Raw genomic sequence first — 55,943 nt, 5'->3', positions numbered from 1 at the left:
TCCTGGTGGGCCCCTTCGCCGGACTGGTCATCTTCGGCGGGGTGCTCGCCGACCGCTTCACCGCCCGCCGCATGATGATCGCCGCCGACCTGTCCAACCTCACCGCCCATGTGCTCCTCTCCTTCCTCTTCTTCGTCGGCATCGACCGCCTGTGGCACCTGTACGCGCTGTTGGTGGTCGTCGGCATCGCCAACGCGATGTTCCAGCCCGGCGCCTCGTCAACCGTCCCGCTGGTCGCCCGGGACGTGCAGGGCGCCAACGGGGTGCTGCGCATATCCGAGGCGTTCACCGCGCTGGGCGGGCCCGCGCTGGCCGGTGTGCTGGTCGGCGTGTCCGCCACCGGCGCGGTGATGGTGATCTCCGCCGTCGCCTACGGCACCAGCGCCGTCTGCCTGTTCGCCCTGCGGCTGGGGACGGTGCCCGCCCCACCGGCCGACGAGAGCCTGTGGCGCAACCTGGTGGTCGGCTGGCAGGAGTTCCGCTCCCGCGACTGGCTGTGGGGCGTCATCGTGATCTGGATGTTCTTCGCCGTGCTCTCCTGGGGCCCCCAGCTCTCCATCGCCGCCGGCGTGATCGTGCCCGAACACGGCGCCACCGCCTTCGGCCTGCTCAACTGCGCCTTCGGCGCGGGCACCGTGGCCGGCGGCGTGCTGGCGATGCGCTACAAGCCCGCCCGGCCGCTGGCCGCCGGAGCCGTGGCCATGCTGGCCTACCCGCTCTACCCGCTGGGCATCGTGCTCGACTGGCCGGTGTGGCTGCTGGCCCTCGCCCAGATCGTGGTCGGCGTCGGCATCACCTTCTGGGGCGTCATGTGGGCCACCAGCGTGCAGACCCAGGTGCCGGGCGAGGTCCTGAACCGGGTGCACGCCTACGAGGTCGCGGGCTCCGTCGGCATGTTCCCCGTCGGTAGCGCGCTGGCGGGCCCGGCCGTGGGCGCGTTCAGCACCGACGGGGTGCTCATGGTGGGCGTCGTGGTCGCCCTCCTCACCGCCGCCTCCCTCCTGCTGGCCCGCCCGATCCGCACCCTGGGCCGGGTGCCGGGCCGCGCCTGAGCGGCACCCGGGCGCGAGCCCGCACGAGGGCCGGGCCGGGGCGGGTGCGCGCGCCCCGGCCCGGCCCGCCCCACACCGGGGCGGGGTCACACTGGCGTCCTCGGCCCGGGGCCGGCTGCCGTCCCCGGGACGCCCCCGGACCCGCCGTCGGCGGCCGTACGAGTCGCTGTACGGGTCGCCCTACGGGGCGTGCCGGGCCGGCTCCGGGGCGCGGCGGGCCCCGTCGACGGTGACGGCCGTGACGATCAGCCCGTCGTGGACACGCCACCGCCCGCCCATCCGGGTCAGCGGCGTACCCGCCACCACGGGGCCGGCCGCGTGCAGGGTGGCGACGAAGGTGCCGGCCCCGGGGTCGAAGTCGAGCGTCGCGTCCTGGAAGCCGAGCCAGCGCCGGGCCAGCGGGAACCACGCCTTGTAGACGGCCTCCTTGGCGCTGAACAGCAGCCGGTCCCACCGCACCTCGGGGTGCTCGGCCGTCAGCCGCGCCAACCGGGGCAGCTCGTCGGGACGGGCGACCTTGGCCACCAGCCCCTCGGGCAACGGCTGGTGCGGCTCGGCGTCGATGCCGATCGCGGCATGCCGGTGGTCCAAGCCCAGTGCGGCGGCGCGGTAGCCGGCGCAGTGCGTCATGCTGCCCACCACCCCCGTCGGCCACAGCGGCTCGCGGCGGGGGCCGGGGAGTACGGCGACGGCGGGCAGCCCCAACTCGGCCATGGCGCGCCGGGCGAGGTGGCGCACTGTGGTGTACTCGCCGCGGCGCGAGGCGACGGCGTTACCGATGCCCGCCTCCTCCGCCGGCAGGAGGCGAGCCTCCGGAAGGTCGCCGAAGGAGTCCGCCACGGCGACCCCGGCGGGCAGGATGGTGGCGATCACGGGTCCCCTTCCCCTCACGTCACGCGAGACCGAACGCGCGGGAACGCCGCCGCGCCCCCGCCCCCGCCCGGCCGCGTGGGTCCGCCACCGGGCCGGCCGGCGCCCCGTGGCGCCCGCGCGCACCGCGCGGGGGTCCGAGACGGCCGGCCAGCCGGAGATCCTACGGGCGCCGCCGGGCGGCGGGCCGGGGAGGGGCCTGGTCGGGGCGGTCGGCCCCGGTCGCGTCGCCCTGGAGGGCCGGCCGGGCGGTCCCCGACGCCCCGACTCGCCGCGCCTCAGCCGGCGGGTGCCGCGCTCATCGTCCGCCCGCGGCCGCCGCCAGCGGCAGGCGCGCGGCGGGCCCCCCTTTGCTCGGGTGGGACCACAGGCCCCGGGCGGCCAGGCGCGGCAGGACGCCCTCGCCGAACCAGTACGCCTCCTCCAGGTGCGGGTAGCCGGAGAGGACGAACTCGTCGATGCCCAGCCGGTGGTACTCGGTGATCCGCTCCGCCACCTCGTCGTGGCTGCCGACCAGCGCGGTGCCCGCGCCGCCGCGTACCAGGCCGATACCGGCCCACAGGTTCGGGTGGATCTCCAGGTGGTCCCGCTCGCCGCCGTGCAGGGCCAGCATCCGCCGCTGGCCCTCGGACTCGCTGCGGGCGAGCCCGCTCTGGACCGCGCGTACGGTGGTCGGGTCGAAGCCGTCCAGCAGTCGCGACGCCTCCGCCCACGCCTGCTCGGCGGTGTCCCGCGTGATGACGTGCAGTCGGATGCCGAACCGGACGTCACGGCCCTCCCGCTCGGCCAGCCCCCGCACCCAGGCGATCTTCTCGGCCACCTGGGCGGGGGGCTCGCCCCAGGTGAGGTACACCTCCACGTGGCGGGCCGCCACCTCGCCGGCGACCGGTGACGAGCCGCCGAAGTAGATCTCCGGCACCGGGTCGGGCACCTGGGTCAGCCGTGCGTCCGCCACCCGCAGGTGCTCGCCCGCCAGATCCACCCGCTCGCCCCGCCACAGCGCCCGCACGACCCGCAGGAACTCGTCCGTACGGGCGTAGCGCGCGTCCTTGTCCAGGAAGTCGCCGTACGCCCGCTGCTCGCGGCTCTCGCCGCCGGTGACGACGTTCAGCAGCAGTCGGCCGCCGGTCTGGCGCTGGTAGGTGGCGGCCATCTGTGCCGCGAGGGTCGGCGAGATGAAGCCGGGGCGGAAGGCGACCAGGAACTTCAGCCGCTCGGTGTGCTGGCTGACCATGGCGGTGGTCAGCCAGGCGTCCTCACACCAGGCGCCGGTCGGCGTCAGCGCGCCGACGAAGCCGAGATCCTCGGCCGCGCGGGCGATCTGCGTCAGATAGCCGACCGTGGGTGGGCGGTCGCCGCCGGCCGCGGTGACCGGGGTGCCGTGCCCGCCGCCGACGACATGGCGGCTGTCGCCGTTGGTGGGCAGAAACCAGTGGAAGGTGAGACTCATGGGGGGCACGCCTTTCGCGGGTGAGCCGGGCGGCGGGTGGTCAACGCGCCGGTGTGGAGCGGCGCTTCGGCCTCGCCCGCCGGCACGGCGGTGCTCAGCCGGTGGCCGCCAGCACGGTGCGCCGGCCCCCGAGCGCCGCCGAGAACTGGTCGACGGCCTGCTCCACGGCGCCGACCGCGCCGGGGGCGATGGTCAGCGAGCCGTCGTCGCCGACGGCGAGGTCCTTGTCGAGGGTGAACCAGCCCTGCGTGATGTGCGCGGCACCCATGGAGTTGAGCACCGGGCGCAGCGCGTAGTCGATGGCCAGCACGTGCGCGATGCTGCCACCGGTGGCCAGCGGCAGCACGGTCTTACCGGTCAACGCGTACTGCGGCAGCAGGTCGAGGAGCGACTTGAGCAGTCCGGAGTAGGCGGCCTTGTAGATGGGCGTGGCGACCACCACGCCCTGCGCGCGGGCGAACAGGCCCGTGGCCTCCACGATCGCCGGGTGCTGGAAATCGGCCCCGAGCAGGGCGCCGGGCGGGATGTTCCGCACGTCGAGGGGGATCACCTCGTGCCCCTGGTCCACGAGGCGGGTATCGAGGTGACGCAGCAGCCGGGCGGTCCGTGAGGTGGGGGACGGGCTGCCGGAGACGGACAGGACTGTGGCCATGGTCGGGACCTTTCGGGGAATCGACAGACTCGATCGCGGCGGTGGCGCGCACGCGCCGGCCGGCCTGATCGGAGTGCGTGGTCAGGGCGCTCCGGGAAGCACGGGCGGCGGACGACGGGCTGGTCAACGCCCGGCCACCGCGCACGCCGTGTGTCCCACTCCACCAGCCACAAGATCAGTGCACCCTGCGGGCAGGCGGATGACGGAGCCTGGTTGCACTGTGCGAAGTCGGATGAGGAAAGTCGTGGAATCGGTATCGGAATCGAACAACGGAATCAGCGGACGCGGAAAGGGAACGCCGTGCGGACGTACGGAATTCCCTGTGGCGCGCGATCCCGTCGTACGAAATGTGGAATGCGGGGCTCAGTGTCCAGGGCCGTCCGCTTCACGTGGCCACAGGTCAGAGGCTAGATGGCCGATACCGAACGCTTCTTCGGTGTGTCTGCTGGAAATCACCGATGACAACAGGACACCGAAAAACGCGCGAAATTGGCTCGGCGTCGTCGTTTGGAGTCCTGTTTCCTCATGTCATCAATCCAACCAGTGGGGGTTCGGACGGTCAAGAAGGTCCGAATACGATTCCATATTCCGGACGCAGGCCAGGTCACGGCCCTGTCGCGGCAGTCCGCTCCTCGTGGGCCGGGCGCTGCCACAACGTGGTGGGCGCGGCCTGCCGCACCACCGGAGCGACCTCCTCCGCGAAGCGTCGGAGTTGCTCGATCTGTTCGGGCAGAGCGAGCCCGGAACTGTCGACGGTGATGGACTGGAGATCGTGCCCGTAGACCTGGTGGAAGTCGAGGATCTTGTCGATGATCTGCTGCGGGCTGCCGATGAGGTGCGGCCCGTCGGCGATGGCGTCCTCGATGGTGCGAAAGGGCGTGTTGTAGCCGGGTTTGTCGGCCAGGTGCGGCTTGTACGTCTGCTGGACGCGCGCCTCGTAGAAGTCCTTGAACCTGGCGATGGCCTGCTGGGTGGTGTCCGCCAGGAACAGGCCGCCCGAGCCCGCGCCGACGTACGCGTGGGCCGGGTCGTGTCCGTACGCCGCGAAGCGCTCGCGGTAGTGGTCGATGAGCCGGACGTAGGCGGCGCGCGGCTGGACGGCGTTGGCGCTGAAGAGCGGGTCGCCGTGCCGGGCGGCCAGCTCGGGTGAGTTGAGGCTGGTGGCCGAGCCGTGCCAGACGCGCGGCGGGCGCTGGCCGAAGGGGCGGGGCACGGTGGTGGCCTCGGTGAGCGGCGGCCGGAACTGGCCCTGCCAGGTCACCTTCTCCTCGCTCCACAGCCTGCGCAGCAGCTCGTACTTCTCGGCCTGGTACTCCCACTGGAGGCCCTCGTCCAGGCCGAACAGGTCGAAGTGGCCCATCTCCGCACCCTTGCCGATCACCAGCTCGACGCGGCCGTGGGAGAGCTGGTCCAAGGTGGCGTAGTCCTCGGCCACCCGTACCGGGTCCAGGATGGCGACCACGGTGACGCCGGTCAGCAGCCGGATGCGGGAGGTGCGGGCGGCCAGGGCGCCCAGCAGTGCCGTGGGGCTGGAGGACAGGAACGCGCCGGCGTGGCGCTCGCCGACCGCGTAGCCGTCGAAGCCCAGCTCCTCGGCCACCACGCCCGTCTCCACCACCTCGGCGAGACGGTCGGCCGCCGAGCTGAGCGCGCCGGTCAGCGGGTGGGGAGCGTGGCTGCCTATGGTCAGAACCTGGAATCGCATGGGATGTCCTTCGGGGCGTGGGCCGGGCGTGCGGTGCGCGGAGGGGGCCCCGGCGCCGGCGGGGAAGGGGCGCCGGGGCCGTGGGTGGCTACTTGTTGGTCCGCGGCAGGCCGGGCGGGTTGATCTCCGACTTGGCCACGGCCTCGTTGCTCAGGCCCCAGCGCTCCAGGACCTTGGCGTAGGACCCGTTCTTGATGACCTCGTTGAGCGCCTCGGCCATCGGCCCGACCAGACCGTTGTCCTTCTTGGTGGTGGCGGCGATCAGGCCCTGGAGGGAGGAGCCGGCCCCCGACTTGTTGCCGATGATCTCGGTCTTGCCGGTGGCCGCCGCGTGGTAGGCGGCGTTCGGGTTGGGGCCGAGGTAGATCTCGATGCGGCGGGACTCGAGCGCGAGATAGGTGTCGGTCGCGTTCTGGTAGTACTTGATGTTCACCGGCTTGCGGCCGGCCCGCTCGTTCTCCTTGCTCCACTCCACCAGCAGCTTCTCCTGGTTGGTGCCCGAGCTCACGGCGACCGTCCTGCCCGCCACGTCGGCCGGCCCCTCGACCTTGAGCCCGCTGCCCTTGCGGGCCTCGAAGGCGAGGTCGTCCTTGCGGTAGGTGGCGAAGTCGTAGCGGTCCTTGCGCTCCTCGGTGACGGTGATGTTGCTGGCGCCCAGGTCGTACTTGCCGCTGGAGAGCCCGACGAAGATGTTCTCCCACGAGGTCGAGGTGAACTCGGGCTTGAGGCCCAGCACGTTGGCGATCAGGGCGGCGATGTCGGTCTCCACGCCGATGAGGGTCTTGTTGTCGGTGGCGTAGAAGTTCAACGGTGCCGCCGGACCGGAGGAGTTGACCACCTCCAGGGTGCCCTTCTGCCGGATCTTGGCCGGCACCTTGGCCGCGATCGCGTCCACCTTGGGCGTGGTCACGCGTCTTTGGTCCGGGGTCAGGTTGATCTTCGTTCGGGTGCCCGAGGTGGCGGCGACCTCGGTGGTTCCGCCCTCCGAGGGGTTGCTGCAGGCGGCGAGGGCGAGGGTGGCGGTGAAGGCGAGTGCCGTGGCCGTGGTGCGGGTGGTGGTCAGGGTGCGCATGGGTTGTTCTCCTTGCCTGCGGGCAGAGCGTGAGCGATGGAACGGGGGGCTGGTCAGAGCACCTTGGACAGGAACGCGCGGGTGCGCTCGTGCCGAGGGGCGTCCAGCACGGTGGCGGGCGGCCCCTGTTCCACGACGACGCCCTCGTCCAGGAACACCACGGTGTCGGCGACCTCGCGGGCGAAACCGATCTCGTGGGTCACGATGATCATCGTGGTGCCGGTACGCGCCAGGTCCTTGATCACGTCCAGCACCTCGCCGACCAGTTCGGGGTCGAGCGCCGAGGTGGGCTCGTCGAAGAGCAGCACCTTGGGTTCCAGGGCCAGCGCGCGGGCGATGGCCACCCGCTGCTGCTGCCCGCCGGAGAGCTGGCGGGGATAGGCGTCGACCTTGTCCGCGAGGCCGACCCGCTCCAGCAGTCGCTCCGCGTTCGCCACGGCCTCCTTGCGTGGCCGGCGCAGCGCGGCGACCGGGGCCTCGATGACGTTGTCCAGGACGGTCAGGTGCGGGAAGAGGTGGAAGTGCTGGAAGACGAAGCCGATATGGGTGCGCTGGCGCAGGATGTCGCGCTCGCGCAGCTCGTACAGCTTGTCCCCGGAGCGGCGGTAGCCGATCAGCTCGCCGTCGATGCTGATCCACCCCCGGTTGACCTTCTCCAGGTGGTTGATGACCCGCAGCAGGGTGGACTTGCCCGAACCGGAGGGGCCCAGCAGCGCGGTCACCTCGCCCGCGCGCACCGTGAGGTCCACGCCGCGCAGCACCTGGAGCGCGCCGAAGCTCTTGTGGACGCCGCGCACGTCCACCATGACGTCGTTCACGCCTTGCCTCCCTGGGCGGTCGCGGGCGTCCGCGGTGCCTGGGCCCGCAGGCGGGCCACGGCGTCGCGGGCGCGGCGCAGTGGTGTGGGGGGCGGGGTGCGGTTGGCGCCACGCGCGAAGTACCGCTCGACGTAGTACTGCGCGATGGACAGCACGGAGGTCAAGAACACGTACCAGGCGGTGGCGACCATGAGCAGCGGGATGACCTGACCGTTGCGGCCGTAGATCACCTGCACCTGGTAGAAGAGTTCGCCGATGGCCATGACGTAGACCACCGAGGTGCCCTTGAGCAGGCCGATGATCTCGTTGCCCGCGGTGGGCAGGATCGCGCGCATGGCCTGCGGCAGGACGATCCGCCGGACCTGCCGCAGCCGGGGGATGCCCAGCGCCGCCGCGGCCTCCAGCTGGCCGTGGTCCACCGAGATGACACCGCCGCGCACGATCTCGGCGGCGTAGGCGGCCTGGTGCAGGGACAGCCCGATCAGCGCGGCGCCGATGGTGCCGATCAGGTCGTTGCTGTCCACGGACCAGAAGACGGGGCCGAAGGGAATGCCGACCCCCAGCCGCTCGTACAGGGCGCTCAGGTTGAACCAGAACACCAGCTGCACGATCATCGGGATGGACCGGAAGATCCAGATGTAGGCCCAGGCGACGGTCTGCAGGACCGGGTTGCGCGAGAGCCGCATGAACGCCAGGACGGTGCCCAGCGCGAAGCCCAGGACCTGCGCGTACACGGTGAGTTGGAGGGTCAGGCCGACCGCCGAGACGATCGACTCGGACAGTACGTACGAGCGGAAGACCTCCCACTCCCAGACCGGGTTGGTGATCAGGCCGTGGGCGAACTGGGCGGCGACGACGAGCACGCCGGCGGCGGCCACCCACCGCCAGTAGTGGCGGGTGGGGATCACCCGAAGCGCGCTCGGGTCGTCGGGGTCGTCCTTGCGGAGCGTGGTGGTGGCGCCGCCGAGGTCGGGCGGCGCGGAGTCGGTACTGAGTCCCATCGTGGTCCTGCTCACGGTCGGTTCGGGGGGTGTTCGGCGGTGAGGTACTTCTCGAACGGGAGGGGCCCGATCGTCTCCGGGTCGGCCTCGGTGTCGAAGAGCGGCGTGTACCCGGTGGCCAGGTAGAGGCCACGGGCCTCGGGTTGGCGCGGCCCGGTGGTCAGGTAGACGCGCTGGTAGCCGCGCTCGCCGGCCACCCGCTCCAGCTCCACCACCACCTGCCGGGCCAGGCCGCGACGGCGGTGCGCGGAGTGCGTCCAGATCCGCTTGAGCTCGGCGGTCGTGGGGTCGTAGCGGCGGAAGGCGCCACCGGCGACCGGGTCGCCGCCCTCCAGGAGCAGCAGCAGCGTCCCGCCGTGCGCGGGCGTGAACTCCTCGTCGGGGTAGCGGGCCAACTCCTCGTGGGCGTCGCCGCCGTAGCGCGCGGTGTACTCGTCGCCGAGCTCCCGCAACAGCGGTTCGACCAGCGGATGGGAGACCGGGACCTGGATGACCGTGAGGTCGGCGGGGGGTTGGGTGACGGAGGTCATCCGCGCACCGCCGCGAGGGGCTGGGCGCCGCCCGCCGCGCGCTCGGCGTCGCGCTTGGCGACCTCCTCGCGCACGATCGGGATGACGTACCGTCCGAAGTCGATGGCGTCGTCCAACAGCGCGTACCCACGGGCCGAGAGGATGTCCACGCCCAGGTCGTAGTAGTCCAACAGGGCCTGGGCGACCGTCTCGGGCGTGCCGACCAGCGCGTTGGAGTTGCCCGCGCCGCCGGTGGCCGCCGCCGTCGGGGTCCACAGCGCGCGGTCGTAGCGCTCGCCCTCCTCCGCGATCGCGATCAGCCGCTGCGAACCGGTGTTCTGCGGCGCGCCGTTGCGGTGGTAGCGCGGCAACCCCTGGGCCCGCCGGTCCTTGATGGCCCCGACCGTCCGGTGCGCCTTCTCCCAGGCCAGTTCCTCGGTCGGGGCGATGATCGGACGGAAGGCCACCTGGATGCGCGGGACGTCGGTGCGCCCGGCCGCCGCCGAGGCGACCCTGACCGCCTCGATCTGCTCGGCGGTCTTGGCCAGCGGCTCGCCCCACAGGCAGTAGATGTCGGCCTCGGCGGCGCCGGCCGCGTACGCCGCGGGCGAGGAACCGCCGAACGAGACGCCGGGGCGCGGCTGTTGGACCGGGAAGACGTCGGCGACGAAGTCGTGGAACTGGTAGTGCTCGCCCTCGTGGTCGAAGGGGTCGCGGGTGGTCCAGATCTTCTTGACGAGCTGGATGTACTCGCGGGTGCGGCTGTAACGCCCGTCCTTGGTCAGCGTGTCGCCCTCACGCCGCTGCTCGTGGTCGTTGCCACCGGTGATGAAGTGCACCGTGAGCCGGCCGTCGCTGATCTGGTCCAGGGTGGCGAAGGTCTTGGCGGCGAAGGTGGGGTACGAGACGTTGGGCCGGTGGGCCAGCAGGATCTGGAGCGTGTCCAACTTGCTGGCCAGGTACGCGGCGGCCGGAGCGGGGTCCGGGGCGCCGGAGGCGTAGGCGAACAACACCCGGTCCCAGCCGTACTCCTCGTGGGCCCGGGCGAGGCGGATCGTGTAGTCCTTGTCGAAGGCCGGACCGGAGCGGGGGGTGGTCTCGGAACCGTCGTTGGTGGCGGCTATGCCAAGAAATTCCACAGGCATGGGAGAGGGCCTTTCACGAAGAGATAAGGGGGGCGGCACGCCGACGGCCGGCGCGATTCGAGGGCCGTCGGAGCGGCGGAAGAGGCGGGTAGGGAACCGAAGGGACGCGGGAGGCGCGGCGCACGGGGGGTGCGGGCGCGGCTGACGCGGACACGCGGCGGGGTGGCGGCAGTGCGCTACCGGGCGCGCGGTCGGCCCACCCTGGGGGAGGGGCTGCGCGACGGTGGAGCGGTGGGGGCGAGGCGGCCCGCGACGGGGCTACCGAAAGAGGGATGGGCCGGTCAGGTGGCCCGCTGCCGCGTTAGCGACAACACGCGGCGGACCACACCCGACCGAAGTCGATGTGGTCGCGGGTGACCAAGCGCTGTTGTCCCTTCACGAAACCAATGGACCAGTAGATTGCGCCTCCCGTCAACTATGTGCCCGCATGTCGGACGGATATTGACCACCTCTCGGTCGATATGTGCGCCCATTGACATGCCGACGAGGTGCGCACATACGATCGACCTCGAACCCGCCCCGCCGCCAGCGGAGTTGGGGCGTGCCGCGTGCGGAGGGGCGCGGCGCCGTCGTCGTGAGCCGCCCCAGGCGCATGTCGTCGTGACCGCTCCGTCCGCCAGTCATCTGTCCTGTTTCTGAGTAATGTCGCCGCATGGCGGCCTTGTGTGACGTCTTTGTGTGCTGTTCGTGTGCCGGGGTCTTCCGGGGCGCCCCGACCGGCGCGGCGCGCGGCGGCCGGCGCTCGCCAGGGCCCGGCGCCACTCCCGTACGACCGCCGCGGCACCGGCCGCGGGGCACGCCACGACCGGGGCCGCGCGGGCGGCCCGGTCCCAGCCCGAGGGAAGGCCGATGGACGACCAGAGGGGCGCGCGGCCCGCGCCCGGTGTCCCGACCGGCGCCCGCGTCGCGCCGGCGCCCCAGTCCCACCCCATGCCCGCCGGCCAGCCGTCGTTGAGCTGGGACGACGGTGTGATCGTCGCCGTCGACCAGCGGGCGCTGCCCGGTGAGAGCCGCGTGCTGCGGCTGGCCAGCGTGGATCAACTCGTGGCCGCCATCGGCTCGCTGGCCATCCGTGGGGCGCCGGCCATCGGCCTCGCCGGCGCGCTCGGAGTGGCCCTCTCGGCCCGCCACCACCACACCGACGGCGTGCTGGACACGGACGCGGTGCGGGCCGACGTCGCGCGGCTGGCCGCCGCCCGGCCCACCGCCGTCAACCTGGCCTGGGCCGTGCGCCGGGCCGCCGGGCACCTGGCCGGCGGCCCCGACGCCGTCCTCGCCGAGGCGTTGGCCATGCTGGCGGAGGACGCCGCGCTGGGCGCCGCCGCCGTGGCGCGCGCCTGTGACCTGGTCCTGTCGCGTGTGGCGGCGCGGCCGATGAGCCTGCTCACCCACTGCAACACCGGCCGGCTGGCCACGGCCGCCGTCGGCACCGCGCTCGGCGTCGTCATCGAACTCGGCCGACGCGATCTGGTGCGCGAGGTGTTGGTGGACGAGACCCGGCCGCTGCTCCAGGGTGCCCGACTCACCGCCTGGGAGCTGGGCCAGGCCGACATCGCCTACCGGGTGTGCGTGGACTCCGCCGCCCCGGCCGCGATGGCCCGTGGTCTGGTGGACTGCGTGCTGGTGGGGGCCGACCGCATCGCCGCCAACGGCGACGTGGCCAACAAGATCGGCACCTACGGGCTCGCGATCGCCGCCGCCCGACACGGCATCCCCTTCGTGGTCGTGGCGCCCGAGTCCACCTGGGACCGAGGGCTCGCCGACGGTTCGGGCATCGTCATCGAGGAGCGCGACCCCGCCGAGGTCACCACGTACGCCGGCCTGGCCACCACGCCACCCGGCGCCGCCGCGTACAACCCGGCCTTCGACGTCACCCCCGCCGAACTGATCACCGCGATCGTCTCCGAGAACCGGACCTTCCTGCCGGGCGCCGAGCCCACCGCCCGGCCGCCGGGCGCGACCCGGCCCGCGAGCCCGGGGCCCACCGACCGCGAGCGACCCGGAGTGTCCACATGAGCGTCGAGAACCCCCACCCCCACGAGGAGGCGGGCGGGTGGTTGGCCCGCCTCGCACGCCAGTTGTACGAGCGCGGGTGGATGCCCGGCACCGCCGGCAACCTCTCGGTGCGACTGCCCGACACGACCGCCCTGATCACCGCGAGCGGCCGGGCCAAGGGCGAGCTGACCTGGCGGGACACGGTCGCCGTGGACGCGCGGACCGGCGCCGAGGTGACCCGTGGACCGCTGCGCGCCTCCGCCGAGACCACCATCCACAGCGCCGTCTACCGCACGACCGACGCCCGCGCGGTCATCCACGTCCACGCGCCGTACGCCACCGCCACCGCCATCCGCGCCGGCGACCGCACACGGCCGCGCCTGCTGCGCGTCGAGCGCCTCGAACTCCTCAAGGGCCTCGGACTCGCCGACCCCGGCAGCGCCGAGGTGCCCGTCTTCCCCAACTGGCCGGACGTGCCGCGCATCGCCCAGGACGTGGCCGACCACCTCGCCACCACCCCGCACGCGCCACCCGCGCTGCTCATCACCGATCACGGCGTCACCACCTGGGGCCGCGACCTGGCACAGGCCCGCGACCGACTGGAGTGCGTGGAAGCCATCTGCCAACTGCTGCTGCTCACCGAATCCGCTTCGCTGACCCCGCACGACGACGAGAGGTGACCCCGTGACCCTGCTCCAGGTCATGCCCGACGACGCGCCCGAGCGGGTGACCCTGCGCACCCGCGACCGCGCGCGCGTCGCCCAGACGCTGCGCGCCCACGCCGTCACCCTGGACCACTGGCCGGTGCGCGGCGTCGTCAGCCCCGGGACCGGGGCGGATGAGGTGCTGGCGCGCTATCACGCAGAGGTGGCCGCGCTCCGCGCCCGCGCCGGCTTCCGCCTGGTCGACGTGGTCGGCCTGCACCCCGAGGACAGCGACGCCTGGCGGGAGCGCGCCGCCACGGCCCGCGCCACCTTCCTGGAGGAGCACCGGCACGCCGAGGACGAGGTGCGCTTCTTCGCCCACGGCGCCGGCTGCTTCTACCTGCACCTGGCCGGACAGGTGCACGCGGTGGTGTGCGAGGCCGGCGACCTGCTGTCCGTACCGGCCGGCACCCGCCACTGGTTCGACATGGGACCACGCCCCGAGTTCACCGCGATCCGCTTCTTCGAGCGCGAGGACGGCTGGGTGGGCGACTTCACCGGCGACCCCCTCTCCGCGCGCTTTCCCCGCCTGGACGCGCTGCTCGCGCCGGAGGCGGCGTGAGCGGGCCCGCCGTGCGCGCGGTGGTCTGCGACATCGAGGGCACCACCGGATCGGCCGCGCACGTGCGCGAGGTCCTCTTCCCCTACGCGCGCGAGCGCCTGACCGGCTGGCTCGCCGCCCACCGTGACACGACGGAGGGGCAGCGGGTCCTACACCAGGTGCGCGCGCACGCCGGGGACCCGGAGCTGGACGAGCGCGGCGCGGCGGCGGCGCTCGCCGCGTGGTCGGACGCCGACGTCAAGGCCCCGCCACTCAAGGACGTCCAGGGCCTGATCTGGGCCGAGGGCTACGCGCGGGGCGAGCTGCGCGGGCACGTGTACGACGACGTGCCGCCGGCCCTGGCCCGCTGGCGGCGCGCGGGCCTGGTCACCGCCATCTACTCCTCCGGCTCGGTGGCCGCGCAGCGCCACTGGTTCGCCCACAGCGACCACGGCGACCTCAGCCCGCTGCTGTGCGACTACTTCGACCTGGTCAGCGCCGGCGGCAAGCGAGCCGCCGACTCCTACGGCGCCATCACCACCCGGCTGGGTGTGCCCGCCCACGCCACGCTCTTCCTCAGCGACGTACGGGAGGAGCTGGACGCCGCCCGCGCCGCCGGCTGGCAGGTCCTCGGCGTACGCCGGGCCGGCGACCCGCGCGGCGACCGGGTGCCGGGCCACCCCACCGTGGCCGACCTGCGCCACGTGCCGCCCGATCCGCTCCCGGCCGCCGCTCCGTGACGCCCGGGCCCGCCCGCCGTCCCACGGGTCCCGGCCGCCTCGCGAGGCACCCGCGTACCGAGAAGCCGGACCGAACACCGGCAGCACTGCGGTTTCCCCTCACGCTCATGTCACACATCGCCACGCTCGGCGCACTTCCATGAACAGCGCGGTGCACTCCGCACCGTGCCATGAAGTGATGAGGAGGCCACATGGTGGTCGTGGTCGCAGCAGTCGTCGTCGCGGGGTTCCTCGCGGGATCGCGCCTGCTGTACGGCTGGGTCGACGGGCGCGTGCGCGTGCGGTTGTTCCAGCTGCGGGAGCAGGGGACCAACGAGCGGCTGCGGGCGCTGCCGGCCGGCAGCACGCTGGCCGAACGCCACCGTGGTGACGAGGTCAGCATCCGCGTCGTCCTGCCGAGGGGAACCGCCCGTGGATGACGTGCGGCACGGCACCCCCACCGTCGGCGTGGTCCTGCCGGGCCAGCGCGAGCCCTCCGTCCCGGCCGCCGACGACGAGGTGGTGCGCGAGGACTTCACGCTCTACTACCGGCAGCACATGCCCAAGCTGATCCGGTTCCTCATGCGCTACGGCGCCAACCCCTACGAGGCGGCCGACGCCGCGCAGGCGGCCTTCATCGAGGCATTCCGGTCCTGGCACCTGATCGAGAGCCGCGCCGCGTGGCTGCGCACCGTCGCCGTGCGCATGTTCCTGCGACAGTCCCCGCACCCGGAGGAGGAACTGACCGACGCCGCGCCCGAGCGCGAGGTCTTCTCCAGCCCGCTGGAGACCGTCGTCCTGCGCGAACAGGAGACCCACGTCTACGCGGCCCTGGGGCGGCTGCCGATGAAGCAACGCCAGGTCCTGGCCTGGCACATGGACGGGTTCAGCACCAGCGAGATGGCCGCCGCCCTGGGCATGACGTCCGCCGCGGTCCGCCAGAACCTGGCCCGCGCCCGCGCCCAACTCAAGGACCACCTGGGTCTCGCGTCTGGAGGTACGCAGTGAGGCACGACACCGACACGGCACGGCCGACCGACACGGCACCGCCGGCTGACACCGACACGGCACTGGACGAGGTACTGGCCACGGCCGAATCCGGCGTCCTGGAGACGGTGACCGAGCACCTGGACACCGAACGCGGCTGGTCGCTGGTCTACTGGGCCGTGGTGCCCACCCGGGAGGCGCCGCTGGACTTCCGGCCCGAGCCCTACCCCGCCCAGCGGTGCGTGCGCGTACCCGGCCGGCTGCCGGTGCCGCCGACCGTGGACGGGCGCCCCCGTACGCTGCTCGACCTGGCCGACGAGGCGCACCGGGCCACCGAGGCGCTGGCCGAGGCATTGGGCAGCGCCTCGGGCGAGGCGTACCTGCTCCAGGCCCAACTCGACGCGCGCATCGGCTGCCTCCACCACCGGCTACGCGACAGTGACCTCAACGGCAGCCAGGCCATGTGCCTCACCCTCGCCGTCGGCGCCAGCGCCCGCCGTATCCGCCACCGGCTCGTCCACGGCCGTGAGCGCACCCTCCCGCTCGCCCCCACCGTCCGCTCGATCGGCCTGGCCACCTCGGTCATCACCGCCATGGAGGCCGTACGCGCCAGACTCCAGGACCTCTTCGCGGACCTCGACGCGGTGGACGACGCGGCCGTCGCCGTGTGGTGACCCGCCCGGCACCGGTACGCACCGGGCGCCGCGGGCCCGGCACACCCGGGCCCGCGCCGCCGGTGGTGCCCACGGCGGGTCGCGCGGCGCCTGAGCGGACCCGGCCCTACGGCGCGCTGCTGAGCATCACGGACAGGGTGGCCAGGACCGTGGGGGTGACGCGGTAGTAGATCCAGGTGCCGCGCCGCTCGGAAATCAGCAGGCCCGCCTCGCGCAGCTTCTTGAGGTGGTGGCTGACGGTGGGTTGGGAGACGCCGACGTCGGCGATGTCGCACACACACGCCTCCCCGTCGGGGTGGGAGGCGACCTTCGAGAAGAGCCGCAGCCGGACCGGGTCGCCGAGCGCCTTGAACATCGCGGCCATGGTCGCCGCGTCCGCGGGGGAGAGTTCCTGCCGGGTAAGGGGAGGGCAGCTCGGCTGAACGCGCGAGGCCGCGGCCGTCTCCTGAAGCGTGGGCATATGCCTATGGTGACACCGGCACTTCCCCGGCGCCAAGCACCGATCAGGCCCCGAATGCCTGGCCAGGCAGCACGAACACCCCCGGTAGTCACCGGCCCGTGGACGAGCGTCCGCACCCGGCCGTGCCCGTGGCAGACGCCACGCCACCCCCGACCGCCGGACCGGGGACGGGCCCGCGCGCCCGCGTCCACGGCGCGGGCGACGGGGGCGGCGCGCGGACGGCGGGCCGGGCAGGGGCACCGCAGGAACCCGCGACCAACAGGGAGAACACCGACATGCAGCAACGCTGTGCCGTCCTCGACGACTTCCAGGGTGTGGCCACCACGAGCGCCGACTGGTCCACCCTGGCCGGCGAGGTGGACGTGGTCACCTTCGCGGAACACCTCGGCAGCGAGGACGAGCTCGCCACGGCCCTGGCCGACTTCGATATCGTCGTCACGCTCCGCGAGCGGGTGCCGTTCCCGGCCTCGTTGCTGGCCCGACTGCCCAGACTCCGCCTGCTGGTTGCCTCCGGCATGCGGAACTCCGTCATCGACTTCGCCGCCGCCCAGGCGCACGGGGTCACCGTGTGCGGCACCCAGAGCTCGTCGACCCCGCCCGTCGAGCTGACCTGGGCGCTGTTGCTCGGCCTGGCACGCGGCATCGTCCCGGAGAACACCGCGCTGCGCGCCGCAGGCCGCTGGCAGAGCACGCTGGGCGCCGACCTGGCGGGCCGGCGGCTCGGGCTGCTGGGCCTGGGGAAGATCGGGGCCAGGGTGGCCCGTATCGGCCTGGCCTTCGACATGGAGGTGGTGGCCTGGAGCCAGAACCTCACCCACGAACGCGCCGCCGAGGTGGGTGTGGCGCACGCCGGCTCCCGGGAGGAGCTCCTGCGTGGCAGCGACTTCGTCTCCGTCCACCTGGCGCTCGGCGCGCGCTCGCGAGGGCTGATCGGAGCGGCGGAGCTGGCCCTGATGAAGCCGACGGGCTACCTGGTCAACACCTCCCGCGCGGCCATCGTCGACCAGGACGCGCTGCTGGCCGCCCTGCGCGCGGGCACCATCGCCGGCGCGGCGGTGGACGTCTTCGACCAGGAGCCGCTGCCGGCCGACCACCCACTGCGTACCGCACCCCGGCTCCTGGCCACCCCGCACCTCGGCTACGTCACCCGGGACAACTACCGCACCTACTACGGCCAGGCCGTCGAGGACATCCGGGCCTACCTCGACGGGGCGCCCGTCCGCCGCCTGGGACCCTGACTGTCAGTGCCCCGTGCGAGGGTGGGCCCATGACGTACTGGCTGCTCACCGACATCGAGAAGGCCGTCCGCGCGAGTTGGGACGCCGACACCTGCACACCCGAGTACCGGGACCGCTGGCGCGCGGACAACCCGGCCCGCGACCAGTGCGGGGTGACCGCCATGGTCCTCAACGACCTGCTGGGCGGCGACCTCATCCGAGGCAGGGTGCACGTGGACGGCACGCAGACCGACTTCCACTGGTGGAACCGACTGGGTGAGGGCGTCGAGATCGACCTCACCCGGGAGCAGTTCGCGCCACAGGAGATCGTCAGCGGCGGGGAGGTCGTGCCGCGCCCGGCCGAGATCGTACGACTGCGCGCGGAGTACGAGCTGCTCCGCGAGCGGGTCCTGACCAGGCTCGGCGCGGCCACGGAGCGGCCGGTGGCGACCGGGTGAGCGGCGCCGTGGGGCGCCCGGCCGACCCCGGGCGGCTCGGGCGGGAGCCCCGGGCCGCCCGGGGCGTGTCTCAGTGACCGGTAACTGACCGGGTGGCCGCACTCGTCGAGGTTGGTTGTGGCCGCCGGGTGGTCCTCCGGCAGCCAGCCAGCGCCGGCGGCAGCGGCAACGCCTGACGCGGGTCGAACGCCCCGAACCGCTTGGCCACCGCCGCCCGCGCCCGAGGCCGTTCCTTCTCGACCGGCCCGGTCTCGAACAGGCCCTCCCCATCACGCATACCGACATCATTCCGCATGAATGATCACAGAACGGAGGCCGGCTGCCGGTCGCGGCCTGTTCCGGTCCCCCTTGTTTCATGCGCTGACCGGCTTCGAGGTCGGTCAGTGGCTCTGCCGGGGTGTCTGGGACCGGAAGCTGCGGCCGAGTTCGGGGCCCAGCCCGAAGTAGTGACGGAAGTTGTAGATCAGTGGGCTCCACGCGGCCGGGTCGATGTGCTGGGAGCCGGGGACGACGATGCGTGGATCGGCGTGGACCTTGAGCACCTGGGCTTCGACGATGAGGAACGCTCCGGAGGCATCGGGTTGGACCCGGGCGGCGCGGGCCTCCAGCTGGATAGGACATGCGGCGGCCCTGGGTGGCCGAACCAGCTCGGAGGGTTCAGGTCGCAGGCCGGCAGCGGCGAACTTGTCCGGCTCGAAACGGAAGGTGCCGCGCTTGTCCACGGGTATCGGGGTGCGTCCGGTCAGCGGCGCCAGCCGCTCCACCGCCGGCCACTGGGCGGGCGCGGGGAGGTTGACCACGAGATCGGGGCGGCTGCGGAGATTGTGCGCGGTCTGTCCCCCAGGCCCCAGACCGAGGACGATGACGTGGCCCAGTGCCCAGGCCGAGGACATCGGCGCCAGGTTGAAGGAGCCGTTCTCGTTCTCCGTCGAGAGCAGTACGACCGGCGTCCCGAAGTACAGGATGCTCGGCTCGATGGCCGCATGGGCGGCCGACGTGTTGGTGGGTGCGCTGCTGGGTGTCGCGGTGTCCATGGGAGTCGACCGTAGGGTGAGGACTCTTCGGCCCTCGCCGAAGGATCGCTGGTGGATGATGGACGGCGATGAGAAACCATGACGCGCACCTGGAGGGCCCGGACCTGGCCGCTCTGGCCGGACTTCTAGCGGACGGCACCCGCGCGAGCTTCTGCCTGGCCCTTCTGGACGGTCGGGCATGGACGGCGACCGAGTTGGCGCGCCATGCCGGAGTGGCCGCCTCGACGGCCACCGAGCATCTGAACCTCCTGGTCGGCGGAGGACTGCTCGCGCAGGAGCGTCAGGGCCGTCACCGCTACGTCCGCCTCGCCGATCCCGAGACGGCCCAACTGATCGAGGCCCTTGCCTCCATGGCGCCTCGACGCGGCGATCCGCCCCGCTCACTGCCCGCTGTCAACCGGAGCCGGGCGTTGGCCCGCGCCCGCACGTGCTATGACCACCTCGCGGGCGCCCTCGGGGTCGCGATCACCGAGGCGATGACCGACCGGGGGCTGCTGGACTGGGAGCAGGGGCTTACGCTCACCGGCAACGGGACCGACTGGCTGGCCGAACTCGGCATCGTGCTGTCGGCCGCCACGCGGCGTCCGCCCGTCCGCTCGTGCCTGGACTGGACCGAACGCCGCCCTCACCTGGCCGGTGCCGTCGGTGCCTCCCTGTGCCGTCACGCCTTCGACTCCGGTTGGATCACCCGGATCGGCACCAGCCGCGCCGTCGCTCTCACCGAGACCGGTCGCCGCGCGCTTCGGGTCCACCTCGGCCTCTCCGGCGAGACGCGCACCCCCCTCGGATGAACACCGATCCCACCCGGTCGGACACTGTCGTCCCCGGCCCCGCGCCGCGGTCCGTGGTTCGTTGGTGACCCACGCTCCTAGGACCCGGGCAGCGGCTGCTCCGTCCAGATGGTCTTGCCGTGTCGGGTGTAGCGGCTGCCCCAGCGGCTGGTGAGCTGGGCGACCAGGTACAGGCCGCGTCCGCCCTCGTCCGTGGCGCGGGCGCGGCGCATCCGGGGCTGGGTGCTGCTCGGGTCGGACACCTCGCAGATGAGCACGCCGGCCCGGATCAGCCGCAGCTCGACCGGGCCGCCCGCGTACCGGATGGCGTTGGTGACCAGCTCGCTGACCACCAGTTCGGTGGTGAAGGTCAGTTCGTGCAGGCCCCACTCGGCGAGTTGGCCGGAGACCAGCCCACGGGTGCCGGACACCACCGCCGGATCGGCCGCCAGCGTCCACGCGGCCGTGTCCCGCTCGGGGATCATCCGGGTGCGGGCCAGCAGCAGCGTGACGTCGTCCGGCAGCCGGGTGGGCGGCAGGTCGGTCACCACCTCGCGCGGCAGCCCCGCCAGCGGGCGGTGCAGCACGTCCGCCCGCCACAGCCGGGTGCGCAGCTCCGCCATCCCCTCGTCCACGTCGCCCGCGCCGCGCTCGACCAGCCCGTCGGTGTACAGCGCGAGGACGCTGCCGGGCGGCAGGTCGAGCTCGGTGATGTCGAAGGGCAGGCTGCTGACGCCCAGCGGCGGGCCCGGGTCCAGGTCGATGAAGCGGACCGACCCGTCCGGGGTGATCAGCGCGGGCGGCGGGTGCCCCGCGCTGGCCATGACGCAGTGCCGGGTCACCGGGTCGTAGGTGATGTACAGGCAGGACGCGCCGACCGAGTCGGTCAGCGAGTTCGGCGCCCCGTCCTCGATGCCGGGCCGGTCGCTGTCGGCCTCCACCGTCAGTTGCAGCACCAGGTCATCCAGGTGGGTCAGCAACTCCTCCGGGTCCACGTCCAGGTCGGCCAGGGTGCGCACGGCCGTACGCAGCCGCCCCATGGTGGCCGTGGCCTGCAACCCGTGCCCCACCACGTCGCCGACCACCAGCGCGACGCGGGCCGAGGAGAGCGGGATGACGTCGAACCAGTCGCCGCCCACGCCACGCGCCGCGTCGGTGGGCAGGTAGACGCTGGCCGTCTCCGCCGCCACGACGTCGGTGAGCGCGGGCGGCAGCAGGCTGCGTTGGAGCTTGACCGCGGCCCGCCGCTCGCGGGTGTAGCGGCGGGCGTTGTCGGCGGCGAGGCCGGCGCGCGCGGCGACCTCCTCCAGCAGGGTCAGGTCCTCCGCCTCGAAGGGCGTGACGGTGTCGGTGCGCCACACCGTCACGCGGCCCAACAGGATGCCGCGCGCGTGCAGCGGCGCCGTCATCACCGAGTGCGCGCCGGGTACGGAGCGGGCCCAGGCCAGCACCTCGTCGCTGTCGCCCCGCGCCTCCGTGGGCGCCCCGCGCTCGTCGGCCGCCGGCGTGGCGTCCGGGCCCGGGGCCCGCTCGTCCGCGGCGTCGTGGGCCCGCTCGTCCGCGGTGGTGCGGGCCGTCTCGCCCGGTGCCTCCTGGGCGCCGTCGGCCGTGGCGGTGCGCCGCAGGTCGGCGATCAGGCCACCGCGGCCGGTCCGTGGCGCGCCGCCGCGCGCCACCGCCTCGGCCCGACTGCCGTCCACGGCCTCGGCCGCCGCCGTGATGTCGCTCGCCCGGTGGGTGTCGATGCTGCCGAGCGTCATCGGGCCGGTGGGTAGCGGGCTCTCGTCCGCGCCGGCCACCGCCATCCGACGCAGCGCGAAGAGGTGCTCCCCGTCGTGCGCGGGCTCCTCGCCGATCAGTACCGGATCGGCCAGGTCGACGGCCGCCAGGTCGGCGAGGCCGGGCACCAGCACGCGCGCGAGGTCCTCACAGGTACGGATGATGGAGAGCGACTCGCCGAGCACCGCCGCCGCGTGGTGCAGCAGGTCCAGCCGCTGCCGGGCGCGGACGTGGTCGGTGATGTCGACGAAGAACGCGGCGACGCCCACCAGCTCGCCGTCGTACGGGTCGCGCAGCCGGAACGCGGAGATCGTCATGTGCCGCCCGCCGCGCGGGTCGTCCAGCGTGCGGATCAGCACCTCGATGCCCAGCCGCAGGTCACCGGTGCGCAGCACCTCGGCGAGGTGTTCCTCCAGGGCCGCCGCGTCCGCCGGGTACAGGAAGTCCGCCAGCCGCCGCCCGGCGAGGCCCTCGGGAACGCCGGTGTACCAGAGCAGATGCGCGTTGGTGCGCACCAGCCGCAGGTCCACGTCGAAGAGCACGACGCCCATCCGGTCCTGGAAGAACAGCTCGTGCGAGAAGGCGATGTCCTGCCGCCACCGCTCGTAGGCGGGGGTCGCGGCGGCGAGGACGAGGTGACGGGCGGCGTCCGCGCGCGGTTCGCCGCCCAGGGGCAGCACGCGGAAGGCGACGGACACGTCGTGGCCCGCGGTGTGCCGCAACAGCGCGCGGCCCTCCCACCCGTCGGCGGTACGCGCCGCCAGCACCCGCCGCCACTGCTCCCGGTCGGCCAGCAGCGTGCTGATGTGCCGACCACACGCCTGCTGGCCGCTCAGGTCGAGAAGCGCGGACGCCTCGTCCGTCCAGCCCAGGATCGTCCCGTGCGCGTCCAGCACGGCCCCGGCGGGGTCGCTGAGGGCGGACACGGGGTCCTCGGTCTCGTCCGCGCGTCGCATTCGCGTACACCTCGTTCGGCGTCCTGGCCGGCGCCCGCCGCGACGGCTCGTCGGGGCCGGGGCGAGCACCGCAGGACACCCGAGTGGCCCAGGCCGCGACGGACGGCCACTGTACGCCGGGCACCCGGACGGTGCCCGGCGTAGCGGTCCACCCCGCGCGGCGCGCCGTCGCCTCCGCGCTCGTCCACGGTAGGCGGGCCGAGACCGGACGGCACCCGGAGGGCGCCACCCGGGTCCCCGCCGCGCCCCGCCCCTCGCACCGCCGCACCGGGGCCCGCACCCCGCGCCGCCGCCCGTGCGGGCGCTCTGGTGCAATGAAGTGCCAGGGGCCGGGAGCCGCCGTACCGGCGGATGCCCATGACGCCAGGGATGGAGCAGCACATGGAGAGTCGGAGCCGGACCGCGCTGGTCGAGGATCTGATGGACCGCTTCCCGCAGGTGCCCGCGGAAGCGGTGATCAAGGAGGACCTGCTGCGCGGCGGCATGGCCTTCGACGAGTCCGCGCTCAGCGGCACGGCCGACGGCGCCGTTGGCGACGTCAAGCCCAAGTCGTACTTCATCTTCTCCTTCGACCACCGCACACTGCCCGAGCTGGGAGCCGCCGCGCTCAACCGCCCGCCGGAGGAGATCGTGCTCACCGGCGGCCCCTACGCGCTGCGACGCACCGTGGTCTCCGTGCGGGTCAACCCGGACTCGCCGTACGTGGTGCGGGCCGGCGCCGACGGCGCGCTCGGGCTCTACCTGGACGGCGCGCGGATCGCCGACGTCGGGCTGCCGCCGATGCCGGACTACTACCGGCACACGCTGGCGAACGGCAAGTCCGTGATGGAGGTGGCGCCGACCATCCAGTGGGGCTACCTGGTGTACCTGACGGTCTTCCGGGTGTGCCAGTACTTCGGGGCCAAGGAGGAGTGCCAGTACTGCGACATCAACCACAACTGGCGCCAGCACAAGGCGGCGGGCCGCCCGTACACCGGCGTCAAGCCCGTCGAGGAGGTCCTTGAGGCGCTGGAGATCATCGACCGGTACGACACGGCACGCGCCTCCCAGGCGTACACCCTCACCGGCGGCTCCATCACCTCGCACGTCGGCGGCCGGGACGAGGCCGACTTCTACGGGCACTACGCCCGGGCCATCGAGGAGCGCTTCCCCGGGCGGTGGATCGGCAAGGTCGTCGCGCAGGCGCTGCCGCGCGAGGACGTCCAGCGCTTCCACGACTACGGCATCCGCATCTACCACCCGAACTTCGAGGTCTGGGACCGGCGGCTGTTCGAGCTGTACTGCCCCGGCAAGGAGCGCTACGTCGGCCGCGACGAGTGGCACCGACGCATCCTGGACTCCACCGAGATCTTCGGCGCCCGCAACGTGATCCCGAACTTCGTGGCGGGCGTGGAGATGGCCGAACCCTTCGGCTTCACATCCGTCGGCGAGGCCATCGACTCCACCACCGAGGGCCTGCGGTTCTTCATGTCCCACGGCGTCGTGCCCCGCTTCACCACCTGGTGCCCCGAGCCCACCACCCCGCTGGGCAAGGCCAACCCGCAGGGCGCGCCGCTGGAGTACCACATCCGACTGCTGGAGACCTACCGCGCGACCCTGGAGGAGTACGGGCTGACCTCGCCTCCCGGCTACGGCCCGCCCGGACCCGGCCGCGCGGTGTTCTCCGTCAGCTCCTTCATGGACAGCCTCCCCGAGGCATCCGAGGGCGCCGACACCCCGGCCCCGGCCGGTAGCACCCCGGCCTGACACGCGCGGGCCTGACACGCGCCGACCTGACGCGCGCCGGCCCCCCGCCAACCCTGACGCGACGTCGGGCTCACGCCGCGTCAGGGTCGCCCGCTGTCGCGCTCACGGGGTGTCGGGCGCACGGGGGGTCGGGCGCACGGGGGGTCGGGCGCACGGGGGGTCGGGCTCGCGTGGCGTCGGGGTGGGTGGGGCCGCGTCCCGCGTCAACCCCGACGAAGGTGGGGGTCGGGCCCTGTCGTTCGGCCCGGGTGCCCGCGCACGGCCACTTCTACGTTCGGTGGCCATGAGACGAACACCCTCCCTCCGTTCCGGGTCCCTACGGCGCCCCCTGTCCGCTCTCGGCCTGCTGGCGGGCGTCGGCGCCGTGGTCGGCTGGCTGACCCCCGGCGGGGTCGGCCAGCCGGACGCCGTCCGGGTCACCGCCGGCCCGTCGGCCTCGGCGTACCGCTGGTTCCAGGACGGGCTGGCCGGCGCGCCGTCCTGGCTGGGAACGCTGAGCGAACTGGCCAGCGAGGGCACGGTGGTGCTGCTCGGGGCGCTGCTGGCCTGGACGTGTTGGCGCGCCCTGCGCCGGGGTGAGGCGCGCGGGGTGGCGGGCACACTGCTGACCGGTGTCGGCACCGTCGCCGCGTACGCCGCCAGCGAGGCGCTCAAGCTGGCCGTCGACGAGGAGCGGCCCTGTCGCGCGCTGCGTGACGGCGCGGCCCTCGGCGGGTGTCCGGAGCCGGGCGACTGGTCCTTCCCCAGCAACCACGCCACGCTGGCCGCCGGCATCGCGGTCGGCCTGGCCGTACTCCGGCCCCGGCTGGCACTGGTGACGCTGCCGCTCGCCGCCCTGGCGGCGCTGCTGCGCGTCGTCCTCGGGGTGCACTACCCGCACGACGTCCTGGCCGGCGCGACCCTCGGCGGCGGGGTGTGCGCCGCCCTGCTCCTCGCCGCGCTGCCGGCGGCCACCCGCGCCGCCACCCCGCTGGTGAGCCGGCTGTCACCGGCGACGGGGGCCCGACGGCCGCTCGGCCGGGGCGACCGCGCCCGCCTCGTGGGCGACGACCGCCGCCGCGGCGCGGTTCTCCACGCCGAGACCGGCCAGGATGGCGCTGACGTGCGCCTTGACCGTGCCTTCCACCACGTGCAGGCGCCGGGCGATCTGACCGTTGGACAGCCCGGCGCCCAGGTGGGAGAGCACCTCGCGCTCCCGGGCGGTGAGCGCCTGAACCCGCTCGCGGGCGGCGCTCCGCCGGCCCGCCGCGTCTCCGGCGCCGCTGGCGGCCAGGTGCGCGACCACACGGGCGGCGACCTTCGGTGACAGGTAGGCGGCGCCGTCGGCCACCGCGCGCACCCCGGCGACCAGTTCCTCGGGGTCGCCGGACTTGACCAGGAAGCCGACGGCGCCGCCTCCCAGCGCCCGCAGGATGTAGTCATCCTCACCGAAGGTGGTCAGCATGAGCACGCCGGTGCCCGGCGCGATCCGGGCGATCTCGGCCGCCGCCTCGATGCCGCCCGTACCGGGCATCCGGATGTCGAGCACGGCCACCTCGGGCCGGTGCCGCGCCACCAGGTCGATCGCGGCCCGCCCGTCCGCGGCCTCGGCCACGACCTCGATGTCGGAGGCGGTGGCCAGTACGGCGCGCACGCCGGCGCGGATCATCGCCTCGTCGTCGGCGATCAGTACGCGGATCACAGGGGACCTCAGTTCGTCAGTACGTCCAGCGACACCAGGCGGTCGCCGCGGAAACACAGCCGGTACGCGTCGCCCGACCGGTCGTCGAGGGGGTGGGCCGTCACGGCGTAGTACGCGCACGTGCTCGGCCCACCCGGTGGCCGCCCGGCCGGCGGACGGTGTGTCGTCTGGTGGCCCGGCAGCACCCGCTCGACCTCCGCCCGATCCTGTCCCACGCGCAGCCGGGCGTAGTCGGCCGGGTCCAGCACGGCCCGCGAGGTGGTCACCGCGTTCCACACCACCAGTACGGCGCTCAGCACCGCCCCCGTGACCAGCGGCAGCATCAGCGCGGCCACCAGCGTGCGGCGCAGCCGACGCCTGGCCCGCCGGTGCTCGTGCGGTACTCCCTCCCGCCCCGTCTCCTCCGCCGTCGGGGCCTCGCCGGCCGGCCACCCGAGATCGTCGGCCGGCGCGGCGCGGCGCCGCTCGGAGGGCGCCGGCGGGGTGTGCGGGATGCGGGCGGTGACCGCGAAGCCGCCGGCGTCCGGGCCACAGGAGAAGCTGCCGCCGGCCAGCCGCACCCGCTCGTCGAGGCCGATCAGCCCCCGCCCGCCGACGGGGCCGGCGGCCCCGGGCGCGCGCCGGTCCCCGGGCGCCGGCGGCCGGTCGCGTCCGAGGGCGGCCGGGGCCCGGGGGCCGTCGACCGGCGGCGGGCCGTTCACCACCCGCACCTCAAGTCCCTGGTCGGCGTAGTCGACCCGCACCGTCACCGGCGCGCCCGGCGCGTGCTTGGCCGCGTTGGTCAGGGCCTCCCGCACGACCCGGTACGCGGCCCGCTCCGCCACCGGCGAGGGGCGCCCCTCGCGTGCCCGGCCCGTGACGTCCAGCCGCACCGGGAGCCCGGCCCGCTCCGCCTGTGCCACCAGGCGCTCCAGGGTGGCCTCCGAGGCCCGCTCCGGCGCGGCGTCCGACTCCTCGCGCAGGACGCCGACCACCTCGCCGAGCCGCTCGACGGCCGCCGCGGCCCGCCCGCGGATCTCCCGGGCCGCCACCCGGTGCGGCTCGGCCAGGTCGGGGCTGAGCTGGAGCGCGCCGGCGGACAGGGCGATCAGGCTGAGGTCGTGGCCGAGCACGTCGTGCATGTCCTGCGCGATCCGGGCCCGCTCGCGCAGCCGGGCCTGCTCGGCGACCAGCCGCTGTTCGCGTTCGAGCTGTCCGGCCCGCTGCCAGCCGGCCCGTACCAGCTCCTGGTACTGCCGCCAGAACCGCCCCGAGAACCACGGCACCATCGCGGCGACCACCACCACCGCCACGAACACGCTGGACAGCTCCAGCCACGCGGGCACCACGGAGATCGCCACCAGGCCGGCCGCCAGCAGCGCGACGAGCACCAGCGCCGTGGGCAGCGTCCGCCCCGGCCGCCGCCCGGCCAGGAACGCGGCGACGGCGGTGGGCAGCGCCCACCACAGGCTGAGCACGCTCAGCCCGGCCGTCACCGTCGCCACGGCCGTCAGCAGGTGCCCGGGATCGAGCGGCGACCGCGCGCCCCCGCCGACCGCCCTCGCGCGCCACCGGGTCCGTCGCGGCGACGCGACGCGGCGCACGCGTGCGCGTGCGCTCCGGTTCGTTGTGCTCCTCACGCCCGTGACCCTACGAAAGCCGGCGGCGGCCCGACACTGCCGAAAGTCACATGCCGGCGGGGCCGCCGCGCGCACGACCGTGGCCGGCGCCGTCGGGCTCAGCCGTCGGGCGCGGTGAAGGCCAGGGTGCGCCAGGGGCTGGTGGGAGTGTCGAGCAGGATGCGGTGCGGGGCGAGCGCGGAGGCGTACATCGGTCCGAACGCCTCCTCGTCGAACCGCAGCACCCGGCCCAGCACGTAGCCGGCGGAGAAGTCCGACCACGAGCTGTACCGCCGGCGGCACAGCAGGCCGGCCCGGACCACGGCGGCCTCGGCCTCGGGGCGGTCGGCGTACCGCGCGCCGAGCCCCCAGCGGGCGACGCTCACCGCGCGCCCGAAGTCGTACGCCGCCGCCGAGGTGACGTACCCGTCGGGCGGCAGCAGCCCGTCGGCCCGAAAGCGCGCCTCGTAGCGCAGGATGCGCTGGATGAGCGTGCGGGCCTCGGACAGGTCGGACTGGCTCGCGCCCCGTTCGAGCAGGGTCGCCGCCGTCGCGCGCTGCCACACCTGCGCGTCCGGGCCCGAGCCGGGGGAGCGGCCCTCGACCGCCCGGCGCACCCGCAGGACGAACTCGGGCTGTGGCGGGCTGTTGCGGCCACGCAGCAGGAAGTCCAGCTGCCGGCGCCACTGCGCGCGGTTGGACGCGCCCCACGCCTCGCGCAGGATCTTGGTGTCGGCGCGATAGTCCGCGTAGACGTCGGTGAGGTCGTTCCACAGCGCGCGCCGGTGGACGGACAGGTGCGCGCCGCACGCCAGCCCCACGGCCAGCGGTCCGCTGAGCGGCCCGGTGTACTTCGTCAGCAGCGCGCCCGCCTCGTCGTCCGGCTCGCCGCCCGGCAGCCGTTCGCGCAGGGCCAGCCAGCGCCGGCGCTTGCGGCGCGCTCCGGGGAAGAACGCCTCGGTGGGCGTCCCCGGGTTGACGACCATGCCGCGCAGCTTCTCGCCCCACCACACGTACGGCGCCAGCGGCAGCGCGATGTCACAGGCCACCTCTCCGGCACGCGCCGGCGTGAGTTCGCCACGGGTGTACACGGCCAGGAAGCGCGGGCCGTGGGCCGCCGTGTAGGGGACCCAGGCGATGAGTTGGTCGTCATCCACGAGTTGCTTGGGCGCGTACGCGAAGGTCGGTGCGGCGAAGAGCACGCGGAGATACGCGTCCCAGTCCTGGCGCCTCTTCGCCTCGAACAGCGCCCTTTCGACGTCGGTCGGCGGCACCCAGGCGGGCACCGGCGCGGCTGCTCCCGTGATCGGCGTCCCCATGGAGGTCAGTATTCCCCGCCAGGGCGTCCCCCCACGGGTGGCGCCCGAATTGCGCCTGGGCGCGCGGTGGTCGATCGCCGCATACGCGCCACCGCGCGCCACCGCGCACCGGCCCGCGCCGTCGTGCCGGCGCGGGCGCGACCTCGACACCCGCCCCGGCGGCTGTCCGACGGGGCGCGGCCGGCACGGCGCACCGCCCCGCGCCCCGCGCGGCCGGCCGGCGCGGGGCGGGCCGGCCAGCTCCCCTTGGCCGGCCCACGTCGCGGGCGTGGAGATGGGGGTTCACGGAGAGACGTAGGGGTTCGGCGCGGCGGGTGGCGGGAGGTCGGCGACCGTGACGGCGGCGGGGTGTCGGTCGCGGTCCGGGCCGGGCGGCCGGCGCGGACCGTGGAAGGCCAGGTCGGGGCCGCCGCACAGGACGCCCTGGAGGAAGGGGCGGCGGACCGGGGGGCGGCGCGATGGCCGGCTCGCGAGCCCGGGCGCGGAGGGCCGCTGTGCAACGGCTGGATATCGATTGTGTCCCCGGGTCTCGACGGACCTCGCCCGAGGGCCGGCGAATCCGCCACGGCCTGCTACGTTTCCCGGGCAATTGATCAGGGCATGACGGGGGACTTCCGTGCGAAACAAGACAAGGCTCGCCGCCGCCGCCGCTGTCGCGGCGCTGGCACTCACACTGACCGGCTGTGGCGACGACGGCGACGGGGGCGGCTCGTCGCCCTTCGGCAAGCCCAAGGGCGGCAGCGAGGTCATCGGCGGCGGCACCGCCACCGGCGGCGACGAGATCAAGATCCCGGGCCCCAACGAGTCCGCCCTCAGCGGTGGTTCGAGCTCGACGGGCACCTCCGGCTCCACCGGCCTCTCCGGTTCGACCGGCGGCGGCGACACCAGCAGCGCCCAGGGCATCTGGTACATGTCGGAGCGGACCGACTCCGGGCAGATCGGCGTGCTCACCGTCTCCGGCACCTCGTTCGCGATGCGCATGGGCACCATCACCTGCGCGGGAACCGCCGACGAGGCCATGAACGTCAACGCCACCTGCCAGGGCGAGACGATGACCGGCAAGGCCGTGGTCAGCGACGGCGGTCAGAAGCTGACCATCACCTGGAGCGACAGCGGCACCGACGAGTTCCAGCGGCAGATCCCCACCTCCTGACACGGGAGCGGGCCCGCGCCCACGGGCGTGCGAGCGGCCCGGCTCGCACGCCACGTAACCCGCCTCGGCACGCGACCACGGCCCCTACCAGGGGGCCTGTGGCCGCGTGCTGACGTGTGCGCGGGTGACCGTACCCGCTGGGTTACTCGGCGACGTAGGTGGTGCGCGTCCAACGCAGGACGCGCAGGGCGCACTCGCCGTGGGCCACCGTCTCGGCGGTTGGCGCGAAGTGCGCGTAGTGGTTCCCGCGCGGCAGCTTCAGGGTGGCGGCGGGGTCGTCGACGTACCGGATGCGCTCGTGCGGGGGGAGGTCCTCGGCGGGGCCTCCGCGCAGGATCACGTTGGCCTCGGCGGGCGCGGTCTGACGCGGCAGAACGTCTTCGGTCGCGAGTTCATTGGTCACGAGGGAAAGCTCCTCCGGTGTGCGGCACTGTGGAGGCCATACGCGATCTCCAGCGAGGCGACGGCCTGCCTTCCTCGCAGTTCAGCAGCAGTTCGACGACCCGAGTAACCCCTAATTCCGTTTCGTCGGGACCGCTGGGGTTTCTGGGGGCTCTAGGGGCTTGGCGGTGACCCACGTCACGCCGACTGCCTCGCGCGGGCCCGCCACGCTGTGCCGCGTCTGCCCGCGGGTGGGTACGGCGGTGGTCACGCCGTCGAGGTCGGTCCGGTGCGGGGTGGGTGGCCGGCCAGGAGCGCGCGGGTGACGGCGTGCTCCGGCGCGCCGAACACCCGCTCCGTGGGCCCGGTTTCGACCGCGCGCCCCGCGTCGAGCACCAGCACCGACTCGGTCCGGTCGCCGATCAGCCGCAGGTCGTGGCTGATCAGGGCGAGCGCGAGGCCGTGCCGTGCGCGCAGGTCGACCAGCAGGTCCATGATCGCCGTGGCCGTTCGCCCGTCCAGCGCCGAGGTCACCTCGTCGCACACCAGCACGTCGGGGTCGGCCGCGAGGGCCCGGGCGATGGACACGCGTTGCCGCTGGCCACCGGAGAGCTCGTGCGGATAGCGCTCGGCGAATTCGCCGGGCAGCGCGACCTGTTCGAGGAGTTCGGCCACCCGCCGGCGGGCGGCGGCGCCGCCCAACCGGTGGTGCAGCCGCAGCGGACGGGCGACGGCGGCGCCCGCCGTGACGCTCGGGTTGAGCGTGCCCAACGGGTCCTGCGGGACGAGCTGTACGCGACGCCGTTGGTCGCGGGAGCGCCCGTGCACGGATGCCGCCAGCGGCGTGCCGCGCAAGGTCACCGCGCCCGCCGCCGGCGGGTGGAGCCCCACCAGCGCGCGGGCCAGGGTCGTCTTGCCCGAGCCCGATACGCCCACGACGCCGATGGCCGCACCGGCCCGCAGCGTCAGGTCCACCGTGTCCAGCACGGTACGCCGCGCGCGTCGCGGGCCCACCACCGCGCTCAGGCCACGCACCGTCAGGAGCGCGGCGGGCGATGCGGCGGGAAGCGGCCCGGCGGCCTGCGCCGGGGCGTCCACCTCGTCGGAGGCGGGCCCGTCCGGGGCGAGCCCGCCGGCGCGGGGGTCGATGGAGCCGAGCCCGTCGGGGCGGAGGCCGCCGGGCCGTGGGCCGGGATCGGCCGCGCCGCACGGGCCGGCGTCGGTGTCCGTGGCCGCTCCCCCGCGCGCACGGTCGTCGGCCGCCCCCGCGCGCGCGTGAACCCCGTCGCCCGGTCCCGCGCCCGTACCCTCCTTCGCGCGGAAAGCCACGCCGGGGCCGCCGACCGGACCCGTAGCCGTGGCGGCCCCCGGTTCGCGGACCGGTCCCGTCTCCGTACTCGGCCCCGCCCCGGCGCGCGCGCCTTCGCCCGTGGCGCGCCTCGCGTCCGAGCCGTCGCCCGGACTGCCCCCTGCTTCCGGGCCGTCGGCCGGTCCCGCCTCGGTCGCCGCTCCCGGGGTGGGGGGCGCGCCCGGTACGAGCGGCGTGCCCCGGATGACCGGCGCGGCGGGGGCCGGGAGTGTGGGCGGAGTCGGGGGCGGAGCCCAGGAGTGGGATGGCGGGCGGAGTTCGACGACCTCGTCGGCGAGGCGGGTCACCAGGTCGGCGTCGTGGCAGGAGAGGGCGACGGCCAGCCGGTGCTCCGTGGCCAGGTGACGCAGCAGGTCGGCGACCTCGTCACGGAGGGCGGGGTGCAGGCCGGCCGTCGGTTCGTCGAGCAGCAGCACCGCCGGCTCCCTGGCCAGCGCCCTGGCCAGGGCGACGCGGCGCTGCTGGCCGCCGGAGAGCGCGCCTGGCCGGCGGTCGGCCAGACCCTCGTCGGTGGGCAGGCGCACCTCGGTCAGCAGCCGGTCGACCGGGTCGGGCGCCCGCCGGGCCGCCGTCTCGCGGAGCAGCGACCGTACGCGCATGCGCGGGTTGAGTCCGGAGCCCGGGTCCTGGCCGACATAGGCGACGTGGTGTCGGCGCAGCGCTCGCAGGTCGCGCTCGGCCATCCGTAGCACCGGGTGGCCCAGTACCCGCACCGTGCCCCCCGTCCACCTCGTGCCCGGCGGCAGCGCGCCGGCGACGGCCCGTAGCAGCGTGGTCTTGCCCGCCCCCGAAGGCCCCGTCAGCGCGACCACCCGGCCGGCCCGTACGGTCAGGGAACCCGCGGCGAGCAGCGGCCGGTCCTCGGCGTCGACCACCGTCAGGTCGGTGACCCGCACGGCCGGTTCAGCGGTGTCGTCCGGGGCGCTGGCCTGGCCGGCGACCGCCCCGGGCCGTCGCGACGGGGGTGGTGTCGACGTCCGGTGCGCGGGGCGGCTCACAGCGCGGTCACCGCCTTCCGGCCGGTACGCGGGGCGAGGGCGACGGCCGCCAGGTTGACGCTCATGGCCAGCAGGCCGACGGCGACGCTGGGGGCGACCACGGCCCACGGGTTGAGGAGGATGCCGGCCGAGTTCTCGCGGATCATCAGCGCCCAGTCGGCGGTCGGTGGCCGGGGGCCCACCTGAAGGAAGCCGGCGGTGGCGACGAGGTAGACGGCGGCGACGAAGCGCAGCCCGAACAGCGCGAGCAGCGTGGCGCGCAGGTTCGGCAACACCTCGCGCACCACCAGGTGCCACAACCCCTCACCGCCGGCCGTGGCCGCCTCCACATACCCCGAGGCCGCGACGGGCGCGGCGGCGCCCGCGGCCAGGCGTACCGCGTACGGCACGCCCAACGCCACCGCCGCGGTGATGACCGCGAGTCGGCCGCCGTCGGGCCAGGACAGCGAGATCAGCAGGATGCCAAGCACCGCGGGCAGCAACATCAGCACGTCGGCGGCGCGTTCGACGAAGCGCCCGACCGCCGGCCGCAGCGCGCTGACCGCGCCGAGCACGGCGGCGAGGCCGGTCACCAGGACGGCCACCAGGAGCGAGGTGGCGATGAGTTGCCGGCCGCCGGCCAGCAGCCGGCTGAGGACGTCACGGCCGAGTTGGTCGCCGCCCAACGGCGCGGCGCCGCCGGGTTCGGCGTACGGGGCGGTCACCGGCTCGGCCACGGCGTGCGGGGCGAGCCAGGGGCCGGCTGCCGCCAGCGTGACGAGCAGCAGCGCGGGCGCCGTGCGCGCTGCGACACCCCAGCGGCCCGCGCGCGCCCGACGCGCCGCGCGGTCGGGCTGGTAGCCGCGCGACCGGGCGTGGCGCCGGGGCCGGCCACGGCGGCTCGCGGGGCGGGGTGAGGTGCTCATCCGCGCCTCCCGGCCACGGTGTCGCGCACCAGGTCGGCGAGCAGCAGCACACCGCTGATGACCGCACCGGTCAGGGCCACCACGCCGGCGATCACGGGGCTGTCGCGGTCGGTGACGGCTCCGGCGAGCACCGAGCCGACGCCCGGGTAGTTGAAAATGGTCTCGACCACGACCGCGCCGCCGAGCAGCATGCCGGTCGAGGTGGCCAGGCCAGCGGCGACGGCCGGCAGCGCGCCCGGCAGCAGATGGTGTGTCAGCACCCGGTGCCGGGGCAGTCCGTCGACGACCGCCGCCACCACGTGCGGGGCCGCGGCCTCGTCGGCCAGCGCGGCCCGTACGATCCGGGTGTTCCAGCCGATCTGCGGGATGGCCAGCGCGCCCACCGGCAGCACCAGCATGTCCCAGGAGGCGGGTGAGCCGGAGGCGTCGGTGAGGGTCACGGCCGGCAGCCAGCCCGTCCACTGGGAGAACACCAGCACCAGCGCGACGGCCACCACGAACTCCGGCAACGCCAACACCGCCGTCGCGCTCCCGGAGACGGCGCGGTCGACCGGGCCGCCGGGGCGTAGCGCGGCCCAGCAGCCGAGGGCCAGGGACGCCGCGACGGTCACCACCAGGGCCAGCCCGCCCAGCAGCAGCGTGTTGGGAAACGGGGTGCCCAGCAGCGAACCGACCGACTCCCCGCGCGCGGAGGTGCCCAGGTCGCCGGTGGGCAGCGCCGCCATCCAGTCGGCGAACCGCTCCAGGACGGGCCGGTCGAGCCCGAGTGAGTGGCGCCGCGCCGCGATGGCCGCGGCGGACTCGCCGCGCTCGGAGGTGGCGCGGGCGGCGTCCCCCGGCAGCAGTTCCACGGCGACGAAGACCAGCGCCAGGAGCGTCGCGAGCAGCAGCGCGCGGCGGGCCAGCAGCCCGGCCAGCCGCAGCCCGAGCGACCCGGCCCGCACGAGCCCACCGGGCGCCGCGCGCCCCGACCCACCGGCCCTGGCACCCGCCGCCGCCTCGGCGCCGGCCCCGGTCGGCGGGTCGGCGGCGGCGCGGGACGCGAGCCGCCGCGCCGGGCCCCTCAGCGGGCCAGCCACGCGCGCTCAAGCTGGACGCGTCCGTACCCGGGCAGCTTCGGCAGCCCGCGCACCGGCGCCGCGGCCAGGTCGATGCCGTCGGCCACGCCCCACAGCAGGTAGCCGGAGCGCTCGTGCTGGATGCGCTGGAGCTCGCGTAGCGGCGCCACGCGCGCGCGGGCGTCGGCGGTGCGCATGGCCTTGTGGTAGGCGGCGTCGAAGGCCGGGTCCCGCCAGCCCGCCTCGTTCTGCGCGGCGTCGGACGACAGCGTCTTGCTCGCGAAGAACACCACCGAGTCGTTGGTGCCCCAGTAGGTGGTGTACAGGTCGCCCTTGAGCCACGTCTGGTCGTAGAAGACGGCCGACTCGCGGGTGACGACCTTCACCCGGACGCCGGCCTCGCGTACCTGACCGGCGAAGAGGGTGGCCGACTCGGCGAGCGCGGGCACGTCCTCGGTGGTGACCAGCTCGTACGTCCTGGCCAGGTCGAAGTCCGCCTCGGCCAGCAGCTTCCGGGACCGGTCGAGATCGCGGACCCGTTGCGGCAGGGACCGGTCGTACGCCGGGTCGCCGGTGCCCATGACGTCGTTGCCGACCACGCCGTACCCGGACAGGGCCTGCCGCACCATGGCCTCCCGGTCGACGGCCAACCGCAGCGCCTCGCGCACCCGGGGGTCGGCGTACGGACCGTCGGCCGTCCGCATCACGATCGGCAGGGGCATGTCATCACGACGTCGGACGACCTGGACGTCCGCGCGCCTCTCGGCCGTCCGGGCGGCGACCGCGCCGACGTTGGAGGCCAGGTCGAGCTGGCCGGCCAGGAGGGCGTTGGACATCGCCTGCGGACTCTCGAAGAGCCGCACCTCGATCGCGTCGAGCAGCACCTCGCCGCCGTGCCACGCGTCGTTGCGCACCAGGCGCGCGTTGCCGCCGCGGTACCAGTCGAGCCGGAAGGGCCCCGTCCCCGGGCTCCGGTGGATCTCTCCGTCGGGGGTGTCACGCTTGAGGACGAAGGTGGACAGGCGCATGAGCTGGGGCAGTTCGGCGTTGGGGTAGTCGGAGACCAGTTCCACGCCGCGCTCGCCGTACGGCCGGATGTTCCGCGCGGCCACGCCCGGCATCCGGGAGGCGCCCGAGGGGGTGCCGCGCAGTCGGCGCAGCGACCAGACCAGGTCGGCGGCGGTCACCGGCGATCCGTCGTGGAAGGCGGCGCCGTCGGCGACGGTGAAGCGCCAGGTGCGCAGGTCCCTGGACGACGTCCACGAGGACGCGAGGCGGGGCACCGTGTTGGTCTTCCCGCCGGGGGCCGTCAGGGTGTCGTAGACGAGGGCGATGACCAGGTAGTCGCTCTCGTTGGCCTGGACGCCGTGCGGGTCGCGGGTGATGGCGGCGGTCCGGCCGAGCGCGCCCACCCGCAGCGTGCCGCCCCTGCGGGGCTTCTCGCCGTCGTGCGGCCCGGTCGGGGCCCCGCCGCCGTTTCCCCCGCACGCGCCGAGGAGGGTCGTGGTCCCCAACGCGCCACCCGCCCACAGGAGTCGCCTTCTGGTCGCGTTCACGCTGTCCCCGATCCGCAGGTGTGTTCCTACTGTTCAGACGCGGCTCGAACGGTAGGTAAGGCTTGCCTAAAGCTGCAAGGGGCGGGGTCCCGGCTGGCCGGTGTTCGTCGTCGCACGCCAACCGGTGTGCGCGGGGGTGGGCGGGTGCACGCCCCCGCGCGGGCGGCGCGTGCGCGGTCGCGACGGTCAGGCCATCCGGTCAGGGGTCGTTGCGGAGCCACCCGCCATCGGCGGACCAGTACCCATATTCCGGGCGGCCCTTGACGCTGCTGGTCCGGAAGGGCCGGCCGCCGTCGTCGACGCGTACCGTCCCCTGTCGGTCGCCGCTGGTCCAGTCCAGTTCCAGGTACCACTGGCAGTCGCAGGCGACCGTGCGCGCGTCGACGCGCAGCACCTCGGGGTCGGTGGCCGAGACCCGGTACGGAAAGCGCACGGCGGGCAGCGTCTGTCGCCCGTCGTACCCGTCGGTGGGCCTGGCCTGCGGTCGGGCGGCGTCCAGGTCGACGGCGAACGCGCGCGGCGTCAACGCGCCCCCGCAGCCGTTCTCCATCGCGAACGAGGGCCAGGCGAGCGGCGCCTGGCGCCCCACCACCCGCACCTGGAGCCCGCGCAACACCACGGCCTGCGACGACCGTCCGACCACGGTCACCTCCACGTTGGTCGTGCCCCCGTGGACGGCCCCGTGCGCCGACGCCCAGCCGGGCGCGTCCTGCTCCACCGGCGGCGGGGCGACCTGGGCGGGGGAGCGGTCGACGACGTAGCGGTGGTCGCAGCCGTTCTCCCACACGTGCGAGCGGGCGCTGAGCGCGAGCGGGGTGCCGGTCCCGCCGTTCGCGCCGCCCCGACCCGCGTCGCCCGTACGGGGCGGCGCGCCCGTGGCGGGGTCGTCGTCGGGGGTGGCGGCCTCGCCCGGCCCGGTGGGCGTGGGCGTGCCGCGTGTCGCGTCCGCCCCCCGGCCCCGGTTCTCCTGGTCCTCGCGGCTCCGCTGGTCGCGCCGGCCTTCCCGGCCCCGGTCGCCCTGGCGTTCCGGCTCGCGCTCCCGCGCCGCGCCGCCCGACTCGCCCCGTGGCCGCTCCGCCGACGCCCCGGGGCGCGGGGACGTCGTGGGCCCCTCGGTCGGCCCGCTCCCGGTATCCGTGGTGGCGCGCTGGGCGCGGGGCTGATCCGGGGTCGAACCCGCCGCCGCCGCGCCGATGACGGCCGCCGCGAACAGCGCACCCGCCGCGCCCCACACGGCGGCCCGCCGTCCGCCGACCCGCGCGACGAGCGGGCCCACCCACCGTGGTCGCCCCGCTCCGCGCGCGGCGACCACTCCCCGCGCGGCGGCGGCCCCACCGCCACCCGTCGGGGCGCCGTCGACGGGCCGCGTACCGCTGTCGGCTGACGTGGCGGCACCCTTCGACCCGCCCCCGGTGGCCCGCGCACCGGTAGAGACCGGTGCGACGGCCCCGCTCGGATCGCCGCCGGCGCGTGCCGCGTCCGCGGCGGGCTGCGCGCCGGCCTCGGCGGTGCCCGACGCGTCGGATACGCGGGGGCCTTCCGTGACGGTCGGCCCGGGTGGCCCCCCGGTCAGGCCCTCGGCCGTCACCGCCCCCGGCTCGGCCGCCGTCCCCGGAGCCGGCCCGCGCCCCGCCTCCGTGTCCCGTATGGCGACCGCCTTGGCCACCGTCGGCACTGGCCCGGGCCCGGCGTCCGAGGCGGCCCCTCGCGCGGAACCCGGCTCGGCGCCCGGGGCCACCCTCCCCCCGGACTCCGACCCGGCACCCGGCGTCACACCCCGCGCCGAACCCGAGGTCGTCCCCGACGTGTCGCCCGAGCCGGAACCCGCCCCGGCTGACCCGGTAGCCGATCCGGAATCCGGCGCGGAAGCCCGCGCGGAGTCCGGCGCGGGTGACGGTGCGGGGGCGGGAGGAGAACTCGCCTCATCGGTCGCGGTGTTGTCGCGTGGAGCGGCATCCTGGTCGCGGGCGTCGCGGGCGTCGCGGGCGTCGCGGGCGTCGCGGGCGTCGCGGGCGTCGCGGGCGTGAGGCCGGGCGCGTGTCGGGGCGGGGCCACGGGAGGCCGTCGAGCCTCGGGTGGGGGCGGCGCGGCGGGCCGCGTCCGCCAGGAGCCAGCGGCGGTGCAGCTCCACCAACTCGTCCGGCGTGGCGGCGCAGAGCCTGGCCAGCCGCTCCACCGGAGCGTAGTCCGCCGGCACCGCGTCGCCGTTGCAGTAGCGGTGCAGCGTGGAGGTGCTGACGTGCAGGCGGCGCGCCAGCGCGCCGTAACTCCGCCCCGACCGCTCCTTCAACTCCCGCAGACAGTCCGCGAACGCCTCGACCTCGGTCGCGCTTCCCACCAGCGCCACCCCCCGTTTCCCCTCGATCCCACATGTCACTGGTGTCACCGCCTGTCGTACCCGGTGGCCGCGTGCCGCCCCGTGTGGGGCCGCGTCCACCGCACCGGGACCAGGCAGTTGGCCGCGAACGGCCCGGCAGCCGCACGTGGTGCGGGCCGTGGCACGTTCGCCGGACCGCCGAAGACGGGCGCGCGGTGCGCCGGTTCGGGTCCCGTACCGCGCGTTCCCCCGCGTGGTGCGCGGCGGTGACACCCAAGGTGACCGTCCTACGGCCGGTACGGTTGCGGTCCGGCGACCACTGATCGTGTCCGGCACCCGATCCGGAACCGGACTCTTCCATGATCATGTCGGAAAACCGCTAGCCGACTGCCGTGCGGGCTGGTGGACTTGGGCGCATGAGCAACGAGACATCCACCGTCGCGGGTGCCCAGGCCGAACGCGCTCGGGCCTTCCGTGACCTGCACTCGGGCGAGCGGGCGCTGGTCCTGCCCAACGCCTGGGACCCGGCCAGCGCGCGCATCGTCGAAGAGGCGGGGGCCGCCGCCGTGGCCACCACGAGCGCCGGGGTCGGCTGGGGGCTGGGCTTCGGGGACGGCGAGCGGCTGAGCCGCGACCAGGCGATCGAGCTGGTCGCGCGCGTCGTCGCCACGGTGGACGTGCCCGTGACCGCCGACATCGAGGGCGGTTTCGGCGACACTGTCGACGAGGTCGCCGCCACCGTGCGCGGCGTGCTGGCCGCCGGCGCGGTCGGCATCAACCTGGAGGACACGCACCACGGCTCGAACGGCGCGGCGGTGCGCGACACCGAGGAGAACGCGGCACGGATCGCCGCCGTGCGCCACGTGTCGGACGAGGCCGGCGTGCCGCTGTTCGTCAACGCGCGCATCGACACCTACCTGGCCTCCGTGGGGAAGCCCGAGGACCGGCTCGACGAGACCCTGGAGCGGGCGAAGACCTACGTCGCGGCCGGCGCTGACGGAATCTTCGTCCCCGGCGTGATCGACTTCGAGACGGTGACCGCCCTGGTCAAGGGCGTTGGGGCGCCGCTGAACGTGATGGTGTGGCCGGGAGCGCCGAGCGTCGAGGAGTTCGCCCGGCTGGGTGTCGCGCGGATCAGCGTCGGCGCGGCGATCGCGCAGTCGGTGCACGCGCTGACCCGGCGCGCCGCGCACGAGGTGCTGACCTCGGGGACGTACACCAGCTTCGCGGAGGGGCTGACCTACCCGGAGCTCAACGGCCTCTTCGAGCGCCGGGCGTAGCGGCCCCGACGGCGAGCGGCCGGGTGCGCCGCGCGGCGCACCGCGACCATCGCCAGATCGTCCACCAGGCCGGTGACCCCGACGGGGTCGCCGGCCTGACCCGCTCCCGTGTGCCGCAGGACGTCGCGGTGTAGCACGTCCAGCAGGTCGGCGGGGGCCGCGCCGGCGAACCGGGTCAGCCGCGCCAGCGGGTCGTAGAAGACACCGGCGGCGTCCCGCGCCTCGGTGACGCCGTCGGTGAACAGCAGCAGCGAGCCGCCCCGGGGGAAGGTCACCTCGTCGGCGTACGGGCCGGGTGGCGCCGGGAGCTGGTCGGTGCCGGCCACCGCGCCCAGGCCCAGCGGCAGCAGTCGCTGGCGCGGCTCCAGCCGGCGTACGCGCCCCGGGCGCAGCAGCAGCGGCGCCGGGTGTCCCCGGTTGACCAGGCGCAGGGTGTGGCCGGCCGGGCTGATCTCGGCGACCAGCACGGTGGCGAAGTTCTCGTCGACGTCCCCGGCCTCCGCCGCCCCACCGGCGGGACGCCCGCCGGCGGGCTCGGCGGGACGCGCGGTCGCGCCGAGCAGGGCCCACTCCAACGTGTCGACCAGTACGGACAGCGTGGCCACCCGGTCCGCGGCCCGGTCGAAGGCCCGCCGCAGCGCGGCGGCGCCCACGGCGGCCCGCGGCCCCTTGCCGCGCACGTCGCCGATCAGCAGTCGCAGCCCGTAACGGGTCCGTCGCACCGCGCAGACGTCGCCGCTGGCCCCGCTGACGGGGTCGGCCGGCACGTTGCGGGAGGCGGCAGTGAGCGCCGGCGTGGCGTACGCGAGGCCCGGGTCGGTCAGCGGCGGGCCCGGCTGCCGGGCCGGTGGCGTGACACGGCCCCGGCCCGGCGCGATCCGGGCCGAGCGCGGGGGACGGGGCCCCGCCGGCGGCTCACCGGTGCCGGGCGGATGGACCGCGCCGGACGCCACGGCGGTCGGCGCGGCCTCGCAGCGGACGCCCATCGGCTCAGGCATCCCGCAGCAGCGCCGCGAGATCGGCGTCGAGATCGAGGTAGGTGCCCTCGTCGCCGGCCGGGACCAGCCCGTACGAGCGGCGGAGGAACTCCCGCACGTCGGCCGTGTCGAGCTGCACCATGGCCATGCCCTCCACGGCGCGGAACTCCACCACCACCCGCTCCGGGCCGCACGGCCAGACGTAGACGTCCCCGCTGCCCGCGGGCTGCCGCAGCCCCTCGGCCAGCAGGTCGCGGCCGAACGCCCACTCCACCTCGAACCCGTCGAGCGAAGCGGCGGGCGGGAAGGTGACGCGGATCGCGAACGGGTCGCTGGGCTCGTACCGCAGGCGAGCGGGGACGGGGTGGGTGCCGGGGGCCGACGCGATCAGCTGTGCCCGGATGGCCTGGTCAATGACGATGGACAACGCCTGCTCCCTCGCTCTTGGTGCGGGTCCTTGTCTCTTCGACCCCTAAGAGGGGCCATGCATTACGCGCGTGCACTCAATCCGTACGTGAGGTGTGTCACCACGGGGGTGGCTGTGGCGCACGATGTCGGGCTTGCGAAAATCCTGGCAGTGCCCGCGAGTCCCCGCGAAGCCACGCGCCACACCCCGAGGTGTCCCCCCACATGACCGAAGCCGCCGCCGCACCGGACACGGACGCCTACGCGCGGTTGTACGAGCGCGAGCACCCCCGCCTCGTCGCCTACGCCCGCAACCTGACCGGTAACCCCTGGGTGGCCGAGGACCTGGTGGCCGAGGCGCACTTCAGGGTCTGGCGCCGACTGCGGACCGGGCACCAGATCGACAACGTCTCCGCGTACCTGACGACGACGGTGCGCCACCTGTCGTCCAGCACGGCCGGCCGCGACGCCCGCGAGATCCCGCGCGACCCGGCCACGGCCGACGTCGACGCCCCGGCCGGGTTCGGCGACCAGGGGCCGGGCCAGGACCCCGCGCAGCGCGTCGCCTACGTCGACCTGCTGGCCCGCGTCATGGGGCAGCTGCCCGAGCGCTGGGTGAAGGCGCTGTGGTTGGCCGAGGCCGAGGACCAGCCGCTGGAGTCCGTCGGCCGCCAGATCGGCGCGAACACGGGGGCCACGGCGGTGCTGCTGCACCGGGCGCGCGAGGGCATGCGGCAGGCGTTCCTGCGCGAGCAGCCCGGCGCCCCCGGCAACCCGACCTGCGCCGGGCACTGGGAGCGGATGCCCGCCCACGTCCGTGGCACGGACTCGCCCCGCCAGGCGGAGAGCATCGCCCTGCACGTGGAGGACTGCGCGGACTGCCGGGACCGGCTCGCCGTGCTGGCCCACGCCAACACCCGGCTGCCCGCGCTGGTCGGCCCCGCGCTGCTGGTGCTGCTCGCGGGGGGGCGGGGCGAAGTTCCTGGCCCCGCTGCTCGGCGCCGGCGCGGTCGGCGCCGGGGCGGCGACCGGCGGCGGCCAGTCGTCGGCCGGGAGCGCGCTGCGTTCCGTACGCCATCTGCTGCGCGGCCAGGTCGGTCAGGCGGGCCCGGTGGGGGCCGTGGTGGCCGGCGTCGGCGTGGTCGCCGTCGCGGCGGTCGCGGTCGCCGCCGGCCAGGTCTTCGGCGGCGGCGACGCGGCGGCGCCGGCACGCGCCCAGGCACCCGTGGCGGCGTCGACCGGCGCCCCCGGCCCGGACCCCTCCGACGCGCCCCCGCACACCGGTACGGCGCCACGCGGCGAGACCGGCCCCGCCACGTCGCCCCCCGCGCCGCGTCCCGAGGCGGCCGGCCCCGACGCGTCACGCCCCGCCCTCGCCGGCCCGGACGCGCCCGGCCCCGACCCGACCGCCACCGAGCCGCCGGCGCCCCCCTCGGCCGCGCCGTCCCCGGTGCGGCCCGCCCCGGGCGGTTCGTCGGCGCCGGCGAGTGCCACCCCCACCCCCGACCGCACACCGTCGCCCGGCGCCACGACGCCGCCCCGACAGACCCCACGGCCCACGTCACCCGCCACCTCGGCGCCCCCGACCCCCACCCCGACCGTGACCCCACCCCGGCCCACGCCACCCCGGCCCACCCCGTCCCGGCCCACGCCGACGGTCGATCCCACCCCGACGGTCGAACCCACGCCCACCCCGACGACCCCGCCGACACCCACGCCCACGGCGACCCCACCCTCGCCGACCCTCTCGCCCACGCCCGGCCCCACCACCGACGGCCGCGTGTGCCGAGAGCTGATCCCCGGCCTGACGATCTGCTGGTACCCGTAACTCCGCGCGGGCCCCGCCCGGGGCTCCCTGAGCACGCGGACTCCGGAGCGGTCGGCGTACCCCCCGCCCGTGGCACGCCCCCGGCCCGGCCGACCCGGGCGCGTCCGGGCCGCTGCCCCGAGCACTCAAGCCGGCGAAGACGGTGGGCGTACGCCCCGACCTGGCGCCCCCGCGTCCCGACCCGGTGGCCCGTCCCGGTTCCGGGCCGGCGACCTCGCGTCCGTCTCGCCGCTCGGCGGCCCCAGTGCGCCGAAAGCCGTGGCGCACGGCGTGCCCCAGCCCCTTCGCGTGCCTAGCGTCGCCGTGCGCCCCGGCTGCGGGCGCGTCCCGCCGGCGCCCGAACGCCCTGGACGGTCCGCGCACCGCGACCGCCCGGGGGGCCGGCGTCCCGCGTTCGGCGCGGGAGCCCACGCCCGCCCCGGGGGGCCTCGCCCGCACGGGCCCGCGAAGCTCGTCCGTCGCCGGCTGTAGACGTGGTCGCGGGCATGGGCTAGCTTCCAGCGCCATGAGGGTCATGGGGATCATGCGACGCAAGCGGCAGGTCAGACGGCTGTTGACGGCCGGGCTGAGTGGGATGGCGTTGGCGGCTGTGCTCGCGGTGCCCGCGCGGGCCGGCGACGCGCGGCCGGGCGCGGACGGGGCCGAGGCGTCCGGTGGCGTCGAGGCGCTGGCCGGGCCGCGCGCCTCGGGCGCGGGGCTGACCTGGCGGGCGACGGACAGCGGCAGTGACGCCCGGTTCCGTGGGCTGGTCGCCGTCGATCGACGCACCGCCTGGGCGGCCGGCACCAAGGGCACCGTACTGCGCACCGTGGACGGCGGGCGGAACTGGCGCGAGGTGTCGCCGCCCGGCGCGGGCTCGCTGGAGTTCCGGGACGTGGAGGCGTTCGACTCGCGGCACGCGGTGGTGCTCGCCATCGGCGAGGGTGAGGCGTCGAGGGTCTTCCGTACCGCCGACGGCGGGGCGACCTGGACGGAGAGCTTCCGTAACACCGACCCGGCGGCCTTCTACGACTGCATGACCTTCTTCGACGCCCGGCACGGCATCGCGCTCAGCGACCCGGTGGACGGCAAGTACCGCATCCTGTCCACCGGCGACGGCGGGCGGAGCTGGCGGGTGCTGCCCTCGGCCGGGATGCCCGCCGCCCAGCCCGGCGAAGCCGCCTTCGCCGCCAGCGGCCAGTGCCTGGTCAGCTCGGGCGGCCGGGACGCGTGGATCGCCACCGGTGGGGCCGCCACCGCGCGCGTGCTGCACTCGGCCGACCGGGGTCTGACCTGGACGGTGGCCAAGGCGCCCATTCCGGCCGGCGACCCGGCGCGCGGCGTCTTCGGGCTCGCGTTCCGCGACACCCGGCACGGGCTGGCCGTGGGCGGCGACTACCGGGCGGACCAGCCCTCGCCGCGTACCGCCGCGACCACCGGCGACGGCGGCGCGAGCTGGACGGACGCCCGACGCCAGCCCCCCGGCTACCGCTCGGGCGTGGCCTGGCTGCCGCACACCCGCTCCGTCGCGCTCGCCGTCGGCCCCACCGGCAGCGATGTCACCCTCGACGGCGGCCGGCGCTGGCACACCTTCGACACGGGTTCCTACGACACGGTCGACTGCACCCCGGACCTGAGCTGCTGGGCCGCCGGCGAACAGGGCCGCATCGGCCGCCTGACGGTGGCGGGCCGCTGACCCCACCGGTCGGGGTCGGGGCCACCGGACGCGGCCCCGACCCCGACCGGCCGTCGGGTCGGGCTCAGACGGGCAGTTCCTGTCGGTAGGCGGCCAGCTCCGGCGCGGTCTTGGTGGCCAGGAACTCCACGATCCGGTACGTGCACACCCCTTCCGTGACGAACGGGTCCGCCGCCGTCACCTGCTCGATGGCCGCGCGGTCCGCGCCCACCGCGATGATCACGCCGCCGTCGCGCGGCTCCTTGCGGCCGGAGGCGATGAAGGTCCCCGACTGGTAGTGCGTGGTCAGCCAGTCGACATGGTCGTCGAGCAGCGCGTCGATGCGGTCCAGCGAGCCGGTGTAAGTCAACTCAAGTACGAACATGTCCGTAAGGCTACGCCGCGCCCCCGCTCGATGATCTTCGAGCCCACGCGCGGAGCAACCGTACGGGCCCACGGAGCGTGATCACCGGTATGAGTCCCTCCACCGAGCCGCCAGGCCACGCCGAGCTCCCGGGTCCGCCCCGATGGGCGCCCGTGCCCGCCGACTGGCCGCGCACCGAGGCCGAGGCCACCGCCGTCCAGGAGCGGTTGCGCGCGCGGGTCCACGCCGCGAGCGCGGCCGTCCCACCGGGCGCCCCGGGCCTGGTCGTGGGCGTGGACGTGGCCTACGACGACGAGCGCGACCTGGTCGCGGCGGCGGCCGTCGCGCTGGACGCGTCGAGCCTGACCCGGGTCGCCCAGGCCACGGCCGTGGGCCGGGTCTCCTTCCCGTACGTGCCGGGCCTGCTCGCCTTCCGTGAGCTCCCCACCGTGCTGGCCGCGCTGGAGCGCCTGGGCCACACCCCCGACCTCGTCGTCTGCGACGGCTACGGGCTGGCCCACCCGCGCCGCTTCGGGCTGGCCAGCCACCTGGGCGTGCTCACCGGGCTGGCGACCATCGGCGTGGCCAAGAGCCCCTTCGCCTTCCGCCACGAGCCGCCGGGCCCCGAGCGCGGCGACAGCTCCCCGCTGTGGGACGGGGACCAGGAGGTGGGCCGGGCGCTGCGCACCAGGCCGGGGGTGAAGCCGGTCTTCGTCTCCGTCGGCCACCGGATGACCCTGGACGCCGCCTGCGCGCACACCCTGCGCCTCAGCCCCCACTACCGGCTGCCGGAGACCACCCGCGCGGCCGACGCCGCCTGCCGCCGAGCGCTCGCCGCGCTCGCCCGGGAACACCCCTAGCCCGCGCCGGCCGCGGCGGGTGCCCGCTGGCTTTGTCGGTATGTTGGACGCATGGCAGAGCATGACTATCAGTCGATGAACCGGTCTCGCTGGCAGCGCAGACTGGACCCCGTGGTGGCCACGGTGCTGATGATCGGCATCGTGTACGGCGCGTTCTGGCTGGCCTGGCAGCTGTGCACGTCCTACGCCGGAGTGATCGCCAACCTCTTCGACTGACCTCCCGACCGACCGCGCGCACCCCGCACCGGGCCCGTGGTGCGGGGTCCCGCGCTCACGGTCGGCGTGTCCCGCGTGGCTCACCCCACGCGGCGGGTCTCCGCGTGGAAGCAGCCGTACTCCACGGCCCTGATGTGGACGGCGGCGACCCTCGGGTCCGCGTACCACTGCTCCAGCGCCTCGTCGACGGAGCCGTCGTGTTCCGCGCTCCCGTCGATCAGCAGCCGCCCGCCGAGGATCTCGCCCCGCGCCGAGTAGGCGCGCAGCACCCGGCGCTCGCCCACCATGGCCGCCGGATAGCTGGTCGCGGTGGCCTGTGGCCCGCTGTCGGGCCAACCCGCGCACGGCTCGCGGTGAATGAAGACCGGACCGACCTCGTCGTAGGCGCCGGGCGTGGCGCCGGTCTCGGCCGCCCAGCGACGCAGCGGCGCGTAGGAGACCAGCAGCAGCCGCTCACCGGGGGTACTGCGGCCCAGGCAGCAGCGCAGCGGGGCGCCGCCCTCCTCGTCGGCGACCTCGCGCGGTCGCTGGCCGGCGTCGTCGCGCACGCGCAGCTCGCGGACGGCCTCGGGGGAGATGGGGCGGATCTCGTAGCGGGGGGCGACGCTGTGCTCGGTGGCCGCGACCGGCTCGATCTGCGTGATGCGGGTGTACGTCTCAGTGCTCATACGACCATCGTGATGCGCCGGGCGCGCCACCTCTGGCGGGTATCGGACGTCGCACTCGCAGCGTCGAACGTCCCCGGACACCGAGCCCGCGCCGTGGCGCGATCCGGTCACTCCCGGGAGAGGACCCGGAAGACCAGCCCCGAGCGGACCAGTCGCGCGGTGAGCGCCTCACCCATCGCGGTGGCCGGTGTGACCTGGCCCGCCGTCCTGGGAAGGTCGTCCAGGGCCAGACACAGCGCGGACTCGGCCAGCATCCTGGCCGTCTCGTCGTAGCCGGGGTCGCCGCCGCTGACCTCGGTGACCACGCGCCGCCCGCCGCCCTGCCCCACCAGGCGCAGCGCGAACCAACTCGCCTCCCGCCGCTCCCGGCTCGGCCCCTCTCCCGGCCCCCGCCGGCCCGTCAGCCAGGCACGTGCCGGCGGCACCTGGGCCAGCGCGAGCAGCGCCCCGACCCCCAACACGCCGGCGGCGGCCACCGGCAGTTGGCGTACGGCCGCGAAGTGCCGGTAGCGGAAGGCCGGACCGTAGGCCGGGGACGCGGCGGCCGAGCGCGCCACGATCCGCGCGTCGATCGTCGGCAGCGGCAGTGCCCAGGCCCGCACCGCGCGGCTGCGGTGCGGAGGGCCGAGCGGCGCGCGCACGACACGCCCGGCCGGGGCGGGTTCGAGGCGGCGCCGGGCCCGCGCCGCGCGGGCCATCGCCAGCGGCCGGGAGGCGGCGGTCAGCGCCGAGTCCAGGGTGCCGCCGGAGACGGCGGCCCGGGTCCGCAGGTAGCCGTCCACGCGCAGCGGCACGCCCGACGGGAGGAGTCCCACGGTGTAGCGCACGCCCAGGTCGGGCGGGATGGAGTCGAAGCCGCAGGCGTGTACCAGGCGGGCGCCGGTGGCCCGGGCGCGTTCGTGGTGACGCAGGTACATCCGGTCGGTGAACTCCGGCTCGCCGGTCAGGTCGGCGTAGTCGGTGCCCGCCGCCGCGCAGGCGGCGACCAGGGGCTCCCCGTAGCGCAGGTACGGGCCGACGGTGCTGGCCAGGACGCGGGTGCGGTCGGCCAGGGCCCGCAGCGAGGCGGGGTCGGTGACGTCGGCGGTGAGCAGCGGCAGCGTGGCCAGCCGTGGATCGACGGCGGCCAACTCGGTACGCAGCGCCGCCAGCCGCCGTGGGTCGCGGCCGGCCAGTGCCCAGCGCAGTCCGGCCGGGGCGTGGGCGGCCAGATAGCTGGCGGTCAGCGCGCCCGTGAAGCCGGTGGCACCGAAGAGCACCAGGTCATAGGCGCGCGGCGGGGCGGGTCGTGCGCCGGTCATGGCTTCCCCTCGCGACCCACGGGCGGGCCCGGGGCGTGGTGCGCGGCCGTGTCCGTGGTGGTCCACAGCCTGGAAGCCGTCACGCTAGGCAGCTGTTGACCTTCAGTCAACAAGCGCCGGACGGGCGCGGGGCGCTTGACAGCCGCTCGGCGCTCCGTCACATTCACCCCAAACATGGGACGTCCAACGTCCGTATTGTCATCTTTGCTGCTTTCGTTAAGCTCGTTCCGCCACTGGCGGACGCCTCGGAGAAAGCTGGTCTCGATGCGCCTTCCGGTTCCCCTCACCGGCGTCGTCCCGCCGATGTGCACCCCGCTGACCCCCACCGGCGACGTGGACACCCGATCGCTGGCCGCGCTCACCCGACGGCTGCTGGACGCGGGCGTCCACGGCCTGTTCGCCCTCGGCTCCAGCGGCGAGGCCGCCTACCTCACCGACGCCCAACGCCGCACCGCCCTGGAGACCGTGGTCGGCGTCGCCGCCGGGCGGGTCCCGGTGCTCGCCGGCGCCATCGACACGACCACCGCGCGGGTGCGCGAGCACGCCGCCAGCGCCGCCGCCAGCGGCGCCGACGCCGTCGTGGCCACCGCCCCCTTCTACACCCGCACCCACCCCACCGAGATCGCCGACCACTTCCGCCGGCTGCGCGCGAGCACGGAACTGCCCCTGTTCGCGTACGACATCCCGCTCGCCGTGCACACCAAGCTCACCGCCGCCACCGTCCTGCCACTCGCCGTGGACGGCACCCTGGCCGGACTCAAGGACAGCAGCGGCCAGCTCGACGAGTTGCGCCGGCTGCTGGTCGCGGTGGCGGACCGGGGTCTGGGCGAGCGGTTCTCCGTCCTGACCGGCTCCGAGCTGAGCGTGGACGGCGCGCTGCTGGCCGGCGTGCACGGTGTCGTGCCGGGCCTGGGCAACGTGGACCCCGCCGGCTACCTGCGGCTGTACGCGCACGCCCGCGCCGGCCGCTGGGCCGAGGCCGCCGCCGAACAGGACCGGCTCGCCGCCCTGTTCGCCCTCACCGAGACCGGCGACCCGGCGGTGATGGGCGGCAGCTCCTCGGCCCTGGGCGGCTTCAAGGCCGCGCTCCACCTGCTCGGCGTCATCGACTGCCCGGCCACCGCCGCGCCGCAGGTCCCCCTGGACGGCCCGGCCGTGGACCGGGTGCGCAAGCTCCTGGACGACGCGGGCCTGTCCGCATGAGCGCCACCGGCCACGCGGGGGAGGTGCGCTGGTACCGCGAGGTCTCCCGAGGGCAGTGGAAGGCCATGTTCGCCGCCTGGCTCGGCTACCTCCTGGACGGCTTCGACTTCGTCCTGATCACCCTGGTACTGACCGAGATCGGCGACGAGTTCCACCTGAGCGGTGTCGAGGCCGCCAGCCTGGTCTCCGCCGCGTTCATCACCCGCTGGCTCGGCGGCGCGCTGCTCGGTGCCTTCGGCGACCGTTACGGCCGCAAGTCCGCCATGATCGTCAGCATCCTGCTCTACTCGCTCGGCACCTTCGCGTGCGGCTTCGCCTGGGGCTACACCAGCCTCTTCGTCGCCCGACTGGTGATCGGCGTGGGCATGGCCGGCGAGTACAGCGCGAGCGCCACCTACGTCCTGGAGAGCTGGCCCCCACGGCTGCGCAACCGCGCCTCCGGCTTCCTGATCTCCGGCTACGCGGGCGGCACCATCCTCGCCTCGAAGCTGTACGAGTGGGTGGTGCCGCACTGGGGCTGGCGCTGGATGTTCTGGATCGGCGTGCTGCCCGTCCTGGTCGCCCTGTGGGTACGCCGCGCGCTGCCCGAGGCGCGGGACTGGAGCGCGGAGGTCGCCGTCGCCGGCCCGCGCCCCAACCCGTTCGCGCCGCTGTTCGCCCGGCCCGGACCGCGCTGGCTGAACTCGCTGCTCACGCTGGCCGCCAGCACCGCGCTGTTCTGCGTGTTCACCCCACTGGGCACGGGCCTGGTGTGGCCGCTGGCGATCCTGGCCGCCGGCTGTCTGATCGCCTTCGCGGTCCAGGTGGGCGGCCGACGACACTGGGTCCTGTACGTCTCCCTGATGGTCACCGTTTTCTGCGCCTTCCTCTACAGCTGGCCCATCCAGGCGCTGTTGCCCACCTACCTCAAGACCGAGATGGGCTACTCGCCCGGCCAGGTCGGCGACGTCATGTTCTACGCCGGCTTCGGCACCATGTGCGGCTGCTGGCTCGCCGGCTTCGTCGGCGACCGGGTGGGCACCCGCCGCGCCTACGCCTGGACCCTGACCTGCTCGTTGGCCTTCGTCTTCCCCGTCTTCGCCGTCGAGGAGAGCCTGGTCGCGCTCGGTGTGCTGCTCTTTGGGCTGCTCGCCCTCAGTCAGGGCATCTCCGGCATCCTGCCCAAGTACATCGCCAGCCACTTCCCGACCGGCAACCGCGCCGCCTCGCTCGGCTTCGTCTACAACGTCGGCGCGCTCGGCGGCGCGGTCGCCCCCGTACTCGGCGCCCACCTGGCCGAGGGGATGCCGCTGGGGCGGGCGCTGGCCGTGCTGACGTTCGGGCTGACCCTGGTGGTGATCGTGCTCGTCGGCGCCGACGTACCGCGCAGACTGGCCCGGCTGACCGACCCGCACGGCCCCGCGGACCACCTGGTGCCCGCCGAGCCGACGCACCCGGCGAGACCGCCCGAGCCGGGCGAGGTGAGCGGACGGACGGCGGCTGACTAGGGCGTGACCCAACCGCCCCGGCCGGACCGGCTGCCCGGGGAGGAGGTGGACAACGCCGAGCACCGCCAGGTCGGGGCCCGTGTCGAGCACGCCTTCGCCCGCACGAAACGCTACGAGTTCCCGCGTGCCCGCCGCCGACGCGACAGCGAACTCCACCACGCCGTCCCCGTCTCCCGCTCCTGGACCGTCGGCGGCCGGGTGGGGTCGAAGACGGGCGACCGACGCCGTTCGCTGAGCTCGCCGCGGCGGCGCGACGTGGTGCGTACGGCACCGCGGGAGGCTACGGGCCCAGCCGCCCGCCGTGACGCGGGCCGACTCGGACGCGTCCGGCGGCGGTGCCGTACGCGTCCGGAGGCGCGGCCGGTTCCTCCCGGTCAAGGCGGCGGTGAGAGGGCCTCGGCCCAGCGGCGCAGGCCCTGTCGAGCCTTCTCATCATCGTGAACCATCCACCGAACACCCGCCCGCTCGCCGCATCCCCATGCGCAACCCACCGATGTGGCGGGCGTCCTGAAACGGCTGCCCCGGCGCCGCATCGGCCGCCCGCCGCGCCTGCCGCTCCCGAATGAGGGTCTCAGCTCCCCTCACAGCGGGGCTCGGCAGCGCGACAGGCGTACGTCATCGCTGGGGCGACGACCTTCCCGGTCAGAGGATCCGGCCCCGCTGGGCCAGGACGGTGCGGTTCCTCCTGATGTGCTGTCGCGCCGGCCCCCTTCGAGGCAGGCGCGGGCGGCGGTTCGCCGCGGACGTCGGACCCGGGCCGGTGAGGCGGGGCCGCCTCACGGTCGAACCGGTGGGTGTTCACGAGGTCACCACGGTGGTCTCGACCTCGACGGGGACCGCCAGGCTGTTGGCCACGTAACACCCCTCGTGGGCCCGCTCCGCGATCTCGCGGACCCGGGCCGGGTCCGTTCCGGCGGCGACGTGGACGCGCACGCGCAGGTGGACGGCGGTCAGTCGGGCCGGCTCGGCGCTCAGGTCGAGCCGGCTGGTGGCCTCGTCGTCGTAGCCGAGCACCGTCACCCCGGCGCGGGCGGCGGCGCCGAGGAAGGACAGCAGCTGGCACGAGGAGGCGGCCATGACCACCAGCTGCTCGGGGTTGAGCCGGTCGGGGTCGCCACGGAAGGCCGGGTCCGCGCTCAGGGTGAGCGGGGCCAGCGCCGGCGGGGCGTGGGCGGTGTGCTCGCGCGAGTAGCCGCGCACGCCGGCCCCCGTGGAGCCGTCCCAGTGCAGGTGGGCACGGTAGGTGTGGGTCGTCATGGGCGCACCGTAGGTCCCGGACGCTTCGGCGCTGGCCGAAGCGTCACTGTCGTATCGTCGGGCCCATGAGCGGAGACCGGGACTTCACCGGCGTGGGCAGGGCGCTCGCGGCCCCCGCGCGCTCGGCGATGCTGAACCTGCTGATGGACGGCGCCCGCCGGCCGGCCGGCCGGCGAGCTCGCCCGCGCCGCCGGGGTCAGCGCCTCGACCGCGTCGGAACACCTGACCGTGCTCGTCGCCGCCGGCCTGGTCACCCGCGAGGCGCAAGGCCGCCGCCGCTACTACACGCTCGCCGGCCCGTGGATCGCCACCGCCCTCGAAGCGCTCGGCGTCCTCGCCGACCCCGCGCCCGGCTCCGGATACCGGCACAGCCGCCAGGCGCGGAACCTGGCCACGGCGCGGTTCTGCTACGACCACCTCGCCGGACGCCTCGGCGTCACCCTGACCGACGCCTGGAGCGGCCTGGGGTGGTTGACCGACCGCGCGACGCTCACCCTCACCGACACCGGCGCCGAGGGGCTGCGCGCCCTCGGCGTGGACGTCGACGGCGCGATCCGGGCCCGCCGCCCCACCACCCGGGCCTGCCTGGACTGGACGGAGCGCCGCACGCACCTGGCCGGCGCGCTGGGGGCCGCGGTCGGCCGGCGGTTCCTCTCGGCCGGCTGGGTGGTGCGCCACCGCTCCGGCCGCGGGCTGAGCGCCACCGACAGCGGCCACGCGCTGCTGCGCGACACCTGGGGCATCGACCTCACGGCGGCGTCCGGCGCGGGGCCAGCGGCCGGACCGTGATCGGCCGACGCCGGAGCGACTTGCCTGACCAGGGAGAATGCGCCCCGTTCAGTCGATGATCTCCGAACGAGAAGGTGGCGAAACCGATGCCGAGTGGCATACCGTCCGCCCAGCGCGCCCGCAACTACCGGGACTCCGGGGTGATGCTCCTGATCCTGGCGGGGCTGGCCTGGACGTTCCTGGCCGTGCTGCTGTGCACGCCCTACGAGACCGAGCGCAACGGCTCCTGCGACGCGCCGGCCTTCGCCGACCGCACGGCGAACAGTGGGGACTGCGCCTCCGAACGCCCCTGGCCCAAGCTGATGTCGCTGCTCGCGGCCTCGGTGCCGCTGTCCGTCGCGGGCACGGCCCTGTACGCCAGCGGGAGCGGCACGCTCCGCCTGCACGCCCTGGCCGACGAACTCGCCCGACGCGCCCCCGGCTCCGGCCCGGCCCCCGACCCCGAGGACGCGCCGGGCACGCCCCGTACGCCCGAGGCGCTGCGCTCGCCCGACGTGCCGCGCCCGCCGGGTGCGCCGGACCGGCAGGGTGTGTCGGGTGGGGCGGGTTCCCCGGACGCGCCGGGTTCCGCGGCGAGCTGAGCCAGCGGGGTACGCCGGGCCGGGCGGGCGGGTCCCCCGTGGCGCGGTGCGTCCGGCCGGCCGGCGCACAGGAGCGACGCCGGGGGAGCGCCGGGCCGGCCGCGTGGGCCGTAACGGCGGAGGCGGCTGGCGTCCTCCCACCCGGGGCCGCGCCCACGCCGCCCGCACCCCGGCCCGCACCCGGCGGCCGGCCCCGGCGCCCCACCCCACCTCACCCCACCCCGCACCCCGGCCCACACCCGGCGCCCCACCCCACCCCACGCCCCCGCCCCACCCACTCCGCCCCGCCCGCGTCGCGCGGGGCGGACCCGAACGGCTCAACGGGCCTGGGGCGTAGGGGTCTTGCCTCGGGGCGCGCCCGGCCCGAGCGGGGGAGGCCGCTAGCCGAAGGGGCTTGTGGAAACTGGAACGTGTTCTTAGCATCGGCGGTGTTACAGCGAAATTGTCATGACGACGTGGGGGCCGGATGACGGCGACACCACACGGTCCGCTCACCGGGGTGCGGGTCGTGGAACTGGCAGGCATCGGCCCCGGTCCGTACGCGGCGATGGTGCTCGCCGACCTCGGCGCCGACGTCGTGCGCGTGGACCGGCCGGCCGCCGCCGGCCTCGGCATCGACCCGGCCCACGACATCACCAACCGCAACAAGCGCTCGGTGACCGTGGACCTGAAGTCCGAGCACGGCCCGCGGACCGTGCTCGACCTCGTCGAGCGCGCCGACGTCCTCATCGAGGGCCTGCGCCCCGGCGTCGCCGAACGGCTCGGCGTCGGCCCCGACGCCTGTCTGGCCCGCAACCCGGCGCTGGTCTACGGCCGGATGACCGGCTGGGGCCAGGAGGGGCCGCTGGCGCAGCGCGCCGGGCACGACATCGGCTACATCGCCATCACCGGCGTCCTGGGCATGATCGGCCCTCCCGACCAGCCACCGGCCATCCCCGCCAACCTCGTCGGCGACTACGCGGGCGGCTCGCTCTACCTGGTCATCGGCGTCCTCGCGGCCCTCCAGCACGCCCGGAGTCCCGGCGGCGCCGGACAGGTCGTGGACGCGGCGATCGTGGACGGCACCGCCCACCTGTCCTCGATGATCCACGGCATGCTCGCGGCCGGCGCGTGGCAGGACCGCCGGGGCGCCAACCTGCTCGACGGGGGCTGCCCGTTCTACGGCGTGTACGCGACCTCCGACGGCGAGCACATGGCCGTCGGCGCCCTGGAGCCACGGTTCTACGCCGAGTTCACCACCCTGCTCGGCATCGCGGACCAGGCCCCCGAGCAGGGCGAGACGGCCCGCTGGGGCGAGCTGCGCGAGCTGGTCGCGGCCCGCTTCCGGACCCGTACCCGCGCCGAGTGGACCGAGGTCTTCGCACCCTCGGACGCCTGTGTCGCGCCCGTCCTCTCGCTGCGCGAGGCCCCCGCGCACCCGCACCTGGCCGCGCGCGGCACCTTCACCGAGCACGCCGGCATCGTCCAGCCCGCGCCCGCGCCCCGTTTCTCCGCGACCCCCGGCAGCGTGCGCCGGCCACCGGCCCTGCCGGGCGCGCACACCGCCGAGGTCGCCGCCGACTGGGGCCTGCCGCGAGAAAGCGCCGCCCCCACCCCCGACCCGTGACCACCCGGCCGCCCCCACCGGGCGGCCACGCCGCGCCGCGCCCGCCAGCGGCCCCCGCTCCCCAGCCCGCCCGGACGGCAGCACCCGAGGAGACACCCGTGAAGCGCCAGATCTTCGCCCCGGAACACGAGGCGTTCCGCGAGACCGTACGGGCCTTTCTGGCCAAGGAGGTGCTGCCGCACTACGAGCGGTGGGAGGAGAACGGCATCGTGGACCGCGAGGCCTGGCTGGCGGCCGGCCGGCAGGGGCTGCTCGGCTTCGCGGTGCCCGAGGAGTTCGGGGGCGGCGGCACCACGGACTTCCGCTACAGCGCCGTGCTCGCCGAGGAGTTCACCCGCGCCGCCGCCCCGGGGCTCGCGCTCGGTCTGCACAACGACATCATCGGCCCGTACCTGACCTCGTTGGGCACCGACGAGCAAAAGCATCGCTGGCTGCCGGGCTTTTGCAGCGGCGAGATCATCACGGCCATCGCCATGACCGAACCGGGTGCCGGCTCCGACCTCCAGGGCATCCGTACGACCGCCGAGGACCGGGGCGACCACTGGCTGCTGAACGGCTCCAAGACGTTCATCTCCAACGGCATCCTGGCCGACCTGGTCATCGTCGTCGCCAGGACCACTCCCGAGGGCGGCGCGCGCGGGCTGAGCCTGTTGGTGGTCGAGCGCGGCACGGCCGGCTTCGAACGCGGGCGCAATCTCGCCAAGATCGGCCAGAAGTCCCAGGACACCGCCGAACTCTTCTTCAACGACGTGGCCGTGCCCAAGGAGAACCTGCTGGGCGAGCTGAACGGCGCCTTCGGCCATCTGATGACCAACCTC

50 protein-coding genes and 2 pseudogenes (2 of these 52 cut by a window edge) are annotated in these 55,943 nt (G+C 75.0%); 25 read left to right on the top strand and 27 right to left on the bottom strand.

Annotated elements, in window-relative coordinates; genetic code table 11:
• A protein-coding gene (locus ACFVFR_RS05590) for an MFS transporter (protein ID WP_383698364.1) crosses the window boundary here: on the top strand, window positions 1-1,052 show its 3' portion. 199 nt of this gene lie to the left of the window's left edge; 1,052 of the gene's 1,251 nt are visible here — the last part of the coding sequence; the start codon falls outside the window, past its left edge; its stop codon occupies window positions 1,050-1,052.
• Between the two features lie 180 nt (window positions 1,053-1,232).
• Here the strand turns inward: ACFVFR_RS05590 and ACFVFR_RS05585 are convergent, their stop codons facing one another.
• From ACFVFR_RS05585 to ACFVFR_RS05545, 9 genes are all read right to left on the bottom strand, one after another.
• Window positions 1,233-1,925, bottom strand: coding sequence for a 4'-phosphopantetheinyl transferase (locus ACFVFR_RS05585; protein WP_383698363.1), 693 nt, complete (start codon window positions 1,923-1,925; stop codon window positions 1,233-1,235).
• Window positions 1,926-2,220: 295 nt separating this feature from the next.
• Window positions 2,221-3,372, bottom strand: a complete 1,152-nt coding sequence (locus ACFVFR_RS05580; protein ID WP_383698362.1) for an LLM class flavin-dependent oxidoreductase — start codon at window positions 3,370-3,372, stop codon at window positions 2,221-2,223.
• A gap of 94 nt (window positions 3,373-3,466) precedes the next feature.
• Window positions 3,467-4,024: an NADPH-dependent FMN reductase gene (gene ssuE, locus ACFVFR_RS05575; RefSeq protein ID WP_383698361.1), complete on the bottom strand. Its 558-nt coding sequence runs from the start codon at window positions 4,022-4,024 to the stop codon at window positions 3,467-3,469.
• A gap of 604 nt (window positions 4,025-4,628) precedes the next feature.
• Entirely contained in the window at window positions 4,629-5,729 is a 1,101-nt protein-coding gene (locus ACFVFR_RS05570; RefSeq protein ID WP_383698360.1) for an LLM class flavin-dependent oxidoreductase, read from the bottom strand.
• A gap of 88 nt (window positions 5,730-5,817) precedes the next feature.
• Window positions 5,818-6,801 carry an ABC transporter substrate-binding protein gene (locus tag ACFVFR_RS05565; RefSeq protein WP_383698359.1) on the bottom strand — a complete coding sequence of 328 codons (984 nt, stop codon included), beginning with the start codon at window positions 6,799-6,801 and terminating at the stop codon, window positions 5,818-5,820.
• 53 nt (window positions 6,802-6,854) lie between these two features.
• Window positions 6,855-7,619, bottom strand: a complete 765-nt coding sequence (locus ACFVFR_RS05560; protein WP_383698358.1) for an amino acid ABC transporter ATP-binding protein — start codon at window positions 7,617-7,619, stop codon at window positions 6,855-6,857.
• Window positions 7,616-8,620: an amino acid ABC transporter permease gene (locus ACFVFR_RS05555; protein ID WP_383698357.1), complete on the bottom strand. Its 1,005-nt coding sequence runs from the start codon at window positions 8,618-8,620 to the stop codon at window positions 7,616-7,618. The genes ACFVFR_RS05560 and ACFVFR_RS05555 overlap by 4 nt, the downstream gene beginning before the upstream one ends.
• An 11-nt stretch (window positions 8,621-8,631) precedes the next feature.
• On the bottom strand, window positions 8,632-9,150 hold the full coding sequence (locus ACFVFR_RS05550) for a GNAT family N-acetyltransferase (RefSeq protein ID WP_383698356.1): 519 nt from the start codon (window positions 9,148-9,150) through the stop codon (window positions 8,632-8,634).
• The gene (locus tag ACFVFR_RS05545; protein ID WP_383698355.1) at window positions 9,147-10,274 is read right to left on the bottom strand and encodes an LLM class flavin-dependent oxidoreductase; all 1,128 of its coding nucleotides are present in this window, start codon (window positions 10,272-10,274) and stop codon (window positions 9,147-9,149) included. The genes ACFVFR_RS05550 and ACFVFR_RS05545 overlap by 4 nt, the downstream gene beginning before the upstream one ends.
• 849 nt (window positions 10,275-11,123) lie before the next feature.
• On the opposite strand from ACFVFR_RS05545, the gene mtnA reads away from it, so the two are divergent.
• The 7 genes from mtnA (at window position 11,124) to ACFVFR_RS05510 (ending at window position 15,894) form a co-directional block, all read left to right on the top strand.
• Window positions 11,124-12,290, top strand: coding sequence for an S-methyl-5-thioribose-1-phosphate isomerase (gene mtnA, locus ACFVFR_RS05540; RefSeq protein WP_383698354.1), 1,167 nt, complete (start codon window positions 11,124-11,126; stop codon window positions 12,288-12,290).
• Window positions 12,287-12,949, top strand: coding sequence for a methylthioribulose 1-phosphate dehydratase (gene mtnB / locus ACFVFR_RS05535; protein ID WP_383698353.1), 663 nt, complete (start codon window positions 12,287-12,289; stop codon window positions 12,947-12,949). Before mtnA ends, mtnB begins: the two co-directional genes overlap by 4 nt.
• Window positions 12,950-12,953: 4 nt before the next feature.
• Window positions 12,954-13,535, top strand: a complete 582-nt coding sequence (locus ACFVFR_RS05530) for an acireductone dioxygenase (RefSeq protein WP_383698352.1) — start codon at window positions 12,954-12,956, stop codon at window positions 13,533-13,535.
• Window positions 13,532-14,254 carry an acireductone synthase gene (gene mtnC, locus ACFVFR_RS05525; RefSeq protein WP_383698351.1) on the top strand — a complete coding sequence of 241 codons (723 nt, stop codon included), beginning with the start codon at window positions 13,532-13,534 and terminating at the stop codon, window positions 14,252-14,254. The genes ACFVFR_RS05530 and mtnC overlap by 4 nt, the downstream gene beginning before the upstream one ends.
• A 191-nt stretch (window positions 14,255-14,445) precedes the next feature.
• Window positions 14,446-14,673, top strand: coding sequence for a hypothetical protein (locus tag ACFVFR_RS05520; RefSeq protein ID WP_383698350.1), 228 nt, complete (start codon window positions 14,446-14,448; stop codon window positions 14,671-14,673).
• Complete coding sequence (locus ACFVFR_RS05515) at window positions 14,666-15,241, top strand: RNA polymerase sigma factor (protein ID WP_383698349.1); 576 nt, start codon at window positions 14,666-14,668, stop codon at window positions 15,239-15,241. Before ACFVFR_RS05520 ends, ACFVFR_RS05515 begins: the two co-directional genes overlap by 8 nt.
• Entirely contained in the window at window positions 15,238-15,894 is a 657-nt protein-coding gene (locus ACFVFR_RS05510; protein ID WP_383698348.1) for a hypothetical protein, read from the top strand. Before ACFVFR_RS05515 ends, ACFVFR_RS05510 begins: the two co-directional genes overlap by 4 nt.
• A gap of 106 nt (window positions 15,895-16,000) precedes the next feature.
• On the opposite strand, the gene ACFVFR_RS05505 is transcribed toward ACFVFR_RS05510, so the two are convergent.
• Window positions 16,001-16,354 (bottom strand): ArsR/SmtB family transcription factor, encoded by a 354-nt coding sequence (locus ACFVFR_RS05505; RefSeq protein WP_383698347.1) that lies wholly within the window; start codon window positions 16,352-16,354, stop codon window positions 16,001-16,003.
• Window positions 16,355-16,629: 275 nt separating this feature from the next.
• Between ACFVFR_RS05505 and ACFVFR_RS05500 the strand changes: the two genes are divergently transcribed.
• Both ACFVFR_RS05500 and ACFVFR_RS05495 read left to right on the top strand, forming a co-directional pair.
• Window positions 16,630-17,592: a D-2-hydroxyacid dehydrogenase family protein gene (locus ACFVFR_RS05500; RefSeq protein ID WP_383698346.1), complete on the top strand. Its 963-nt coding sequence runs from the start codon at window positions 16,630-16,632 to the stop codon at window positions 17,590-17,592.
• Between the two features lie 29 nt (window positions 17,593-17,621).
• Complete coding sequence (locus tag ACFVFR_RS05495) at window positions 17,622-18,029, top strand: hypothetical protein (protein WP_383698345.1); 408 nt, start codon at window positions 17,622-17,624, stop codon at window positions 18,027-18,029.
• A gap of 380 nt (window positions 18,030-18,409) precedes the next feature.
• Here ACFVFR_RS05495 and ACFVFR_RS05490 read toward each other — a convergent pair whose 3' ends face one another.
• The gene (locus ACFVFR_RS05490) at window positions 18,410-19,063 is read right to left on the bottom strand and encodes a flavin reductase family protein (RefSeq protein WP_383698344.1); all 654 of its coding nucleotides are present in this window, start codon (window positions 19,061-19,063) and stop codon (window positions 18,410-18,412) included.
• Window positions 19,064-19,131: 68 nt separating this feature from the next.
• Between ACFVFR_RS05490 and ACFVFR_RS05485 the strand changes: the two genes are divergently transcribed.
• A complete protein-coding gene (locus tag ACFVFR_RS05485; protein ID WP_383698343.1) occupies window positions 19,132-19,854 on the top strand; it encodes a winged helix-turn-helix domain-containing protein in 723 nt (240 codons plus the stop codon).
• Between the two features lie 77 nt (window positions 19,855-19,931).
• Here the strand turns inward: ACFVFR_RS05485 and ACFVFR_RS05480 are convergent, their stop codons facing one another.
• On the bottom strand, window positions 19,932-22,568 hold the full coding sequence (locus ACFVFR_RS05480; RefSeq protein ID WP_383698342.1) for a SpoIIE family protein phosphatase: 2,637 nt from the start codon (window positions 22,566-22,568) through the stop codon (window positions 19,932-19,934).
• Window positions 22,569-22,949: 381 nt separating this feature from the next.
• Between ACFVFR_RS05480 and ACFVFR_RS05475 the strand changes: the two genes are divergently transcribed.
• The gene (locus ACFVFR_RS05475; protein WP_383698341.1) at window positions 22,950-24,314 is read left to right on the top strand and encodes a radical SAM protein; all 1,365 of its coding nucleotides are present in this window, start codon (window positions 22,950-22,952) and stop codon (window positions 24,312-24,314) included.
• Between the two features lie 283 nt (window positions 24,315-24,597).
• Window positions 24,598-25,188, top strand: a pseudogene (locus ACFVFR_RS05470) (phosphatase PAP2 family protein); the annotation flags it as partial.
• Window positions 25,189-25,299: 111 nt separating this feature from the next.
• Here the strand turns inward: ACFVFR_RS05470 and ACFVFR_RS05465 are convergent.
• From ACFVFR_RS05465 to ACFVFR_RS05455, 3 genes are all read right to left on the bottom strand, one after another.
• The gene (locus tag ACFVFR_RS05465) at window positions 25,300-25,995 is read right to left on the bottom strand and encodes a response regulator (protein WP_383698340.1); all 696 of its coding nucleotides are present in this window, start codon (window positions 25,993-25,995) and stop codon (window positions 25,300-25,302) included.
• 8 nt (window positions 25,996-26,003) lie between these two features.
• Window positions 26,004-27,479 (bottom strand): sensor histidine kinase, encoded by a 1,476-nt coding sequence (locus ACFVFR_RS05460; protein ID WP_383698339.1) that lies wholly within the window; start codon window positions 27,477-27,479, stop codon window positions 26,004-26,006.
• A 233-nt stretch (window positions 27,480-27,712) separates the two neighbouring features.
• Entirely contained in the window at window positions 27,713-28,912 is a 1,200-nt protein-coding gene (locus ACFVFR_RS05455; protein WP_383698338.1) for a DUF1266 domain-containing protein, read from the bottom strand.
• Between the two features lie 616 nt (window positions 28,913-29,528).
• On the opposite strand from ACFVFR_RS05455, the gene ACFVFR_RS05450 reads away from it, so the two are divergent.
• A complete protein-coding gene (locus ACFVFR_RS05450) occupies window positions 29,529-30,065 on the top strand; it encodes a hypothetical protein (RefSeq protein ID WP_383698337.1) in 537 nt (178 codons plus the stop codon).
• Window positions 30,066-30,207: 142 nt separating this feature from the next.
• On the opposite strand, the gene ACFVFR_RS05445 is transcribed toward ACFVFR_RS05450, so the two are convergent.
• The 6 genes from ACFVFR_RS05445 to ACFVFR_RS05420 all read right to left on the bottom strand — a co-directional run bounded on the left by ACFVFR_RS05445 (window position 30,208) and on the right by ACFVFR_RS05420 (window position 38,670).
• On the bottom strand, window positions 30,208-30,468 hold the full coding sequence (locus ACFVFR_RS05445; RefSeq protein ID WP_383698336.1) for a DUF5988 family protein: 261 nt from the start codon (window positions 30,466-30,468) through the stop codon (window positions 30,208-30,210).
• 245 nt (window positions 30,469-30,713) lie between these two features.
• A complete protein-coding gene (locus tag ACFVFR_RS05440; protein ID WP_383698335.1) occupies window positions 30,714-32,813 on the bottom strand; it encodes an ATP-binding cassette domain-containing protein in 2,100 nt (699 codons plus the stop codon).
• A complete protein-coding gene (locus ACFVFR_RS05435; RefSeq protein WP_383698334.1) occupies window positions 32,810-33,718 on the bottom strand; it encodes an ABC transporter permease in 909 nt (302 codons plus the stop codon). The genes ACFVFR_RS05440 and ACFVFR_RS05435 overlap by 4 nt, the downstream gene beginning before the upstream one ends.
• Entirely contained in the window at window positions 33,715-34,662 is a 948-nt protein-coding gene (locus ACFVFR_RS05430) for an ABC transporter permease (protein WP_383698412.1), read from the bottom strand. The genes ACFVFR_RS05435 and ACFVFR_RS05430 overlap by 4 nt, the downstream gene beginning before the upstream one ends.
• A 119-nt stretch (window positions 34,663-34,781) precedes the next feature.
• Window positions 34,782-36,332, bottom strand: a complete 1,551-nt coding sequence (locus ACFVFR_RS05425; RefSeq protein ID WP_383698333.1) for an ABC transporter substrate-binding protein — start codon at window positions 36,330-36,332, stop codon at window positions 34,782-34,784.
• A 199-nt stretch (window positions 36,333-36,531) separates the two neighbouring features.
• Window positions 36,532-38,670, bottom strand: coding sequence for a helix-turn-helix domain-containing protein (locus tag ACFVFR_RS05420; RefSeq protein ID WP_383698332.1), 2,139 nt, complete (start codon window positions 38,668-38,670; stop codon window positions 36,532-36,534).
• A gap of 395 nt (window positions 38,671-39,065) precedes the next feature.
• Between ACFVFR_RS05420 and ACFVFR_RS05415 the strand changes: the two genes are divergently transcribed.
• On the top strand, window positions 39,066-39,929 hold the full coding sequence (locus ACFVFR_RS05415) for an isocitrate lyase/phosphoenolpyruvate mutase family protein (protein ID WP_383698331.1): 864 nt from the start codon (window positions 39,066-39,068) through the stop codon (window positions 39,927-39,929).
• Here ACFVFR_RS05415 and ACFVFR_RS05410 read toward each other — a convergent pair.
• Complete coding sequence (locus tag ACFVFR_RS05410; protein ID WP_383698330.1) at window positions 39,890-40,927, bottom strand: PP2C family protein-serine/threonine phosphatase; 1,038 nt, start codon at window positions 40,925-40,927, stop codon at window positions 39,890-39,892. The genes ACFVFR_RS05415 and ACFVFR_RS05410 overlap by 40 nt on opposite strands.
• Window positions 40,920-41,333: an SsgA family sporulation/cell division regulator gene (locus ACFVFR_RS05405; RefSeq protein WP_383698329.1), complete on the bottom strand. Its 414-nt coding sequence runs from the start codon at window positions 41,331-41,333 to the stop codon at window positions 40,920-40,922. The genes ACFVFR_RS05410 and ACFVFR_RS05405 overlap by 8 nt, the downstream gene beginning before the upstream one ends.
• Window positions 41,334-41,536: 203 nt before the next feature.
• On the opposite strand from ACFVFR_RS05405, the gene ACFVFR_RS05400 reads away from it, so the two are divergent.
• Window positions 41,537-43,435, top strand: a complete 1,899-nt coding sequence (locus ACFVFR_RS05400; RefSeq protein WP_383698328.1) for a sigma factor — start codon at window positions 41,537-41,539, stop codon at window positions 43,433-43,435.
• 218 nt (window positions 43,436-43,653) lie between these two features.
• Window positions 43,654-44,814 carry a WD40/YVTN/BNR-like repeat-containing protein gene (locus ACFVFR_RS05395; RefSeq protein ID WP_383698411.1) on the top strand — a complete coding sequence of 387 codons (1,161 nt, stop codon included), beginning with the start codon at window positions 43,654-43,656 and terminating at the stop codon, window positions 44,812-44,814.
• Between the two features lie 64 nt (window positions 44,815-44,878).
• Here the strand turns inward: ACFVFR_RS05395 and ACFVFR_RS05390 are convergent, their stop codons facing one another.
• Complete coding sequence (locus ACFVFR_RS05390; RefSeq protein WP_383698327.1) at window positions 44,879-45,178, bottom strand: YciI family protein; 300 nt, start codon at window positions 45,176-45,178, stop codon at window positions 44,879-44,881.
• A 152-nt stretch (window positions 45,179-45,330) separates the two neighbouring features.
• On the opposite strand from ACFVFR_RS05390, the gene ACFVFR_RS05385 reads away from it, so the two are divergent.
• Both ACFVFR_RS05385 and ACFVFR_RS05380 read left to right on the top strand, forming a co-directional pair.
• A complete protein-coding gene (locus tag ACFVFR_RS05385) occupies window positions 45,331-46,017 on the top strand; it encodes an endonuclease V (RefSeq protein ID WP_383698326.1) in 687 nt (228 codons plus the stop codon).
• Between the two features lie 51 nt (window positions 46,018-46,068).
• A complete protein-coding gene (locus ACFVFR_RS05380) occupies window positions 46,069-46,233 on the top strand; it encodes a hypothetical protein (protein WP_383698325.1) in 165 nt (54 codons plus the stop codon).
• Window positions 46,234-46,313: 80 nt separating this feature from the next.
• Here the strand turns inward: ACFVFR_RS05380 and ACFVFR_RS05375 are convergent, their stop codons facing one another.
• A complete protein-coding gene (locus ACFVFR_RS05375; protein WP_383698324.1) occupies window positions 46,314-46,901 on the bottom strand; it encodes a DUF1203 domain-containing protein in 588 nt (195 codons plus the stop codon).
• A gap of 107 nt (window positions 46,902-47,008) precedes the next feature.
• Window positions 47,009-48,202, bottom strand: coding sequence for a saccharopine dehydrogenase family protein (locus tag ACFVFR_RS05370; RefSeq protein WP_383698323.1), 1,194 nt, complete (start codon window positions 48,200-48,202; stop codon window positions 47,009-47,011).
• Window positions 48,203-48,466: 264 nt separating this feature from the next.
• Between ACFVFR_RS05370 and ACFVFR_RS05365 the strand changes: the two genes are divergently transcribed.
• Both ACFVFR_RS05365 and ACFVFR_RS05360 read left to right on the top strand, forming a co-directional pair.
• The gene (locus tag ACFVFR_RS05365) at window positions 48,467-49,405 is read left to right on the top strand and encodes a dihydrodipicolinate synthase family protein (RefSeq protein ID WP_383698322.1); all 939 of its coding nucleotides are present in this window, start codon (window positions 48,467-48,469) and stop codon (window positions 49,403-49,405) included.
• Window positions 49,402-50,892: a sialate:H+ symport family MFS transporter gene (locus tag ACFVFR_RS05360; RefSeq protein WP_383698321.1), complete on the top strand. Its 1,491-nt coding sequence runs from the start codon at window positions 49,402-49,404 to the stop codon at window positions 50,890-50,892. The genes ACFVFR_RS05365 and ACFVFR_RS05360 overlap by 4 nt, the downstream gene beginning before the upstream one ends.
• Before the next feature lie 798 nt (window positions 50,893-51,690).
• Here the strand turns inward: ACFVFR_RS05360 and ACFVFR_RS05355 are convergent.
• Complete coding sequence (locus ACFVFR_RS05355) at window positions 51,691-52,149, bottom strand: OsmC family protein (protein WP_383698320.1); 459 nt, start codon at window positions 52,147-52,149, stop codon at window positions 51,691-51,693.
• Window positions 52,150-52,350: 201 nt separating this feature from the next.
• Here ACFVFR_RS05355 and ACFVFR_RS05350 point away from each other — a divergent pair.
• The 4 genes and pseudogenes from ACFVFR_RS05350 to ACFVFR_RS05335 all read left to right on the top strand — a co-directional run.
• Window positions 52,351-52,938 (top strand): annotated as a pseudogene (locus ACFVFR_RS05350) (transcriptional regulator); the annotation flags it as partial.
• 86 nt (window positions 52,939-53,024) lie between these two features.
• On the top strand, window positions 53,025-53,519 hold the full coding sequence (locus ACFVFR_RS05345) for a hypothetical protein (protein WP_383698319.1): 495 nt from the start codon (window positions 53,025-53,027) through the stop codon (window positions 53,517-53,519).
• Window positions 53,520-53,985: 466 nt separating this feature from the next.
• Entirely contained in the window at window positions 53,986-55,125 is a 1,140-nt protein-coding gene (locus ACFVFR_RS05340) for a CaiB/BaiF CoA transferase family protein (protein WP_383698318.1), read from the top strand.
• A gap of 98 nt (window positions 55,126-55,223) precedes the next feature.
• Window positions 55,224-55,943, top strand: partial view of an acyl-CoA dehydrogenase family protein gene (locus tag ACFVFR_RS05335; protein ID WP_383698317.1) — the 5' portion only. Its footprint extends 423 nt past the window's final position; 720 of the gene's 1,143 nt are visible here — the first part of the coding sequence; the start codon lies at window positions 55,224-55,226; its stop codon lies beyond the right edge, outside the window.

It is taken from the genome of Streptomyces sp. NPDC057702 (assembly GCF_042799315.1).
In the GTDB taxonomy this organism is placed as follows: Bacteria; Actinomycetota; Actinomycetes; order Streptomycetales; family Streptomycetaceae; genus Streptomyces.
The sequence above is the reverse complement of the archived record's forward strand: the minus strand, read 5'-3'. Positions and strand labels throughout refer to the sequence as shown.

Coding starts and splice junctions, on each gene's coding strand:
- ACFVFR_RS05340 (WP_383698318.1), top strand. CDS start 53,986: ATGACGGCGACACCACACGGTCCGCTCACCGGGGTGCGGGTCGTGGAA.
- mtnB (WP_383698353.1), top strand. CDS start 12,287: ATGAGCGTCGAGAACCCCCACCCCCACGAGGAGGCGGGCGGGTGGTTG.
- ACFVFR_RS05415 (WP_383698331.1), top strand. CDS start 39,066: ATGAGCAACGAGACATCCACCGTCGCGGGTGCCCAGGCCGAACGCGCT.
- ACFVFR_RS05490 (WP_383698344.1), bottom strand. CDS start 19,063: ATGGACACCGCGACACCCAGCAGCGCACCCACCAACACGTCGGCCGCC.
- ACFVFR_RS05455 (WP_383698338.1), bottom strand. CDS start 28,912: ATGGGGACGCCGATCACGGGAGCAGCCGCGCCGGTGCCCGCCTGGGTG.
- ssuE (WP_383698361.1), bottom strand. CDS start 4,024: ATGGCCACAGTCCTGTCCGTCTCCGGCAGCCCGTCCCCCACCTCACGG.
- ACFVFR_RS05390 (WP_383698327.1), bottom strand. CDS start 45,178: ATGTTCGTACTTGAGTTGACTTACACCGGCTCGCTGGACCGCATCGAC.
- ACFVFR_RS05555 (WP_383698357.1), bottom strand. CDS start 8,620: ATGGGACTCAGTACCGACTCCGCGCCGCCCGACCTCGGCGGCGCCACC.
- ACFVFR_RS05375 (WP_383698324.1), bottom strand. CDS start 46,901: ATGAGCACTGAGACGTACACCCGCATCACGCAGATCGAGCCGGTCGCG.
- ACFVFR_RS05495 (WP_383698345.1), top strand. CDS start 17,622: ATGACGTACTGGCTGCTCACCGACATCGAGAAGGCCGTCCGCGCGAGT.
- ACFVFR_RS05345 (WP_383698319.1), top strand. CDS start 53,025: ATGCCGAGTGGCATACCGTCCGCCCAGCGCGCCCGCAACTACCGGGAC.
- ACFVFR_RS05565 (WP_383698359.1), bottom strand. CDS start 6,801: ATGCGCACCCTGACCACCACCCGCACCACGGCCACGGCACTCGCCTTC.
- ACFVFR_RS05485 (WP_383698343.1), top strand. CDS start 19,132: ATGAGAAACCATGACGCGCACCTGGAGGGCCCGGACCTGGCCGCTCTG.
- ACFVFR_RS05570 (WP_383698360.1), bottom strand. CDS start 5,729: ATGCGATTCCAGGTTCTGACCATAGGCAGCCACGCTCCCCACCCGCTG.
- ACFVFR_RS05355 (WP_383698320.1), bottom strand. CDS start 52,149: ATGACGACCCACACCTACCGTGCCCACCTGCACTGGGACGGCTCCACG.
- ACFVFR_RS05360 (WP_383698321.1), top strand. CDS start 49,402: ATGAGCGCCACCGGCCACGCGGGGGAGGTGCGCTGGTACCGCGAGGTC.
- ACFVFR_RS05505 (WP_383698347.1), bottom strand. CDS start 16,354: ATGCCCACGCTTCAGGAGACGGCCGCGGCCTCGCGCGTTCAGCCGAGC.
- ACFVFR_RS05365 (WP_383698322.1), top strand. CDS start 48,467: ATGCGCCTTCCGGTTCCCCTCACCGGCGTCGTCCCGCCGATGTGCACC.
- ACFVFR_RS05550 (WP_383698356.1), bottom strand. CDS start 9,150: ATGACCTCCGTCACCCAACCCCCCGCCGACCTCACGGTCATCCAGGTC.
- ACFVFR_RS05380 (WP_383698325.1), top strand. CDS start 46,069: ATGGCAGAGCATGACTATCAGTCGATGAACCGGTCTCGCTGGCAGCGC.
- ACFVFR_RS05480 (WP_383698342.1), bottom strand. CDS start 22,568: ATGCGACGCGCGGACGAGACCGAGGACCCCGTGTCCGCCCTCAGCGAC.
- ACFVFR_RS05370 (WP_383698323.1), bottom strand. CDS start 48,202: ATGACCGGCGCACGACCCGCCCCGCCGCGCGCCTATGACCTGGTGCTC.
- ACFVFR_RS05520 (WP_383698350.1), top strand. CDS start 14,446: ATGGTGGTCGTGGTCGCAGCAGTCGTCGTCGCGGGGTTCCTCGCGGGA.
- ACFVFR_RS05435 (WP_383698334.1), bottom strand. CDS start 33,718: ATGAGCACCTCACCCCGCCCCGCGAGCCGCCGTGGCCGGCCCCGGCGC.
- mtnA (WP_383698354.1), top strand. CDS start 11,124: ATGGACGACCAGAGGGGCGCGCGGCCCGCGCCCGGTGTCCCGACCGGC.
- ACFVFR_RS05500 (WP_383698346.1), top strand. CDS start 16,630: ATGCAGCAACGCTGTGCCGTCCTCGACGACTTCCAGGGTGTGGCCACC.
- ACFVFR_RS05395 (WP_383698411.1), top strand. CDS start 43,654: ATGGGGATCATGCGACGCAAGCGGCAGGTCAGACGGCTGTTGACGGCC.
- ACFVFR_RS05475 (WP_383698341.1), top strand. CDS start 22,950: ATGGAGAGTCGGAGCCGGACCGCGCTGGTCGAGGATCTGATGGACCGC.
- ACFVFR_RS05410 (WP_383698330.1), bottom strand. CDS start 40,927: ATGCCTGAGCCGATGGGCGTCCGCTGCGAGGCCGCGCCGACCGCCGTG.
- ACFVFR_RS05545 (WP_383698355.1), bottom strand. CDS start 10,274: ATGCCTGTGGAATTTCTTGGCATAGCCGCCACCAACGACGGTTCCGAG.
- ACFVFR_RS05400 (WP_383698328.1), top strand. CDS start 41,537: ATGACCGAAGCCGCCGCCGCACCGGACACGGACGCCTACGCGCGGTTG.
- ACFVFR_RS05580 (WP_383698362.1), bottom strand. CDS start 3,372: ATGAGTCTCACCTTCCACTGGTTTCTGCCCACCAACGGCGACAGCCGC.